Consider the following 56,260-nt stretch of genomic DNA (forward strand, 5'->3'; position numbering starts at 1 on the left):
CACCGTCGGCTTCGCGACAGGCCCGCGGGTCGCCCGGGCCGACGAGGAGGTTGCGGCCGCGGCATCCGCCTGGCCCACCGCGACGGCCCTGCGGGGCCAGGATGCCACCGTGTCGGCCGTCACCACACTCGCCCCTGCGGTCGACGTGCTGCATGTCGCCGCGCACGGCCGGCACGCCGTGGACAACCCCCTGTTCTCGGGCCTCGAGCTGGCCGATGGAACCCTGTTCGGCTACGACATCGACCTCATGCCCCGCGTACCCGACACCGTCGTGCTCTCGGCGTGCGAGGTCGGTCGATCATCCGTGCGGTGGGGGGAGGAGGCGCTCGGCATGACGCGCATCTGGCTCCACGCCGGGTCACGGGTCGTGATCGCCGCGCCCGTGGTGGTGGCCGATGACGTGGCGTGCGAACTGCTCGGGGCATTGCACCTCGGCCTCGTCGGCGGCCTCACACCGTCCGAGGCGCTCGCCGCGGCATCCGATTCGACCGCACTGGTGGCGCCGTTCCAGGCGCACGGGGCAGGTTTCTGAAAGCGGTCCCCGGCCGATGTATCAGGAGGCGTCCACGGCGCTCCTGACGGGTGGAACGGTGCACAGCAGGAATGCACACGGGGGCATGGCGCATGCGCTGGGGGTACGCCTCATCCGCTCATGCTCAGTCATGGCGGGCGCGGCGGCACCGGACCGGCGGGGGATGTCGTCGAACCTAGGTAGGCGACATCCCCCACTCCGTTGGTGCGGGCGCATCCTCAATCGCGGGAGCTGTGCGGCGTGCGCCCGCGTACGATGCCGATGAACGTCTCGACGTCGGCGGTGGTGCGATCGGACTCCCAGGCGAGCGCGACCGTGGACACCGGCCCTTCCCGAAGGGGACGGAATGTCAGGTCCTTGCGATGGTGCAGGCGGGCGAGCGACATGGGCGCGAGAAGAACCCCCACGCCGGCGGCGACCGTCGCGACGGCGTCGGCCGTTTCGGCAGGCGCGGCGAAGGTCGGCTGCGCGGCGCCGGGGATGGTGAGCGGGCCGAGCGCGTCGTCCTCCGGCACGATGACCACCTCGCCGGCCAGGTCGTCGAAGGTCAGCTCGTCCGCGACGGTCAGGGCGGAATCCACGGAGACGATCACCACCGCGACTTCGTCGTACAGCGGGATCGCATCGATGCCCTCTCGTTCGATCGGCAGGCGGACGAGGGCCGCGTCGAGGTCGTGCAGGGCGCTCCGCTGTTCGGCGACCGTCACCGGCACGAGCTCGAGCGGCACGTGCGGCATCCGCTCCTTCCACGCGTCGATCCACTTGCCGGGCGTAGCGCCCGGGATCGCGCCGAGGCGGAACGTGCGGGGCTCCTCAGGCGGCGCTGCGGGCGCCGGCGCGGCCGTGGGTTTCGGCTTCGATTGGTGCTTCGGTCCGGGCTGCGGCGGGGACTTCGAGGTGGACTTCGGCGTCGACTTCGGCTTGGCGGCGGGGCGGCGACCCGCCGCATCCGCTCGCCGCTTTCCCCGCTTCGCCGGTCGTCCCTTGGCCATCCCGCCAGCGTAGTGCGCGCGGTATGGTCGGCTCATGATCGCCATCCTCGCCACGGTGTTCGCGGCGCTCGCCGCCCTCCTGCACGTGTACATCTTCGTGATGGAGAGCCTGCAGTGGACCCAGCCGAGGATCTGGAAGCGCTTCGGCGTCCGCGACCAGGCCGCCGCCGAGACCACCCGGCCGATGGCGTACAACCAGGGCTTCTACAACCTGTTCCTGGCGATCGGCACGGGCATCGGGCTGGCCCTGTTCTGGACGGGCGCGGATGCCGCCGGCGAGGCCGCCGGGAGGGCGCTGGTGCTCTTCAGCCTCGGTTCGATGGTGGCTGCCGCCCTGGTTCTCGTCACCTCGGGCAAGGGCTACGCGAGGGCGGCGGCGACGCAGGGAATGCTGCCGCTGATCGGGTTCGTGCTCTTCTTGTTCGCCTAGGTTCGGCACGCCCGCCACCGGCCGGCGCGGGCCACGGCTCAGGCGGCGAGTCGCAGCCCCCGACGGTCGGTCACGACGTTCTCGCCGTCGGCGATGGTCTCATCGTCGCCGATCAGGGCGCCACCGGGCACTCTGGCGCCTGTTCCGACGCGCGTACGGACACCGATGTGCGCCCCGGGGCCGATGGCCGCGCCGGAGCCGATGTGGGCGTGCGCGTCGATGTGCGCCTGGGGGCCGATGACGGCGTCGGGTTCGATCCATGCGCCACGCCCGATGCGGGCACCGGCCGCAACCTGCACTCCCGGCTCGACGTAAGCTCCCGCTTCGACCAGCGCATCGGGGTGCACCTTCGCGCCGTGCGCGATCAGACCCCGCCCGTTGGCGTGCTTGCGGTAACGCAGCGTCTCGCCGCGCTCGTTCTCGATATCGACGTAGTTCTTGCCCACGATCCCCTCCTACGACCCTGATCAGGGCCGAGTACAGATACAACTCACCACCTCTCGGATTCATTCCCCGGAATGGTTCACTCTCTTATTCGGAGCGGACCACCATTTTGGATGCAGGGACATGGATGCAGACAGGGATTGACATCTGATTCCAAGGTTGCGATGGTGCGTCTGGTGCGGGCTCGCGGCTGCGTCATACCTGGCAATGCGGGCACCAGAAGACGTTGCGCTCGCTCGTCTCGCTCGCGCCCAGCGAGCCCGCCAGGATGGTGGTCCCGCACCGGCGGCAGGGCTGACCGTCGCGGCCATAGACCCAGAACGAACGACCGGGTCTCGAGTCTCCCGTGAAGGTGCGACCCGAGCGATTCCGGTTGGCGATGATCATGCGCGCGCCGAGGTCCACCAGGGCGCGGGTGTCCAGCTCGTTCGTGGGCCGAGTGGGAAGGATGCCGCGCACGAACAGCAGCTCGTTGGCGTATACGTTGCCGAACCCCGCGACGTTTCGCTGGTCGAGCACAGCGACGTGTGCCGGCCGCGTGTCGAGGGCGAGGCGGCGGGCGGCCTCGGCAGGGTCCCATCCCTCGCTGAGCGGGTCGGGCCCGAGATGGCCGATGATGCGTGCCTCATCGCGGGTGGGAAGAACCTCGACCATCGCCAGCTCGAAGCCCACGGCATCCCACTCGGGGTTGCCCACGATGGCGCGGGCCTTCAACGCCGGCTTCCGCCACCGCCCGCCCGAGCGGTATACGTGCCACTCGCCCTCCATCTTCAGATGCGAATGCAAGGTGTACTCGCCGATGCGGTGCAGCAGATGCTTGCCCATCGGCACGACCTCCCGCACGACCTCACCGCGGAGGTCGGCCGTCGCGCTGCCTGGCACGCGGATGTCGAATCGTGTGACCTCGCGCCCGGCGAGTGCTGCGTGCATGCGGTTCGCGGCGCGGAAGACGGTGTCGCCCTCAGGCACGTGCGGGGGCCCCCTGGCTCGCGGATGGGTCGGGGCTCGACTGCCGCCGAAGGGTCAAGCCGCGAGGCGACTCGACGAATCCCGCCTCGCGCAGGGCGCGCGCGAAGGCAGTGCCGTAGACGAACTCGCCGTCGACCTGTTCGATCGTGATGGTGTCGAGCCTGCGCTGGCGCGAGGTCGCAGCGAGGCTGGCGGTGGCGGCGGCGAGGCGCCCCTCGTGGTCGGTGAACGCGAGCGCCGACTTGCCGCCTCGCTCCAGGTAGAGCACGAGGGACCCGTCGACCAGCACGACGAGCCCACCGGCCTTGCGTCCCGGTCGGTGCTTGACGCCCTCGATCGTCGGCCACGGCAGAGCGGCCCCATAGGGGCTGGCTGGGTCCGTGGCGGCGAGCGTGGTCGCCAGCAGAGGCTCCGGGTCGGCGAGGCCGGCGAACTGGCGCAGCCGGTCGACGGTCGCGGATGCCGCGAACTGGGCGGCGCCGAGCTTCTCGATCAGGTAGCCGCGCCGACAGTGTCCCGCCTGCTCGAACCCGGCGAGCGTGCGGTAGGCCTGGGCGAAACCACCGGGAAGTCCTTCTGCCTGCACGGACCCGCGGGTCACGACGCCGTAGCGGTCGAGCAGCAGGGATGCCGACGCGGTGGCGCGGAGCGCGGCGTCCGGTTCCGCGTCCGGCAGCAGCGACCACCGGCCGCCTATGGCCGGCGGCCGAGGGGGCGCGCTGGCCGTCAGGCGGGGGAGCGTCGCACCCCGGTACATCCGCGATCGGGGCGCCCGGCGGGCGACGCGGTGCGCCTGCGACCCGCCGCCGATCAGGATGCGCACCGGAGCGAAGGTGTCGTTCGTCACCCGCCCCGACCAGGTGAGGTTCCACAGCGCCTCGATCACCGACTGCTCGTTCTCGGCGCCGGTCGCCTGGCGGAGCTGGGCCGCGAAGTAGGCGCCGCCGCCAGCGAGGGCCTCGAGGATGCGTGCATCGAGCGATTCCGGGGCGACCTCGTCGTCCGGCAGGGCGAGGGTCAGCGGCGCGGTGTCGGCCGGATGCAGGGCGATCCAGCCGTCCCGCCCGGGCAGGGAGCCGTGTCCCGACCACACCACCTCGCCCGTCGCGGTGAGTTCGTCGAGCATGCCGGGGGAGTAGTCCCGCACCCGGCTCGGGAGGATCAGAGATTCCCACGCGCTGGCGGGGATCGGCACTCCGGCGAGCTGTTCGATCACGGCCGCGACCCCGTCGATGCCCTCGAGCGGACGTGCGAGGTGCTGCCAGTCGGGCAGGAAGCGCGCGAACGCCTCGGGCGAGACCGGCTCGACGCTGCCCCGGAGGGCTGCGAGCGAGCGCATGCGCAGCCTGCGGAGCACCTCGGTGTCGCACCACTCGGCCTCGTCGCGGTCGGTCGTCGATCCGGAGCCGTTCCCGGTCACTGTGTCGAACCCGGTCCCTGAGCCGTTGCCGGATCCTGAGCCGTTCCCGGTCCCTGAGCCGGTCGAAGGGGGCAGGAAGAAGCCGCTCGTGAGCCTTCCCTGGCCCTCGAGTCGCTGCAGCGTGTGCCGGGCGACCGCGGTGCCGACGCCCAGCCAGCCGGCAAGGGCGTCGACGGTGAACGGGCCGTGGGTGCGCGCGTAGCGGGCGACGAGGTCGCCGAGCGGGTCGGGCATCGGCTCGAGGAAGGCGTTCGGGATGCCCACGGGCAGAGCGACGCCGAGAGCGTCGCGGAGGCGTCCGGCATCCTCTATCGCAGCGACCCGGCCTTCCCCCGCGAAGGTGACCCGGATGGCTCGACGATCGTCCACGAGGGCGGCGAGGTGGGCGGATGCCTCGGCGGCGTCGGCGTGCGGCCCCGTCTCCATGCCGACCGCGGAGTCGACGAAGGCGGCGGGCAGAAGGCGCGCCGCGACCTCCGCCGCGTCGAGGGGACCGAGCACGCGCAGCAGGTCCGCGACGCCCTCGACGCCCTTCACCCGACGCTCGGGATCGAGACGCTGCACCTCCGCCTCGAACTGCGCGATGACGTCGGGATCGAGCAGCTCGCGCATCTCCACGCGGCCGAGCAGCTCGCTCAGCAGCGCCGGGTCGACGGAGAGAGCAGCCGCGCGGCGCTCCGCGAGCGGCGAGTCGCCCTCGTACATGAACGCACCGACATATCCGAACAGCAGGTCGCGCGCGAAGGGCGAGGGCTGGCTCGTCTGGGTCTCCACGAGACGGATGCGCCGCTCGGCGATCCCGCGCGTCAGGCGCAGCAGGGCCGGTAGGTCGTAGACGTCCTGCAGCACCTCCCGGAGCGTCTCGAGGATGATCGGGAACGTCGGGTGCCGGCGCGCGACCTCGAGCAGCTGGGCCGAACGCTGGCGCTGCTGCCAGAGCGGGCTGCGCTTGTTCGGGTTGACACGGGGCATCAGCAGGGCCCGCGCCGCGCACTCGCGGAAGCGTGACGCGAAGAGCGCCGACCCTCCGACCTCGTCGGTGACGATCTGCTCGAGTTCCTCGGCCTCGAAGACGAACAGCTCGGCTCCCGGCGGTTCGGCCGCGGCATCCGGCACCCGCGCGATGATGCCGTCGTCGCTCGCCACGGCCGATGCCTCAACCCCGAGCCGCTCGCGGATGCGGGCGTTGACCGCCAGCGCCCACGGTGCATGCACACTCATGCCGTACGGGGAATGCAGGATGACGCGCCAGTCGCCGACCTCGTCGCGTGACCGTTCGACCGTCAGCGTGCGGTCGGTGGGGAGGCTGCCGGTCGCCTCGCGTTGCTCGGACAGGTAGGCCAGCAGATTGTCGGATGCCCGCTCGTCGAGCCCCGCCTCACGCAGGCGGTCCTCGGCCTTCGGGCGCGGGGCGGTAGAGACATCCCGCGAGAACTTGCCCAGCGCCTCGCCCAGCTCGGCGGGTCTCCCGAGGCCGTCGCCGTGCCAGAACGGCAGCTTGCCCGGCTGGCCGTAGGCGGGAAGCACGTTCACGCGGTCGTGCGTGATCTCGACGATGCGCCAGCTGGTCGTGCCGAGGGTGAACACGTCGTTGACGCGGGACTCGTAGACCATCTCCTCATCGAGCTCGCCGACGCGCGCGTTGCGGGCCTCGCCGGCGACGAATACTCCGAAGAGTCCGCGGTCCGGGATCGTTCCGCCGCTCGTGACCGCGAGGCGCTGGGCTCCGGGCCGTCCGGTGATGGTGCCCTGATCGCGGTCCCAGACGACGCGCGGCCGCAGCTCGGCGAACTCGTCGGAGGGGTAGCGCCCCGCGAGCAGGTCGAGTGTCGCCTCGTACGCGCTGCGGGGGAGGGTGCGGAACGGGGCGCTGCGCTTGATCGTCTCGAACCAGTCCTCGACGTCGATCGCCCCGAGAGCGGATGCCGCGACCGTCTGCTGCGCGAGGATGTCGAGCGGGTTCTGCGGCACCGAGATCGCCTCGATCTGGCCGGCCAGCATCCGCTCGGTGACGATCGCCGTGTGCAGCACATCGCCGCGGTGTTTGGGGAAGAGCGCGGCCCGGCTCACCTCGCCCACCTGGTGGCCCGCGCGGCCGACGCGCTGCAGTCCGCTCGCCGCGCTCGGCGGAGCCTCGACCTGGATGACGAGGTCGACCGCGCCCATGTCGATGCCGAGCTCGAGGCTGCTCGTGGCGACGACGCAGCGGAGCCGGCCCGACTTGAGCTCGTCCTCGACCTGGGCGCGCTGCTCCTTGGAGACCGAGCCGTGGTGGGCCTTCGCAAGCACCGGATCGGCGCCGGCGCTCACGCCCGCCTGCGCGATCATGGCCGCGGGCATCTTCGCGGCCCCGCGCTCACCATCGGTCGCTGAGCTTGTCGAAGCGTCGAGCCCCAGCCGCTCGGCGTAGATCTCGTTCAGCCGTCCCGTCAACCGCTCGGCGAGCCGCCGTGAGTTGGAGAAGACGATCGTCGAACGGTGCTCCAGGATGCGGTCGACGATCGCCTCCTCGACGTGTGGCCAGATCGAGCCCGTCACTTCGGTGCTCTCCGCACGAGGGGAATCGGGCGCAAACCAGTCGTGGTCCGAGGCACCCGCGGGCTGCGGGGCGGGCTCCGCGCCGGCAGCGGGCGGCGGGTTGAGCATGTCGTCGACCGGCACGACGACCCGCAGGTCGAAGGCCTTGGTCGAGCGCGGAGCGACGATCTCCACCGGCGCGGAGCCGCCGAGGAACCGCGCGACCTCGTCGATCGGCCGCACCGTCGCCGAGAGGCCGATGCGCTGCGCCGGCTTCTCCAGGATGGCATCGAGCCGCTCGAGGCTCACGGCGAGGTGCGCGCCACGCTTGGTCGCGGCCACCGCGTGCACCTCATCGACGATGACGGTGTGCACGCCCTTCAGCGTCTCGCCCGCCTGACTCGTGAGCATCAGGTACAGAGACTCGGGCGTCGTGATCAAGATGTCGGGCGGATGCTGCACCAGCTGCCGCCGCTCCGACGACGTCGTGTCGCCGGAGCGGACGCCGACGCTGACCGCCGGCGACTCGATGCCCAGCCGCCGCGCGGCCTGGGCGATGCCGACGAGCGGCGAGCGCAGGTTGCGCTCCACGTCGACGCCCAGTGCCTTGAGGGGAGAGACGTACAGGATGCTGGTGCGCTCGGGGTCGCGGTCGATTCGCCTGCGGCCTCGCCGGGAGGTGCCCGGGTCCGGGGCAGCCGGTGTCGCGGCATCCTTCTCATGGAACACCCGGTCGATGGCCCACAGGAATGCGGACAGCGTCTTGCCGGATCCGGTCGGCGCCACCACGAGAGCATGCTTGCCGTGCGAGATCGCGTCCCACGCACCGACCTGGGCGGGGGTCGGAGTGGCGAATGCGCCGCGGAACCATTCCCGCGTCGCGGGACCGAACCGCTCGAGCACATCGGCCATCCCTCCATCTTCGACCATGCCACCGACACCGGGGTGGGCTTGCGTTCCGCCCGCCGACGGGGGAGACGTCCGTCGCGAGACGGATGTGGCCGCCTCGGGCGCTGCGTAGCGTCGGAGCCATGGACGACAACGACCCGAAAGAGAAGGACCCGGGCACCCAGGCCCATACGGGGTTGGCCGGCGGCATCGGGATCGGTATGGCCGTGGGCGCCGGAATCGGGGTCGCGATGGGCAACCTCGCGCTCGGGATCGGCATCGGACTCGCACTGGGAGTCGCGATCGGGGTCTTCCTCGATTCCGCCAGGGATTGCACGAAGTCCGACCGCGCGGCCGCGTCGCACGACGGCGGGTCCGCCTCGACCGGTGACCGGGAACCCGGAAGCCCGGGCGGGAACGGCCGAGGCCGAGGGGGGAGCGGCGACGGCGCGGGTGACGGCGGGGCCGGCGGCGGGAGCGGCGGTGACGCTGGAAGCGCCGGAAGTGGCGGAGAGGGCGGAGGCGGAGCCGGCTGACCTGCGGTCACATCCGCGCCTACACCGGCCGCATCCCCCCACCCATCACGAAGCCTCCGTGAGCGATCCGTCGGCCGAGAGCGCCAGGCGCAGGTCGAGACCGAGCCGTGCGAGGAACGCGTCGTCGTGGCTCACGACGAGCACCGCGCCGCGGTAGGCCGCCAGCGCCTCGACGAGTCTCTGGACGGTGTCGAGGTCGAGGTTGTTCGTCGGCTCGTCGAGCACGAGCAGCTGCGGCGGGGGATCCGCGAGCAGCAGCCGGGCCAGCGCGACGCGGAAGCGCTCGCCGCCTGAGAGCGTCACGACGGGTCGCTCCACCGCGTCGCCTCGGATGAGGAACCGCGCCAGCCGGTTGCGCAGGTCCCGGTCGGGAACGGTGGTGGCGGTCGCCCGCACGTTCTCCATCACCGAGGCTGCGTCATCCAGCCCGTCCACTCTCTGGGGAAGGTAGGCGATGCGGTCGGTGTGCGCGACACAATGCAGGAGATCCGTAGGCAGATGCCCACGCGCACCCGATCCATCGCCCGCCGCCGCAGGATCTCCTGCGTCTTGCACGTCGGACCCGGAGACCCACCCCGACCCGGCACGGTCCCGAACAAGACGCTCGAGCAGCGTCGTCTTGCCCACCCCGTTCGCCCCGACGAGGGCAACCCGCTCGGGTCCCTGCACGATCCATTGGCGCGCGCCGTCGCTGATCGTTGCGATCCGGCGGCTCGTAGGCACATCAGGATCGGGCAGATCGATGCGGATGGCCTCGTCGTCGCGCACACGCCGCTCGGCGGCATCCAGCGCCGATCGCGCCGATCCTTCCTTCTCCAGCATCTCGATCCGCAGCTTGCCCGCCGAGACCTGTGCCGACCGCTTGCGCGCGTTCGCGACGATCTTCGGCACGCGCTTCTCGATCTCGGCCTTGCGGCCCGTGCGCGCCCGGTGTGCCAGCTTTGTCTCGGTCTCGATGCGCTCGCGCTTCTCCCGGCGCACCAGCTGTGCCGCCGCGCGCTCGGCCTGCTGAGCGGCCGACTGCTCGGCATCCAGCCAGGTCCGCCACTCCGAGTACCGGCCGCCGAAGAAGGACAGCTCGCTCTCGTAGAGCTCGGCGGTGTCGTCCATCAGCTCGAGGAGCGCGATGTCGTGACTGACGACGACCAGGGCGCCGCGCCATCCGCCGACCATGTCGTACAGGCGGGCCCGCGCGTCGCGATCGAGGTTGTTCGTGGGCTCGTCGAGCAGGGTGATCGGCGCCCCGCGCAGGCGGATGCCGGCGATCGCCGCGAGCACCGCCTCACCGCCGGACAGGGTTCCGACGCGGCGGTCGAGGGCCTCGGCCGGAAGCCCCGCCTCGCGGAGCGCGGCATGGGCGCGAGTCTCGATGTCCCAGTCGCTGCCGACCGCATCGAAATGCCGGGGGTCGACGTCGCCCGACTCGATCGCCCGCAGCGCGAGAAGCGCCTCGGACACCCCGAGCAGGTCTGCGACGGGACGGTCCACGTCGAGGGTGAGGCGCTGCGGCAGGTACGCGACGTCGCCTTCGGCGAGGACCGCGCCCGCCGTCGGCGACAGCTCGCCGGCGCCGAGACGCAGCAGGGTCGATTTGCCGGAGCCGTTACGTCCGGTCAGCCCGGTGCGTGCGTCGCCGAATGCGCCGGAGACGTCCGCCAGGGCGACGGACCCATCGGGCCAGACGAACGAGACCCGGTCGAAGAGGAGTGCAGAGGAGTGCGTGGGCATGGTGCTGCTCCCGGTGTGAAAGTGGATGCACTGACACCGGTACCCCGGAACGGGGCGTGCTCACGCGAATGGGGAGCGTCGACGGGTCAGCGCGCGGATGCGGGCGCGGAGGCGTCGATCAGTCTCACCGGAGGATCCTCACGTAGGGAACAGGGAGCGTTCAGTGTAGAGGATGCCGGCATCGCCGCGCAATCAACCGCACGCTCCCTCGCTCCGCTACTTCAGCTGCCCTCGCACCTCTCCGCCGGGATACGTCGGGGTGTGGACGTTGACGTAATAGTCGCGCGGGTCCTCCTCGATGGACGCCAGCAGCGCCGGGTCGGCCGTGACGCAGGCGCTGATGTCGAAGCTCGTCCCTGTGCCGACGCTCAGTGGGATGACGACGGGCCCGGCCGTCCTCCGATCGCCCACGTGGATGTGCGCCGCGACGGCCGGCGCGGTGAGCCCGTCGACCTCGAGCGTGTAGCAGAACCGGTCGCCGTCGATGTCGTACGAGAAGAAGCCGTGCCCGCCGCCGTCGGCGCCGGTCGTCTCCTGGCCGTTGTTCAGCGGGATCGCGGGAGCGGCCTGAGCCGCCACGGCTCCGCCGAGCGTGAGCGCCGAGACCGCCGCAGCGGCGAAGGCGGCGCGTGTGATGCGGTGCATGATGTGTCCTCACTTCGTTGTTCCGGCCCGCGCCGGGTGTGCGCGGGCAGGGGTCGACACGACGCCGTGTCCCCTCCCCCTGATCCGCACGGTACGCCGCGCGCGCGGGCTCTACAAGGTCGCTTCGAGACGCTTGTCGAGGAAGACCCGCACGTCGGCGAGCTCCTGATCGGACACGCTGTGCGTGAGGCCGGGGTAGACCCGCCCGCTCAGGGTGGAGTGCCCCGGGAGCCAGTCGGTGGTGTGAGCGATGAGGAACTCGGGGATGACGTCGTCGTGCGTTCCGCGCCCCCAGAAAACCGGTGGCCGCAGCTCGGCGAGTTCGGCGTCTCCCGGCAGTTCACCGGGCGCGGCGTAGCCGCTCAGATTGACGACGAAGCCGAATCGCGCCGGCTCGAGCCGCAGCGCCTGCAGGGCGACCGACGCGCCCTGTGAGAAGCCGAGCAGGCCGATGGATGTCGCGTCGCGGCCGGCCTCGCCGAGCCACCCGATCAGCTGCCGGGCGGCGAGCGTGACCGTCGCCGGGTCGCCGTTGCCGATCCCCTCGATCGCGTACCAGGAGTATCCGGGCGCCGGCCACGGCGGCGCCAGCGGAGCACGGACCGCCGCGACCACGAACTCGGGCGGAAGGTACGGGACGAGCCCGAAGAGATCGCGCTCGTCCGCCCCGTACCCGTGCAGCAGCACCAGCAGGGGCCGGCCGGCGCGCTCGCCCGGCTCGGCGGACCACAGTGCCAGGGAGTCGTCGAGGGAGCTGATCTCGGCCATCCGCCCATCCTGCCACCGCCCGCTGACAGCGCCGGGGCGCCGGCGCTTCCGGCACGCCCGCGTGCCGGATTCAGGATCGATGTGGCTGGACTGACGGGAGTGTGCGCGGTCGCCACCGCGGAGCCCCACCCGCCACACGGTGCCTGAGCGCGGTACAGCCGCCTGGCGCGCCGCTGCACCCACCGCGCCGCGCGGCCCGAGCCGCGCGGCCCGCGCCGCGCGCGCGCCCCGCGCCGCGCGCATCCCAGAACGCTGGGGTATACAAGAGGGATGCCGGTACGCACGCCTGACCCCGATCCGAACAACCGGGACGATGAGAACGAGAACAACGGCCGCAGCCGCCCCGATGGCCTCGGCGACGGGACGTTCGGCTCTCCGGCGCCCGGCAGCGCCTCGAACCCCGGCTGGCTGACCGAGATCGAACTGGCCGAGGCGCGCCGTCGGCTGCCGATCCTCTACGTCGAGGCCGTGCCCGTGCGCACGGACGGCGTCGGGGCGGTGACCGAGGTGGGGATCCTGCTCCGCGCCACGCCTCTCGGCGAGATCAACCGCTCGCTCGTCAGCGGGCGCGTCCGGTACGGCGAGTCGGTGCGGGATGCCCTGTTCCGCCACCTCGAGAACGACCTGGGTCCTATGGCCTTCCCCCTGCTGCCGCCGCAGCCGGTGCCGTTCACGGTCGCCGAGTACTTCCCGATGCCGGGGCTCTCGGCGTTCCACGACGACCGCCAGCACGCGGTGGCGCTGGCGTTCGTGGTGCCCGTCACCGGCACGTGCGAACCTCGTCAGGACGCGCTGGAGGTGACGTGGATGTCGCCCGCCGAGGCGGCATCCGAATCGCTCGCCTCCGAGATGGAGGGCGGCCGCGGCACCCTCGTGCGCATGGCTCTGGCCAGCGTCGGCGCGCTGCGGTAGCCGCCTACGCTCCCTGCGGCACCACCGTGAGCACCCGCAGCACGAAGGTGTAGTACTGGCTCATGAAGTCGGCGAGGAACGCGCGCGTCCCCTCATCCGTCACGTCGCCGTCATCCGTGATCAGGCCTTCCTTCATCTGCAGGTACCCCTCGACGGAATTGAACATCGGCGAGTTGCAGAACGCCATCATGCCCTTCAGGCTCTGCTGCGCGACCGCGGTGCCGATGGCTCCGATCGAGGCGCCGATCACCCCCGACGGCTTGCCCCGGAACGAGTTCGTGCCCCATGGCCGGCTCGCCCAGTCGATGGCGTTCTTGAGCGCACCCGGTACCGCCCTGTTGTACTCCGGGGTGATGAAGAGGATCGCGTCGACGTCGGCGATCGCCTGCTTGAGCGCGCGGCCCTCTGGCGGGTAGTCGGCGTCGTAGTCGTAGCTGTAGAGCGGCAGGTCGCCAATGGGGATCTCGCGGAACTGGAGCTCTTCCGGTGCCAGGCGGATCAGCGCCTTCGACAGGGTGCGATTGATCGACGCCTTCGCGAGGCTGCCGATGATGAGGCCGACGGTGTACGGCGGCTCGTGCTGGATGATCTCGGTCATGTCGACCTCCTGTGGTCTGGACGGACCTTCAGGATCGCCGATCTCGCGCCCGTCGTCAGGGGGGTGCCGCGCTGCGGGGAGGAGTGGAAGACTGATCGTCCGAGCGCGCGGAGTGCGGCATCCTGAGTCTTCTCTGGGAGCCGGGACGGGATGCCGTGACCGGCGTAGCCTTGCCCCATGAGTCCCGCACGATCCGCCTCGCACCGCCGCGCGCTCGCATGGACGGCAGCGATTGCCGTGCCCCTCCTGGCCGGAGCGGCCGTCGTGGTGCCGATGGCCGCCAGCGGCGCGGTCGACCTCCCGGACAAGACCGTCGAGGAGCTGCTCGAGTTCGCCGCGGCGAGCGACGTCGATGCGATGAGCGGCACGATCGCGCAGTCCTCCGAGCTCGGGCTTCCCGACTTCGGCGGGCTGATGGGCTCCGAGAACGACCGCGGTCCAGGAGCCGAGTCGACCCCCGCGGACATCGAGGATTTCATCGCGCTCGCCACGGGCACCCACACCGCCAACGTCTTCCTCGACGGCGAGCGCGCCCGCCTGCAGGTGCTCGACACGCTGGCCGAACGCAACGTCTACCTCGACGGCGAGGCCGAGGAGGCGTGGTACGTCGACAGCGAGACGCAGACCGCCACCCGCTTCACGCTGTCATCGGATGCCGATCCGGAGCAGTACGGCATGGACGAGAAGCCGGACGAGGTGCAGACCCCCGATCAGGTGATGGACGATGCGCTCGCGCGGCTCGACGAGACCACCGAGGTCACCGTCGGCACCGACGCGCTCGTTGCAGGACGGGAGGTGTACGAGCTTGTCCTCGCGCCGCGCACGGAGGACACCCTGGTCGGCGAGCTGCGGTTCGCGGTCGACGGCGAGACCGGAGTGGCGCTCGCCGCCTCTATCACGGCGCGAGGCGCATCCGCGCCGGCGTTCGAGATCGCCTTCAGCCGGGTGAGCTTCGACGCCCCGGATGCCGCATCACTGACGTTCACGCCCGGCGACGACATCGCCGTGGTGGAGGAGGAGATCCCGCTGCCGACCCCGGACGAGTGGGCGCAGGGGCACTCGAAGGGCGCGCAGGCGGATGCCGCGGCCCCGACCGTCGTCGGCGAAGGCTGGTCGGCGGTCGTGGAGCTTTCCGGGACGGGCGAGTCCGAGGGACTCCAGGGCCTCGACACCGAGCAGCTCCAGATGCTCGACGCCATCACGTCCGCGGTGGACGGCGGGCGGGTGCTGCAGACCTCGCTTCTCACCGTGCTGATCACCGACGACGGGCGCGTGCTCGCCGGCGCCGTGCCGGCGGACCGGCTCGTCGAGGTCGCCCAGACCGGTCGCTGACGGTCCTCCGGTGACGACCTCGACCTCCGTGGCCGACCTCGCCATCGAGACCAGCGGCCTCACGAAGCGGTTTCGCGCGCAGACGGCGGTCGACGGCGTCGACCTCGCCGTGCCACGGGGCGCCGTGTTCGGATTCTTGGGGCCGAACGGGTCGGGCAAAACCACCACGATCCGCATGCTGCTCGGCCTGCTGCGCGCGACGGGTGGCGAAGCCACGGTGCTCGGATCTCCGATGCCGCGGGGCCTTGATTCCGTGCTGCCGCGGGTCGGGGCGCTCGTCGAGGGACCAGCCTTCTCGCCGTTTCTGACCGGCGAGCAGAACCTGCGGCGATTCGATGCCGCCGACAGGCACTCGACGTCCGGCACCCGCGAGGCGCGTGTCGCCACCGCGCTCGATCGCGTCGGGCTCTCGAGTGCGGCGAAGAAGAAGGCGCACGCCTATTCGCTCGGCATGAAGCAGCGCCTCGGCCTCGCCAACGCGCTGCTGATGCCGCGGGAACTGCTCGTGCTCGACGAACCGACCAACGGGCTCGACCCGCAGGGCACCCGCGAGGTGCGTTCGCTGATCCGGTCGTTCGCCGCCGACGGCACGACCGTGTTCGTCTCCAGTCACCTGCTCGCCGAGGTCGAACAGCTCTGCACGCACGTGGGGGTCATGAGCGGCGGCAGGCTCGTCGCCCAGGGCACGCTCGAGGACTTCCGGCGGTCGGGCGCGCGTGCGCGCATCGAGGTGCGCACCCCGGATGTCGATGCGGCCCGGGTGGTGCTCAGCCGGCTCGGGGTCGAGGTGGACGGCGGGCACGCGGCATCCGATCTCGATCGGATCGCGGGCGTGATGCCCGACTCGCGCGCCCCCGAGGAGATCGTGGTGGCGCTCGTGACCGGGGGAGTGCGCGTGCGCGGCTTCGAGGTCGTCGGCGCGAGCCTCGAGCAGCGCTTCGTCGAGCTCACGGGGGAGGGCTTCGATGTCGTCCTCTGAGGTGGCGGTGCCGGTGGCGGCCGACCGGTCCGCGGGCGGAGAGGTGACCGGCTCGGGGACGCTGCGCCTGCTGGGCAACGAGATCGCCACGCTGTTCCGCCGATGGCGGACGTGGGCGATGCTCGCCGCCCTCGGGATGATCCCCGTGCTGCTGGCGATCGCGATCCGCCTCGTCGGGGGTTCGAGCCCCGGCCGCGGTCCCGCCTTCCTCGATCAGATCTCCAACAACGGGCTGTTCGTCGCGCTGGCGGCGACGGCCGTCGCCATCCCGCTGTTCCTTCCCCTCACGGTGAGCGTCGCGGCGGGGGATGCGATCGCCGGGGAGGCGAGCCACGGCACGCTCCGCTACCTCTTGATCGCGCCGGCCGGGCGCATCCGCCTTCTGATCGTCAAGTACGTCGCCGCCGCGGTGTTCTGCCTGGCCGCGACGTTGACGCTCGTCACTGTCGGCATGCTCATCGGGGCCGCGCTCTTCCCGATCGGGCCGGTGACGCTGCTCTCGGGAGTTCAGGTCTCGGTGGGCGAGGGTCTGCTCCGCCTCCTGCTGATCGGCGCGTACGCGTCGGTGTCGCTGCTCGGTCTCTCGGCGATCGGCCTCTTCTTCTCGACGCTGACGACCGTGCCGATCGGCGCGATGGCGGCGACCGCCATCCTGGCGGTCGCGTCGCAGATCGTCGGAGCGATCCCGCAGTTGGAGGCGCTGCATCCATGGCTCTTCACCGACCTGTGGCTGGACTTCGCCGACCTGCTCCGCGCCCCGATCGTCTGGGATTCGTTCATCGCCAACGCCGCGCTGCAGGGCGGCTACATCCTGGTCTTCGGTGCGGCGGCCATTGCCCGCTTCCTCACGAAGGACGTGCTGTCCTAGCGACTCCGGTCGTGGGCGCCGCTCGTGGTGACGCCTCTCGCTGCGCGTCGCGCTGCTGTTTCCTGTCGGCGCGGCGTTGGTTCGCGCCGCGTCCGGCGAGAAGTGCAGCGCGAGCGTCGTCCGTGGACGGACCCAGCGTCACACTGCGACCGGACCCAGCGTCACGCGCCGGCCGGGAGCGAGCAGGTCAGCGCCCCGAGGTTTCCCGGGCGATCGCCTCGATGAACGCGTCGATGTCGTCTTCGGTGGTGTCGAAGCTGCACATCCAGCGCACCTCGTTCTTCGAGGCGTCCCAGTCGTAGAACCGGAACGACTCGCGGAGGCGATCGGCCACGCCGTCCGGAAGCGTCGCGAAGACGCCGTTCGCCTGAGTCGGCTGGGTGAATGCGACGCCGGTGATGGACCCGTCCGCGAGGCCCGCCTCGACGCCGGCGCGCAGGCGCGCGGCCATCGCGTTCGAGTGCGTGGCGTTTCGCAGCCACAGGTCGCCGTCGAGCAGCGCGAGCAGCTGGGCCGACACGAACCGCATCTTCGACGAGAGCTGCATGTTGAGCTTGCGGAGGTAGGTCAGCCCAGCGGATGCCTCGGGGTCGAGCACGACGATGGCCTCGCCGAGCATCGCCCCGTTCTTGGTGCCGCCGAAGCTCAGCACGTCCACGCCCGCGTCGCGGGTGAAGGCGCGAAGCGGCACGCCGAGCGATGCGGCGGCGTTCGAGATGCGAGCGCCGTCCATGTGCAGCCGCATGCCCCGGGCATGCACGTGCTCGGCGATCGTGCGGATCTCATCCACGGAGTACAGGGTGCCGAGTTCCGTGGACTGCGTGATCGAGACGGCGAGAGGCTGCGCGCGGTGCTCGTCGCCCCAGCCCCACGCCTCTCGATCGATCAGCTCCGGAGTGAGCTTGCCGTCGTCGGTCGGCACGGTCAGCAGCTTGATGCCGGCGACCCGCTCGGGCGCCCCGCCCTCGTCGACGTTGATGTGGGAGGTGGATGCCGCGATCACGGCGCCCCAGCGGGGCAGCATCGACTGCAGGCCGACGACGTTCGCTCCGGTGCCGTTGAAGACCGGGAAGACCTCGACACCCTCGCCGAGGTGGCGCGCGAAGACCCGCTGCAGGCGCTCGGTGTACTGGTCCTCGCCGTAGGCGACCTGGTGTCCGTCGTTCGCCGACGCCAGGGCCGCGAGCACGGCGGGATGGATGCCGGAGTAGTTGTCGGAGGCGAAGCCGCGGAGGGCAGTGTCGTGGAGCGTGGTCACGATCCTCAAGCCTACGGCTGCGGCATCCTGCCCCGGTCTTCCACCGTGTCGGAGGGGGTCGGTACTCTCTTCACCATGGTTTCGGACGGCGACCGGATCGACCCTTCCCCCACGCACGGCCACGCGCCCCCGGCGCCGAGCGCCCCGGCCGCTTCGGACGCGCCGCCGGTGCCGGCTGCCCCGGCCGCTCCGGTGCCGCCCGCCGACGGCATGCGCACGTTCCTGCAGGTTCTCGTCAACACGATGATCGCGAATGTCACCACGAGCTTCCTCTGGTTCGCGCTGACGTTCTGGGTGTACCTCGAGACGCGATCCGTGCTCGCCACGGGAATCATCGGCGGCACCTACATGCTGCTGGTCGCGCTGTTCTCGATGGTCTTCGGCACGATCGTCGATCGGCACCGCAAGCATCGCGTCATGGTGTTCTCGAGCCTCGTGACCCTCGGCTCGTTCCTCGTGGCCGGCGTGCTCTATCTCCTGCATCCGGAGTCGGCGCTCGTGGACATCAGGGGGCCGTGGTTCTGGCTGTTCGCCGGCATCATCCTGTTCGGTGCGGTCATCGAGAACATGCGCAACATCGCCCTGTCCACGACGGTGACCCTGCTCGTCCCGGTCGAGCGCCACGCCAACGCCAACGGCCTCGTGGGCACCGTGCAGGGCATCGCGTTCATGGTCACGAGCGTGTTCAGCGGCCTGGCGATCGGACTGCTGGGCATGGGCTGGACCCTCGCCATCGCAATCGTCTTCACGCTCGTCGCGCTCGTTCACCTCGCGTTCCTGCGCATTCCGGAAGAGAAGCCGGTACCCGAGGAGGGGCAGTCCAAGGCGATCGACTTCCGCGGAAGCATCCGAGCCATCAGGGCGGCGCAGGGCCTGTTCGCCCTCATCATCTTCTCGACCTTCAACAATCTGATCGGCGGCGTCTACATCGCCTTGATGGATCCCTACGGACTCATCCTCTTCCCGGTCGAGGTCTGGGGACTGGTGCTGGGAATCACCTCAACCGGCTTCATCATCGGCGGCCTGGTGATCGCGAAGTGGGGCCTGGGCAAGAACCCGATCCGCACGATGCTGATGGTGGTCATCGTGATGGGCGTGCTCGGTGCCCTGTTCACGATCCGCGAGTGGTGGCCGCTGTACGCCATCGGCATCTGGCTCTACATGTGTCTCATTCCGGCTGTCGAGGCATCCGAGCAGACGGTGATCCAGAAGATCGTTCCGTTCCAGAGCCAGGGCAGGGTCTTCGGCTTCGCCGCGGCGCTCGAGTCGGCCGCCGCGCCGATCACCGCCTTCCTGATCGCGCCGATCGCCGAGTTCTGGATCATCCCGTACATGGAATCGGATGCCGGTGGGCAGACGTGGGGATGGCTTCTGGGCGATGGCGACGCGCGCGGCATCGCGCTCATCTTCCTCTTCAGCGGGCTCGCGATGGTCGTGATAGCCCTTGTCGCGTTCACGACCCGCTCGTACCGGACGCTCTCCGAGGAGTACGGCGCCGCGCAGCCGGAGGACGAGCCGCGGGACGAGCCGGACGCCGGGAACGGCGGCGCGAACGAGGCGGAGCCCAGCGACGCGACCCCGGGGGTTTCCTCGGCCGCGCCACCCCGTGGCTAGAGTCGGTCCATGCCCGCAGATGCACCCGCCGTCGTCAACATCGCGGCGGCGTTCCTCGACGCCTTCCCCGCCGATCGGGTGCTCACCGATCCGGCGGTGCTCGACTCGTATGCGCACGACGACGCGGAGTGGGCGGAGTTCCACCGGCCAGCCGCCGTCGTGCTGGCCGAGACGACCGAGGACGTCGCGACCGTCGTCCGCCTCGCCGCCGCGCATGGCCTGAGCGTCGTGCCGCGTGGCGCCGGAACGGGGCTCTCCGGGGGAGCCAACGCCCTCGAGGGCGCGGTGGTGCTCTCGCTCGAGCGCATGACCCGCGTGCTCGAAGTCAATGCGGCCGAGCGCTACGTCGTCACCGAGGCAGGGGTGATCAACGACGACCTGCGGCGCGTGGTCGCCGAGAATGGTCTCTGGTACCCACCCGACCCCGCCAGCTACCGCATCTCGACGATCGGCGGGAACGCGGCGACCAACGCCGGCGGCATCTGCTGCGTGAAGTACGGCGTGACGCGGGACTACGTGCTCGGGATGACGGCGGTGCTCGCCGACGGCGAGGTCGTGCGCCTCGGCCGGCGCACGGCGAAGGGCGCGACCGGCTACGACCTGACGGCGCTGCTCGTCGGGTCGGAGGGCACCCTCGGCATCATCACCGAGCTCACGCTCAAGCTGCTGCCGCTCGGCGGGCGTGAGGAGCGGGCCGTCGTCGGGTCCTTCGCCTCACTCGAGGATGCCGGCGCCGCCGTCGCCGCAATCACCGCGGCCGGCATCATCCCCTCGGCGCTCGAGCTGATCGACGAAACGTGCCTTCGGGCCGTCGACGAGTGGCAAGGGCTCGGACTGCCGCACGGCGCGGCCGCGCTGCTGCTTTCGACCGTCGACGAACCCGGAGCGGTCGGCGTCGAGCGCGCCGCATCCCTCGCCGCGCACATGGTGGATGCCGGAGCGCTCGCGGTCGCGCAGGCGGCGGCGGCCGAAGAGGTCGACCGGCTCTTCCTGGCGCGTCGGCTCGCCTATCCGGCCCTGGAGCGGCTCGGGCCCGTTCTGACCGAGGACATCTGCGTGCCCCGAAGGGCGGTACCCGAGATGCTGGGGCGCATCCGCGCCACCGCCGCCGCGTTCGACGTCGTGATAGCGACCATCGCCCACGCGGGTGACGGCAACCTGCATCCGCTGATCATCGCGCCCGTGGAAGACGAGAACGCCAAGGCCCGCGCCAAGGAGGCGTTCGACCGCATCGTCGAGGACTGCCGCGCGCTCGGCGGCACGGTCACGGGGGAGCACGGAGTCGGGCTGCTGAAGCTCCCCGGTGCACGCGCCGAGCTCGGGGAGCGGGTGCTCGCGATGCACCGCGACATCAAGAACGCGCTCGACCCCCGCGGCACCCTCAATCCCGGCAAGGCGTTCTGACCGACGCTTCGACAAGCTCAGCGACCGGGCTGCCGGTCCCCGACCGGGCTGCCGGTCCCCGACCGTGTGCCGGTCCCCGAGCCTGCGTCTACCGGGAGAGCCACGCGAGCAGCGCCTCGTTGACGGCCTTGGGCTGCTCGATGTTGGTGGCGTGCCCTGCTTCGTCGATCACGACCGACGAGGCGAGCGGCGAGAGGGCGGCGGATGCCGCGGCGTGCTCGCTCGGCCAGAAGTCGCTCTCCCGGCCGGCGACGAACAGAGCCGGCACGGGCGAGGTCGCGACCGCCGGCCGCCAGTCCCGGGAGGCGTGGTCGTTCAGCAGCTGCAGTTCGGCGGGGGTGAACGGCATCTTCGCCGCCTTCAGGTCCATGCCGCGCAGCAGCCGCGCCACCCGGACCGGACCCTTCGAGGCGAGCGAGTGGCGGCCGGGGTTCGGGATGCTCTCGGCGAAGAACGTCGTCGCGTTCGTCGCGTCGTAGTCGTAGAAGCCGTACGGCCAGTCGTCGGAGTTGAGCATCTTCGGCGTCTGGTCGATGATCACGACATCCCGGATGCCGGCGGACCCGTCCTGCGACAGCAGCGCCCAGATCGAATTGCCGCCCATCGACTGCCCGACCACGGTCGCATCCTGCAGCCCCAGCAGTCGGATGGCGTCGCCGATGTCGGCGCCGTGCCGTTCCATCGTGTGCCCGCCGCCGGGCCCGATGTCCGATGACCCGTGCCCTCGACGGTCTAGCGCCAGCACGCGATAACCGGCCTTCTCGAGGGACGCGAGCTGGGGCCTCCAGCTCGTTGCCGCTGCCTTGAACCCGGCGACGAGCAGTACGGGACGCCCGCGGGCGTCGCCGGACTCCAGATAGTTCAGGCGAACGCCATCGGATGTCGAGATCTTCGGCATCCCCGGTGGTCACATCCGCGCGTAGCGTGCGCGCGCGAAGCAGAACAGCCCGTACAGGATCAGCCCCGCGCCGACGATCCAGAGGATCACCGTGCCGAAGGGCAGCACGGCGAGCGAGTGAAGCGCCGAGTCCAGCCCACCGGCCTGCGCCGGGTCGCGGGTGAACGCCGCGACGACGAACAGCACGCCGGTGACACCGATCGCGATGCCCTTCGCCACGTAGCCCACGATGCCGAACGTGACGATCCCCTTGCCGGTGGTGCCCGCCGGCAGGTCGAGGTGCTTCTCGAACGCCCGGGTGATGCCGCGCACGATGAAGGCGACTCCGATACCGGCGATCAGGAGACCGAAGAGCACCAGCAGCACGACGCCGGCCGGTGTCGACAGCAGTTGAGCGCTGAAGCTCTGCGACGACTGCGACGAGTCCGACTGGCCGCCCATCGCGTAGACAAGGGCCGTGATGGCGATTCCGATGTATGCGACGGCGGTGCCGATGTACTTGAGGCGATAGCCCCACTTCTTCTTCGTGTCGGGGTTGCGCTCGGTGATCGCTTCGGTGATCTGCCAGATCGCCAGCGCGAACAGTCCGATCACGATGACCCACAGCAGGAAGATGCCCGCGGGTGCTTCAGCGATCTGCTGGACCGCCCCGCCCTGGTCAGCGTCTTCGCTGGCCGAGCCGGTGGAGACCGAGATGGCGATGATGCCGATCAGGATGTGGAGGATGCCGAGGACCACATACCCGATTCGGGCGAGTGTGCGGAAGACGGTCGAGTTCTGGGCCGCGCTCACGGCGGCCTTGCCGGTGTTGCTCATATCCGAACAGTAGCGGTGCGGCTACTGCGTCTGCGACGCATTGACAACGAGCGGAATCACGGATTCGTTCAGATCGGTGGCCGGTTGAGCCCAGAGGGCGACGACGGATGCCGCAAGCTCCTCCTCGAGTCCTTCCAGAGCCTTGACTCTGAAGATCACGACCGCACCGGAGAGCTCCGAGCCGGCATCCCGGGCGGCCTTGGCGAAGCCCTGTCCCACGGCCCGCGTCCAGGCCTCGCTCGCCGCCTTGACGGCGGCATAGTTGGCGCCGCCGGCCAGCGGCCGGGCCACGGCGGTCGACGAGACGATGGCCAGGCGGCCGGCATCCGATGCCCGTAGGTCGGCGTCGAACGCGCGGGTGGAGTGGCGCAGCGCCGTGAGGCCGGCCTCGAGGGCCCGATAGTCCTCGTCGGATTGTCCCGCGAGCCCGCCGCCGCCGCGCCAGCCGCCGACGAGGTGGATCAGCCCGTCCACGCGCCCGAAACGCCCTCGAACGCGCTGCGCGAGGGCGATCACCTCCGGCTCGGATGTCAGGTCGCAGAGCTCGGTGTGCACGCCCGCTTCGGGTCCCTGAGCCTCTCGAAGGGCCGACTCCACCGCTTCGAGCTTGTCGCGATGGCTGCCGACGATCACCACCCGTGCGCCCGAGGCGAGCAGGGCGCGCGCGATCGCGCGCCCTGCCGCACTCGTGCCGCCGGCGAGGACGACGACGCGCCCCGAGACCGACAGCCCGGTGGGTGCCGGGTCAGCCATCCGAGGCTCGGATGCCCGCCGTCGACTCGATCACGGGGCGCATCTTCTTCTCGAGCGCCTCGAAGAACATCGACAGGGGGAACTCGTCGTCCAGCACCGCGTCGGTGTACCCCTTCGGCGCGCCCGCGAGCACGTCATCCGGCAGCCCCCGCGCCCACGCCGAGGCGGGGTTCGGGGTCAGTGTGCCTCTGACGAGGTCGTAGGCCGCGAGCCAGTGCGCGACCTTGGGCCGGTCGATCGAACGCCAGTAGAGCTCGTCGATCGCGTCGCCCAGGTCCACGACGGCCTCGGGAACCTCTGGCCAGTCGAACGCCAGCGCCGTGTCGGTCCAGTGCAGCACGCCGCGCTGGTGCAGCCACGCGAAGAGCAGCTGACCGCCGACGCCGTCGTAGTTGCGCACCCGAGACCCCGTGATCGCGAACCGGAAGATCCGGTCGAAGATCACCGCATACTGCACGAGGGCCGCGTGCTCCAGCGTCTCGGCCTCGACCTCGGTCAACTGCTCGCCCGCCTCGAGCCGCGCGCCCAGCCCTCGCTGGATGCGCACGCTCTCGCGGAACGCGGTCAGGTCGCAGCGCAGCTCCTCCAGCGAGTACAGGAAGTACGGCATCCGCTGCTTGATCATGAACGGGTCGAACGGCAGGTCGCCGCGCATGTGCGTGCGGTCGTGGATGATGTCCCACATCACGAACGTCTGCTCGGCGAGGTCCTGGTCCTCCAGCATCCGCGCCGCGCCCTCGGGGAGGTCGAGGCGGGTGATCTCGGATGCCGCGCGCACGACGCGCCGGAACCGCGCCGCTTCGCGGTCCTGGAAGATCGCCCCCCACGTGAAGGGCGGGATCTCGCGCATCGCGACGGTCTCGGGGAAGAGCACGGCGGAGTTGGTGTTGTAGCCCGGCGTGAAATCCACCAGCCGCAGCGACAGGAAGAGCTTGTTGCCGTAGTCGCCGGCCTCGAGCTCCGAAATGAACTCGGGCCAGATCGCCTCGACGATCAGGGCCTCGACGAAGCGGTTCTGCGAGCCGTTCTGCGTGTACATCGGGAACACGACGAGGTGGCGGATGCCGTCGACGCGGTTCTTCTGCGGCTGGAAGGCGACGAGCGAGTCGTAGAAGTCCGGAACCCCGAAACCCTCCGCGGACCATCGTTCGAAGTCGGCGATGGATGCGGCAAGATACTCGGCGTCGTGCGGGAAAACCGGCGCGAGCAGCCGCATCGAGGCGACGATCGTCGCGACGCGCTCCCGCGCCACCTCGTGCGGGTCCGCGATTCCGGAGTCCGTCGAAGGAGGAACCGACCCGTCCTTGACCTGCAGGCCCTGCAGCGCGATGGCCGCGTCCTTGAGCGCGAGCCAGGCGGCGCTGTCCTCGACCGCGGCGGTCGACGCCGAGCCGAGTGCCGAGCCGTTCGAGCCGTCCTCTACGACCTCGGGCTCGCCGATGATGGCCTTCGCGTTGTGGGCGTGGGCAGTTGACATGGGAACCTCCGATCCGAGGCTCGGGCCGCTCCGTCCCCCTGCGAGGGACGGGGATGCGGCGGGGTGAACGGGTTACCTTCCCAGGGTACTGGTCCGCGACTCGGCTCCCCATTTCTGCGCCGGCCCTAGGCTCGAAGGCATGACCGCCTCGCTTCTGGATCTGCCCGCCGACGACGCCGGGTGGCTCGACCTGGCCTCCACCCGCGCCGACGCGCGACTGAAGGAGGCCGGCGACATCCTCGAGCGGCTCAAGGACGGAGCGGCGCGCACGACACTCGAGAAGCTCGACCTCTGGAATGACGCGGAGATCGCCGGGTCGGAGGTCGCGAGCGCTGCCAGCCTGCTCTCCGAGGTGCACCCGGATGCCGGCATCCGGGCCGCCGCCGAGCAGCGGGTGGAGGCCGTCGACGCCCTCGTCGCCGAGCGCAACCTCGACCGCACGCTGTGGGCGGTCTTCGCCGGCGCCGATCGCGAGGGACTGGACGAGGTGGCCGCTCGGCTGCTCGATCACATCCTGCGCGACTTCCGCCGCGGCGGTGTCGACCTCGACGACGCGTCGCGCGAGCGCGTGCGGGAGCTCACCGCCCGCGACACCGAGCTGAGCCTCGCCTTCAACCGCGCCGTCCGCGACGGCAGGCGCGAGGTGCGGGTTGCCCCCGAGTCCCTCGAAGGTCTCCCAGCCGACTTCGTCGAATCGCATCCCGTCGGCGACGACGGCCTCGTGGTGCTCACGACCGAGTACACCGACCTGCTGCCTGTGCGCGAGTTCGCGAGCGACCGCGGCACCCGCACCGCGGTGCTCGAGGCGTACAACGACCTCGGCTGGCCCGACAACGACGTCGTGCTGGCCGAGCTGCTCGCGATCCGCGAGGAGCGCGCCCGGCTGCTCGGCTTCACGGACTGGGCCGACTTCGAGACCGAGACCCGCATGATCGGCGCCGGGGCAGAGATCCCGGCCTTCCTCGCGCACCTCGACGAGGCATCCCGCCCCGCCGCCGCGGCGGAGTACGAGCGGCTGCTCGCGCGCCTTCGCCGCGACGTCCCGGACGCCGAGGCCGTCACGAGCGCCGACTACTGGTTCCTGATGAGCGCGCTGAAGCGCGAGGAGTACGACGTCGACGCGCAGGTCGTTCGCTCGTACTTCCGCTTCGACCGCGTCCTGGCGGGCGTGCTCGAGACCACCGGGCGGCTGTTCGACCTTCAGTACGTGCGGGTGGAGACGCCGGCGTGGCACGAGGATGTCCTCAGCTACGACGTGCTTCGCGTTCCCGACGGCGACCGCGGCACCCCGGAGCGCCTCGGCCGCATCCATCTCGATCTGCATCCGCGCGACGGCAAGTACAACCACGCCGCGTGCTTCACGCTCTCGCCCGGCGTGGCGGGGCGCTCGCTGCCCGAGGGCGTGCTGGTGTGCAACTTCTCGCGCGGGGTGCTCGAGCACGACGAGGTCGTCACGTTCTTCCACGAGTTCGGCCACCTCGTGCACTACATCCTGGGCAGCCACCTGAAGTGGATCCGATTCAGCGGCATCGAGACGGAGTGGGACTTCGTCGAGGCGCCGAGCCAGATGCTCGAGGAGTGGGCGTGGGATGCCGCCACGCTCGCGACCTTCACCGCGGACGAGGACGGCCGGCCGATCCCCGCCGATCTGGTGCAGCGGATGCAGCGTGCCGACGGCTTCGGGCGGGCCCTCGAGGTGCGCCGCCAGCTTGGCTACGCAAACGTGTCGTACCGCCTGCACGTCGACCGGCCCGCCGACCTCCAGGCCGCCACCGAGGCGCTCATCGAGGCCGCGACGCCGATCCGTCCACTTCGGAATGCGCACACCTATGCCGGATTCGGCCACCTCACCGGATACGGCGCCTGCTATTACACCTACCAGTGGAGCCTCGTGATCGCCCGCGACCTGCTGTCGGCGTTCGGCGGCGACCTGAGGGAACCGGAGGTCGCGCGGCGCTACCGCACCGAGATCCTCGAGCGGGGCGGCAGCCGCGACGCCGCCGACATGGTCACTTCTTTCCTCGGCCGGCCGTACGCCTTCGACGCGTACCGCGACTGGCTCGCAGGCGCGTAGCGGGGATACATCTGCAGGCGGATGCCGCCGGCCGGCCGCTCCCGTAGCGTGAAGGCGTGATCCGAAGCCTGACGCCGACCCAGCTGGTGGTCGACATCCTGCTCGCCTCGTTCTTCGGTGTCGCGGCCATCTCCAACGAGCTGTTCGGCGGATTCGGGACGGTGCGCCAGGACGCCCTATGGGGGATCACCGTCGCCCTGATGATGACCGGCGCGCTCGCGGTCCGCCGGTGGTCCCCGGGCATCTCGCTCGCCGTCGCGTGGTTCGGCGCGGTCCTGCAGATGCTCGCGGGGCTCAACCCGCGCCTCAGCGACGTGGCGATCTTCGCGGTGCTCTACGTCACGGCCGCCTACGGCACTCGGCTCGTCTTCTGGCTCGGCTTCGCCTCATCGCTCGTCGGTGCGCTGGTGATCACGATCTACCTCACGCTCGGCCCGTTCCTCGGGAGCTCTGGCGTCTCGTGGAGCAGCATCCCGACCGCCCTGGCCGTGCTCGTCGCGGCAGGGTTCGCGCTCCTGCTCTCGTGGACGGTCGGTGCCCTGGTGCGCACGGCCATCCGGGCGCGGGACAACCGCGCCGCACAGGTGCGCGCGGAGAGCGACGCGATCGCCGAGCAGGAACGCGTTCGCATCGCGCGCGACATGCACGACGTCGTCGCCCACTCGCTGGCCGTCGTCATCGCCCAGGCCGACGGCGCGCGGTATGCCGCGGCGTCCGATCCGTCGGCCGCCACGGCCGCGCTGACCACGATCTCGACCACGGCCCGGGCTGCCCTCGCCGATGTGCGGCTGCTGCTGACGAGGCTGCGGCACAGTGAGGGGATCGAACCGCAGCCGACGCTGGCCGACCTCGAGGGTCTGTACGCCGATGTGCGGGCGGCGGGGCTCGAGGTCTCCGTCGACGTCGACCCCGCCCCGCGATCCGAGCCGGGAGCCGGGGTGCAGCTCGCGGTGTTCCGCATCCTGCAGGAGGCCCTCACCAATGCCCTGCGCCACGGCGCGGGGTCGCGCGCGGATGTGCGTCTCGCGTGGCACCCCGACCGTGTCGACCTCGAGGTGCGCAACCCGGTCGGTCAAGCCCGCGTTCCGGTGCCCGCGGGCGGGCAGGGTCACGGCCTGATCGGAATGACGGAGCGCGCGCAGCTCGCCGGTGGGCGGCTCCAGGCGACGGAACGTGACGGTGTCTTCGTCCTCTCGGCCACGATCCCGATCGCGGCAGACGCATGATCCGCGTCGTGCTCGTCGATGACCAGGCGCTCTTCCGCGCCGGCATCCGCATGCTCATCGATTCGCAGCCCGATCTCGAGGTCGTGGGCGAGGCCGCCGACGGCCGAGAGGGCCTCGCGGTGATCCGCGCCGCCGCGCCGGACGTCGTGCTCATGGACATCCGCATGCCCGTGCTCGACGGCATCGCCGCGACCTCCGAGCTGCTCGGGGATGCCGAGCCGCCGCGCGTCGTGATGCTGACCACGTTCGACCTCGATGAGGCGGCGGCCCGCGCGATCCGGGAAGGGGCGAGCGGATTCCTCCTGAAGGACGCCGATCCCGAGTTCCTGCTCGCCGCGATCCGCACTGTGCACTCCGGCTCCGCCGTGATCGCCGCATCCGCCACCCGCGAGCTCTTCGCGCACTTCGCGGATGCCGCGCCGCAACCCGTCCCCGCGGCCTATCTGGACCTCACCGAGCGCGAGCGGCAGATCTTCGCCCTCGCCGCGCGTGGTCTCAGCAACGCGGAGATCGCCGGGCGCGAATTCCTCTCCGAGGCCACGGTGAAGACGCACATCAGCCGCATCCTCGGCAAGCTCGGCCTGCGCGATCGTGTGCAGCTGGTGGTCTTCGCCTTCGAGCACGGCCTGACGTGATCGCGCGGGCGCATCGACGTCGGAGAATGCGACCTGCCTCGGCCATCCTGCTGCCGAGAGGCCGAAGATGGCGACATTCTCCGAAGATCGCGCATGCCGGGCGGCTCAGCCGCGCGTGCCGAGCACCTCAGCCGAGCGCCTCAGCCTCCTGTGAGTGCGGCGCGGTGCTTCTCGTAGCGGGGCTTGCCCACCCACCGCCAGAGCAGGCGCACGGGGCCCGGCAGGTTCTTGTGCATCCACGCATCGCCGCCGTCCGGCTGCGAGGCGAGGATCGCGCCGAGCTGGTTCCACAGCTGGCCCTTCGGTGTCGACTTGCGTCCGTGCTCGCCGAACCAGTCGACCTCGGCCTGAGTGAGGGTCGTCTCCATGACCGGGACGATCGTCGTCTCCTCGTCGCCGAGGTGCACGGCCAACGCCTCGTTGATACCGTCCAGCGCGGCCAGCACCGGCGCGGCGGTCTCCGCAGCCGGCGCAGCCCGCCACGCCGGCAGGGCCGCGTCGAGCGCATCCAGGTTGACGAGCATCTCGGCGTGCTGGGCCTTCATCCGGGCGACGTGCGCCGAGCAGGCGGGCGCCCGCTCGTCGAGGATGTCCCAGAGTCGCTCGTCCTCCCCCTCGTGATGGGAGTGCAGGCCGACGGACAGCAGGTCGAGCTGCCCCGCCACCGCACCGGCGTGCTCGAGATCGCCGTTCCGCACTCCCCGGACGAGGTCGGGTCCTTCCGCGAAGCCCTGCCGGAAGAGGCGATGGATGTCGGCCATTCCGCTGGCATCGCAGGTCTTGGCAGCGCGTGGTGCTGGGGTGTCCTCCGAGGCGGGAAGCGGTGTGGCGGGCATGTGAGGCTCCTATGGCTCGCAGCGGTGTCTGAAGGACAGCGCTTCGAACGGTAACGACTCCCGCCGCGTCCGGCAACGGGCTCCTCTGCCCGCTTGCGCCGGCCGCGCCGACCGGCGGGGCCGCGCGTTCAGACCCGCGACATGTTCTGGCTGTTCATCGGGCCGGCCGACGTGTCCACTTTCGGAGCGCTCCCCCACGAGGCGGTCGTGATCCCGAGGACACGGGAGGACGCCACCGGCTGCTCGTCGAATACTGCGACGCCGGCGCACGTGTCGGCGGTCGACGACGTCATGATCCCGGCGACACCCAGGACGACGTGCCGCGCGCAGCTGTTGGGCGTGAGGCTTGGCAGCAGCCACCCCAAGCGGGCGATGTCAGCCCGGGTGAAAACGCCATCGCACCCGGTCATTTCCAGCCTGAACCGCGTCGTGGTCGAGGATCCCATCGTGTGCGTCGCCACGCCCACCAATTCTCCGCGGGCGCCGTTGGTTGCGACATCGGCGACGGTTGCCCTGCAGTCGGTCACCGTGATGGACGGTGAGACGCCCAGTTCGGGAGGGATCTTCTGCTGCGAGTGCCACATGACGATCTGATGGGTGTCGGTGGACACGCTGGAGTTGAGGAGGACATTCGACAGGGTGGCGGTGCAGTTGGCGTACGACGCCTTCACCACGGGGCCGATGAGGAACCATCCGTATCTGTTTCTGCGGAGGAACCTGTCGATCACGCCCTTCCTCGCGATCCCTTCGGTCGTATACGTGCCGTCGATGACGGTCGCGCACCGGGTGACCTGCAACTCGCCGAGGGCGTACGGGGCGGCATCGCCCGTGAACTTCGTGTCGATGGGGACGGAGCGGAAGACGCCGCCCAGGGTGGGCAGAAGCGTCTCGCCGGTGATGGAGAACGTGGAGTCCTCGATCACGACCTTCGTCGTCGTCCAGTCGAGGGGCGGCTGCGCGAAGCGCAGATAGATCCCGGAGAGACAGGCGTTCACGCTGGTGAACCCCCGGACCACGACGCTCTGCATGCCTCCGAGCTCCAGGCCGTCGTCCCCCACGTTCACAGAGGTGCACGATGTGACGGAAGCCGAGCCGCCCTGGCAGCTGCCTCCGATGAAAAAACTGGTCTGCGGAAAGCCGGCCGACGTGTACGGTGCGTCCTGGCGGTGCTCGCAGCTGTCCATCGCGATGTCATCGACCCAGTGCGAGTAGGCCGCATGGTTCTCGGCTATCACGATGATGCCGCGGGTGGTGTTCGTGGCTCGGACCTGGCTGAAGGACAGGCTGCGCATCCATGTCCAGCCCGTCGTATGCGCCGCCGATCGGCCCGCCACCGTTTCGAGATCCCACCCCTTCCACGCGTGACCCACAAGTGTGCCGTTGGCCGGGCCCCCGTTGCCCTCGTAGTCGCTGAAGTGGCGCGCAACGTACACGAAAGGCGCCTTGCTCGTGGCGTTCTGGTCGGTCGGGGTCGCCGGCCGCGTCACACCCCACACGTCGATATCGGCGGCATGGACGTTCATCACGCTGACATAGCGCTGCGAGGTCCCATAACTCGGAACCGTGCCGCACACGATGTGGCCGTTCCCGGTCGAGAAGTTGTTGTCCACGGCGAAGCCCTGGAACAGCACGTTGCGCAGCATCAGGGGCTTCGCGGGGCGCTTCACGACTGCGCCGGAGCTCTCCCGCGCGGCCGTGTCGATCCAGGCGATGCCGGTGTCGGAGTCGATCCAGAACAGATTGCGCGCGTTGTCCGACAAGCGGATCACCGACGCGCGTGACTGGCCGCCCGAACCGCGGAAGATGATCTTCCCCGCCAGGTTCGCGCGCAGTCCGAACCCGATCCGGTTGTCGTAGCTGCTCTTCGGGACGGCGGCGGATGACTGATTGATCGGTGCTCGCGGGGACCTCGTCGTGAGCCTGCCCACACCGGGCGGTATGACGATCTCGACCACGGCGTTCGGGTCGCTGAGCGCTCGCTTGTGCGCTTCGTCGATGGCGGCCTGCATGGCTGGACGGACACAAGCCACCGTGGTCCACGTCTGGCCGGCCTTGAGGTACGACCGCGGGTCGATCTGCGTCGTGGTCACGAAGCCTCCAGCTCCGACGGCGGACTGTGCGGCGCCCACGTCGGCGGCGGCCGTGCGGGGGAGACCCGCATCGGCGGCGGCAACCGTCTTGCCATCAAAGACGCCCGAAGCGGCAAGAGTGGCCGCGACTGTGGCGGATCTTAGCAGGACGCGACGGCTGATGGGACTGCGTGAGAAAGACACGGGGCGGGTCCCGGCAGGGTATCGGCCGACCGTCGGAAGATTCCGGGCATCCATGTCTCCTCTGGCACACGTCTTCGTGAGCTTTCGGGGATCGCTTCGAACTGTAGCGTTTGGCGATTCCCCAGGCAATGGGCCGACCTAAGGTGTGCGCGGCCCTCGAACTCGGCGAGGTGGCGGCGGCGTGCGGTTGGGCGGCCCTCGGGCCGCAACTAGCCTCGGGGTATGCGTTTCACCACCCTGCGGCATCCCGTGGTCGCCTTCCGCCGCGCACGCGTCCTGCCCCAGTGGGTGCGCCGCATCGACCGCGCCGTGAACCGCAGCATCAACGCCTCCCCGTCGTGGCACCTGCGCGACCGGGGGTACCGACGGCTCAGCCGCGCCGCCGACCACGGCGTGCTCTGGTACGTCGCGGGCGGCACCCTGCTCGTCCTCGGCTTCGGCCGCGGTGCGCTGCGCGGTGTCGCCTCCATGGCGGTCGCGAGTGCCCTGTCGGACCTCGTCGTCAAGAGGATCTACGGCGGCCCTCGTCCTGTCTTCCACGACGTGCCCGCGGTGCGGCAGCTCAAGAAGTACCCCTCCACCGCCTCCTTCACCTCCGGCCACTCGGCCAGCGCGGCGGCGTTCGCGACCGGAGTGGCCGTGGAGTCGCCCGCGGCGGGAGCCGTCGTCGGCCCCCTCGCCGCCGCCGTGGCGTATTCGCGCCTGCACGTGGGCGCGCACTGGCTCTCGGATGTCGTCGGAGGCGTGGCGATCGGGGCAACGGTGGCGCTGATCGGACGCCTGCTCGTGCCCGCACGGCGCCTGAGCGACGACCCGGAACCCGAGGTCGCGCAGGTCGTCGAGCCGATCCTGCTTCCCGCGTCGCTCGACGGCGAAGGCGTGATCATCATGCTGAATGCGGATGCCGGCACCTCCGTCATCCGCTTCGATCCGCGCCCCGTGATCGCCGAGCGGCTGCCGAAGGCCGTGCTGCGGGAGCTCGGGCCGGACGAGACGCTCGACGCCGCCGTCCGCGAGGCGATGGCCGCTGACAATCCGCCTCGCGTGCTGGGCGTCTACGGTGGCGACGGCTCGGTGTCCCGAATGGCCCACCTCGCGCGCGAATTCGACCTGCCGCTGTTCGCCCTGCCAGGCGGAACCTTCAACCACTTCGTCCGCGCAGCGGGGATCGACAGCGTGGATGTCGCGATCAGCGCGCTGCAGACCGGCGCCGGCGTCGCGGCGAGCGTGGGCGAGCTGACCACCGCCGGCCGGTCGATCACCGTGCTGAACGCGGCATCCATCGGCATCTACCCCGACTTCGTCGCCCAGCGCGCCCGCCGCCGCGCGCGGCTCGGCAAGTGGTTCGGCGGCGTCGCGGCGACCTGGCGCGAACTGCGCGACGCCGAGGCCATCGACATCGAGCTCGACGGCACGCAGGCGCGCGTCTGGTCGGTGTTCGCGAGCGTCGGGCGCAACACGCCCGGGCACGTGGCGACGATGCAGCGCCAGACGCTGTCGGACGACGTGCTGGATGTGCGGATCCTCCACGCACGAGGATCACGCCTGCAGGCGGTCGCCTCGCTCTCGTTCGGCAAGGCGACGCGCACCGTGCTGCGGACGCTGCGACTGCTCCCGCCGGCATCCGATGTCGAGCACATCACCACCCGGCAGATCCAGATCCACGTGCTGCCGCGGCACGGGCGCGCGACCTTCTACGCACACGATGGCGAACTGGAGCGCCGCCCGGCGGTCGACGAGGACGGTCGCTACACCCTGTCGTGCGTGATCGTGCCGTCGGCGCTGCGGGTCTACGCGCCCCACCCGGAGCCAGGGGAGAGCGGCGGAGCGATCCCCGTGGCCCGCTCCTGACACCGTTCGCGCCTGCCGCCGACGCCCGGCGAATCATCCTTCCGATGTACGGCGATGCGACGACGGGCCGACGCGGGCCACGCGATCGGGTTCGTAGCGTCGAAGCATGGAGATCACAACGACAGACCTCGGCCTCGCCGCCCGGGTGCAGCACCTGACGAAGACCTATGGCACGGGCGAGGGCGAGGTGCGCGCCCTCGACGGCGTCAGCGTCGGAATCCGCCGCGGTCAGTTCACCGCCATCATGGGCCCGAGCGGCTCCGGCAAGTCCACCCTCATGCACATCATGGCGGGCCTCGACTCGCCGACGCAGGGGCGCAGCTGGATCGGCGACACCGAGATCACCGGCCTGCCCGACCTCGACCTCACGATCCTTCGCCGGCGCCGCGTCGGCTTCGTCTTCCAGGCGTTCAACCTCGTTCCGACGCTCGACGCGATCGGCAACATCACGCTTCCCTTCGACCTCGACGGCCGCCGGCCGAGCGCCTTGGAGCGTGCCCGCATCGACGGTCTCGTCGAGAGCCTCGGGCTCGGTCCTCGCCTCCGGCACCGCCCGCACCAGCTGAGCGGGGGACAGCAGCAGCGGGTCGCCATCGCCCGCGCGCTCGCGACCGCGCCCGACCTCGTCTTCGCCGACGAGCCGACGGGGAACCTCGATTCCCGCAGCGGTCGAGAGGTGCTCTCGCTGCTCGCCTCCGCGAGCCGCGAGCACGGGCAGAGCATCGCGATGGTGACGCACGACCCGGTCGCCGCGAGCTACGCCGATCGGGTGCTGTTCCTCGGCGACGGGCGCATCGTCGCCGACAAGCCGCGCCAGGCGGCGGCGGACATCAGCTCCTACATGCTCGGGATGGAGGTGGCGGCATGACCGGCGCGACCGTGGATGCGTCTCCGGCGACCGCGCGACTGTGGCCGGCGGCATCCCCTCACCTCGCCTGGCTGCGCGATCGCGGCATGGGCGCGAGCATCCTCGTCGCCGCGCTCTCGAGCGCCTTCGGAGCCGTGCTGCTCAGCGCGACCGGGTACATCGCGGCCGTGCTGACCGCGAATCCGTACATCGGCGACAGCGAGACCCTCGGTTTCGTGCTGGGCATCGTCTCGGTGATCTTCCTCGGCATCGCCATCTACGTCGGCGCCATCGTGACCGCGAACACGTTCTCGACAGTGGTGGCGGGGCGCACCCGCCGGATCGCCCTGATGCGGCTGGTGGGGGCATCCGCGCGGTCGCAGCGGGCGGATGTCGCGCGCCAGGGCCTGCTCGTCGGCGTTCTCGGGGCGATGCTCGGCCTGCTCGCGGGCACCGGCTTCTCCGCCGCCTGCGTCGCCGTCGCGGGAACCCTGCTCGGCGTCGACGGGGTGTCCTACTCGGTCGTGCACGGGGCGCTCCTGATCCCCGCCGCGATCGTCGCGGCGACCACATGGGCCGCCGCCTGGGTCGGCTCGCGCCGCGTGCTGTCCGTCACCCCGCTGCAGGCGCTCGGCGGCTCGGTGGAGACGGCGCATGACGACCTCGCGCACCGCAAGGGCCGCAACGCGGTGGCGATCACCCTGTTCGCACTCGGCGCTCTGCTGCTCGCGGCGGGCATCGCGCTCGGACTCCTCGTTCCGTTCGGGCTGATCGTCGCGTTCTTCGGAGGCCTCCTCTCCTTCTCCGGGCTCGTGCTCGGGGCCGCGGTCTTCATGCCGCCGGTGCTGCGGCTGGTCGGCCGGTGGTTCGGTCGATCGGCGCCCGCGCGCCTCGCGGCCGAGAACGCGCTACGGTATCCCGAACGCTCGTCGCGGATGGCCATCGGCATCGTCATCGGCGTCACACTGATCACCATGTTCGCGGTGGCGCTTGAAACCACCAAGGCGGTGCTCACCGCCTCGGCCGGGGGCTCCCTCGCACCCGACCTCGTGACCGTGCTCGACACGTTCGTCGCGATCGTCACGGTGCTGATCGGGGTGAGCGCCGTCATCGCCGCCGTGGGGCTGGTCAACCTGCTCACGCTCGGGATCGTGCAGCGCCGCCGGGAGCTCGGGCTGTTGCGGGCGCTCGGCCTCTCGAACGCGCAGGTGCGGCGGATGGTGCTGGCCGAGGCTGCCCACGTCACCATCGCGGCGGTCGCCTCAGGGCTCGTGCTGGGAGTCGCGTACGGGTGGGCGGGCGCGCAGTCGCTGCTCGGATCGGTGCGGGTGTCGCCGGATTCGCCCACGGGCGGTCTGCTTGTGGCGCCGGCGATGCCCTGGCTGACGCTGCTGGCCGTCGTCCTCGCGGCCGCGGCGCTCGCGCTGATCGGGGCGGTCGTGCCGACCCGGCTCGCCACCAGGGTCGCGCCGGTCGAGGCGCTGGCCGCGGACTGACGCGCCGCGTCTGCGGGGTGTTCCGGCGGCCGGGCTTAGCCTTGATGCATGGCCACAGAACGCGTCCGCAGGCGCACCTCCCCGGCCGTCTACCGCCGGCGGCGGCTGATGCTGCTGCTCGGCATCCTGCTCGTCGCCGCCCTCGTCGCCTGGCTGTTCATCGCCCAGCCGTGGAGGGGGACGGCGGCGGAGGGGACCGCCGCCGCACCGACCCCGTCGGCCACTCCCACCGCGCAGGGCGCCACCGAGGTGCCGGTGCCCACTGACGAGACGCCGGCCGCCCCACCAGCGCCCTCGCCACCGCCTACGCCGTCCTCGACGCCCGCAGCTTCGTCGACGCCCAGCGCCTCATCCGAAGCAAGCGCCTCATCGAAACCGAGCGCCGGCCCCTGCGTCGCCTCGGAGATCGAGGTCGTCGCGCTGACCGACAAGGAGAGCTACCAGGCCGGCGAGAATCCGCAGCTCAGCATCCAGCTCACCAATCGTGGCACGCGGGACTGCACCCTCAACGTCGGAACGACCACCCAGTCGTTCACCGTCTCCAGCGGCGCCGACACCTGGTGGCGATCGACCGACTGCCAGACCGAGCCGAGTGATATGGTGGTGCTCCTCACGGCGGGTCAGACCGTCGCCAGCGCTGCTCCGCTGACCTGGGACCGCACGCGGTCGACGGTCGAGAGCTGCCAGGATCCCAATCGGCAGCGGGCGCCTGGCGCAGGTTCTTCGTACCACGTGAGCGTCGGGATCGGCGGAATCCCGTCCATCGAGACGAAGCAGTTCCTGCTCTTCTGACCTCGGTGAAAATGTCCCCCGAAGAGGGGACAGACCGAATCGGGAAGATTCACTAGGTTGATTAGTGAGCTCACGTGCGCACCTCTCAACCGTCCCCAGCGGTGAGGTAGCGAGCACGGCGAGCGATGGGCCCTCTCGAGTTGTCCAGTCCCCAATGGAGAACTCGAGAGGGCCCCTTCTTTTTGCCCTGACACCGGGCCTCCCGGCTGACACCGGGCAGACAGAAGGCGGGCGCGTCCCAGACGCGCCCGCCCCATCCCCCGTGCTAGGGCTTTTCTCCGAAGACCTGGGGCTCCATCGCGTCGTACCCTTCGGCCTGCGGGTCGCCGTGCGTTCCCCCGGAGAGGGCGTACTCCTCTTCGGGAGAGAGCACCAGGCGGTGGCGGAAGAACAGGGCGAAGCCGATCAGGATCACGACGTAGACGATGGCGATGGCGATGATCGCGGGCACGAACGTCGGATTCAGCAGGAATCCGACGAAGATGAGCGCCGCGATCACCGCGGCGATGACGGCGCCGGGGATGCCCCACGGACTGCGGTACGGGCGGCTCGCGTTCGGGAACTTCCTGCGGAGGATGATGAACGAGATCATCTGGAGCAGGTAGGCGAGAACCGCGCCCCACACGGCGATGTTCAGCACGATGGCGCCGGCAACGGCCCCCGCGCCCTCGTTCAAGGCGGCGACGGTATCGAGCACCACGAGGGCGATGAATCCGATGACCGCGCCGACGGTGAGGGCGACCCACGGCGTCTGACGCTTGCCCGTGAGCGAGAGGAAGCGCGGGTAGTAGCCCGCACGGGAGAGGGAGTACATGTTGCGGCCGTACGCGAACATGATGCCCTGCAGTGAGGCGAGCAGCCCGACGAGCGCGAAGAGGGCCAGCAGGGCCGCGAGCTGGTCTCCCACGATCGCGCGGAATCCGTCGAGCAGCGGCTCGGCGGCGACGCCCGTGGCCTCTGCCCCGATGACTCCGGTGTTCAGGAAGAGCACCAGAAGGCCTGTGACGATCAGCGTCCCGCGGGCCCAGAAGCCCGCCTTCGGGATGTCGCGCACCGGGTCGTGAGACTCCTCCGCGGCGAGGGGAAGCTCTTCGATGCCGAGGAAGAACCACATCGCGAACGGCAGGGCGAACAGGATCGGCACCACGCCATGCGGCAGGAAGACCGTCTGACCGGGATCGGGCTCGATGTCCCACAGCGCATCCCACGAGAAGGCGCCGCTGAACAGTGACATGAGCGAGAAGATCAGGATGATGCCGATCGAGATGATGGACACCACGATCGCGAACCTGAAGGAGATGGCCGCGCCCGCGGAGTTCAGCGCGATGAAGACGACGTAGAGGATGATCCACCACACCCACGTCGGCATGGAGAAGTTCAGCAGCTCGCTCGTGATGGCATCGGCGTAGGAGGCCGAGAAGTACACAATCACCGCGGTCGTCGCGACGTACTCGATCGTCTCGGCGGCGCCGGTGATGAGACCGCCCCACGGGCCCATGGCGGAACGGGCGAAGGAGTACGCGCCGCCCGTGTGCGGCATCGCGGCGGCCATCTCGCCGATCGAGAAGATCATGCCGTAGTACATGGCGACGAGGATGACGAAGGCGATCAGCATCCCCCCGAAACCGGCGAACTCGATGCCGAAGTTCCAGCCGGAGAAGTCACCGGAGATCACCGCGGCGACCGCAAGACCCCACAGCCCCCATATCCCGGCGGAGCGTTTCAGTGTGCGCTTTTCGAAGTAGCCGTCGCCTGCTCGCTGGTATGTGGCTCCCGCGACTTTTCTGGCGTCACCGCTCGAGTGGGACATTCGACCTCCGGAGGGCATTCGGGTGAGGCGCCGGGCGCACCTTGGGCATGATTGTGATGCCTATTGGTACTCGTTGTCTACCTTTGAAGCCAAGTTTCCCCCTACAGTTAGGCTCGTCACGCGGATGATCGGCTCGCCCAATGGTGGGATACGCGCCGACGGTGCCACACGAAGGGATGCGCATGGCGGGAAACCTGACGAGTGCCGAGCTGGATGCCGCGATCGGTGCCGGTGAGATCGACACCGTGATCATCGCCTTCCCCGACGCGCAGGGCCGACTCGTCGGCAAGCGCGTCTCGGCACGCTTCTGGCGCGATGTCGTGCTGCCGCACGGCGCCGAGGCCTGCAACTATCTCCTCTCGGTCGATGTCGACCTGAACACCGTCGAGGGGTATCCGATGTCGAGCTGGGAGACCGGCTACGGCGACATGATGCTGATCCCGGATATCGACACGCTGCGCGTGCTGCCGTGGCAGCAGGGCACGGCGCTGGTGATGGCCGACCTCGGGTGGGAGAACGGCGACCGCGTCGTGCAGTCGCCACGCGACATCCTGAATCGCCAGCGCGAGCGCCTCGCCGAACGCGGCCTCGTCGCCTTCGCCGGCACCGAGTTGGAGTTCATCGTCTTCGACGACTCGTACCGCGAGGCGTGGGCCAAGGGGTACCGGGGGCTGACGCCCTCGACCGACTACAACGTCGACTACAACCTGCTCGCCACGACCCGCCTCGAGCCGCTGCTGCGCGACATCCGCGTGGGCATGGACGGCGCCGGCATGTACTCCGAGGGCGTCAAGGGCGAGTGCAACCTTGGTCAGCAGGAGATCGCGTTCCGCTACGCCGAGGCGCTGCAGACCTGCGATGACCACACGATCTACAAGAACGGCGCGAAGGAGATCGCCGACCGCCACGGCAAGGCGCTCACGTTCATGGCGAAATTCAACGAGCGCGAGGGCAACAGCTGCCACATTCACCTGTCTGTGCGTGCGGACTCCGGTGACACCGTGATGTCGGGGGACGGGGAGCACGGCTTCAGCCCGCTGATGGGCCACTGGATCGCCGGGGTCCTTGCCACTCTGCGGGAGTTCACCTTCCTCTATGCACCCACGATCAACTCGTACAAGCGGTTCGCGAAGGGTTCGTTCGCCCCGACCGGCGTGGCATGGGGCATCGACAACCGCACGTGCGCGCTGCGCGTGGTCGGGCACGGGTCGGGTCTGCGGGTCGAGAACCGGGTGCCGGGCGGCGACGTGAACCCCTACCTCGCGGTGTCCGCGATCATCGCCGGTGGGTTGCACGGCATCGAGCACGAACTGCCCCTGCCCGATCCGCTGACCGGCAACGCCTATGCGGCCGGGGGAGAGACCTTGCCGACGACGTTGCGGGAGGCGGCGGCACTCTTCGACGGATCCGCGATCGCTCGCGCAGCCTTCGGCGACGACATGGTCGAGCACTACCTGAACCAGGCGCGCATCGAGGTGGAGGCGTTCGATGCGGCCGTGACCGACTGGGAGAGGGTCCGTGGTTTCGAACGACTCTGACGCCGACGCTTCGACAGGCTCAGCGACCGGGGCTGGGTCGGCGGCCGGCCGGCATCCGGTCCCCGAGCTTGTCGAGGGGTCGAGCGACGCTTCGACTGGCTCAGCGACGGGGGCTGGGTCGGCGGCCGGCCGGCATCCGGTCCCCGAGCTTGTCGAGGGGTCGAGCGACGCTTCGACTGGCTCAGGAACCGACCAAGGGCGTGCGCCCGTGATCGGCCTCACGACGTACCTCGAGCAGACGAAGTACGGCGTCTGGGACGTGCGCGCCGGACTCCTGCCGCAGCAGTACTTCGACGGCGTCACCGGATCCGGCGGAGTCGCCGTGCTTCTCCCGCCACAGCCGCGGGTCGACGCCGCTGCGGCGGCCGTGCTCGACGGCCTCGACGGGCTGATCCTCACCGGCGGACTCGACATCGATCCCGAGCGGTACGGTGCGGAGCGGCATCCGGAGACCAACCCGCCCCGCGAAGACCGCGACGAATGGGAGTTCGCCCTCCTGCGCGGCGCGGAAGAGCGCGGGATGCCGGTCTTCGGCATCTGCCGTGGACTTCAGGTGATCAACGTCGCGCACGGCGGCACGCTGCACCAGCATCTGCCCGATGCTCTGGGCACGGAGCGTTACCGGATCGGCCGCGCCCAGTTCGCGACGAACACCGCGGTGGTCGATGCCGGTACCCGCCTCGCCGGCATCGTCGGCGCCGGCGAGATCGAGGTGCACAGCTACCACCACCAGGGCGTCGACGGCCTCGGCGAGGGCCTCATCCCGACAGCCCGCACCGACGACGAGCTCGTGTACGCATTCGAGGCGCCCGGCGAGCAGTACCTCGTCGCCGTGCAGTGGCATCCGGAGCAGAACTCCGAGGACCGGAGGCTGTTCGCGGCGCTCGTCGCCGCGGCATCCGTGTATGCGGATTCACGCGGCTCACGCCCGAACACGCACTCGGGGCAGGAGGTCGGCGCGTGAGCTTCACCGTCATCAATCCGGCCACCGCGACGCCGCTGCAGGAGGTGTCGCGCGCGTCGATCGCCGAGGTCGATGAGGCAGTGGCGCGTGCCGGTGCAGCGCAGCGCTCTTGGGCGGCCCTTCCGCCGGTCGCCCGAGCCGACGCGCTGCGCTCGTTCGCCCGGTTGGTCGAAGAGAACGCCGACCAGCTCGCGTGGCTCGAGGTCGCCAACTCAGGCCACCCGATCGGCTCGGCGCGGTGGGAGGCCGGGCACGTCGCCCAGGTGCTGAACTACTACGCCGGCGCGCCCGAGCGCCTCTCGGGGCGCCAGATCCCGGTCGCCGGTGGGCTCGATGTGACTTTTCACGAGCCGTACGGCGTCGTCGGGATCATCGTGCCGTGGAACTTCCCGATGACGATCGCGTCGTGGGGTTTTGCACCGGCGCTCGCCGCCGGGAACGCGGTGCTGGTCAAGCCGGCCGAGCTCACCCCGCTCACGGCGGTGCGCCTCGGCGAGCTGGCGCTGCTCGCGGGGCTTCCGGACGGGCTGTTCCAGGTGATCACGGGCCAGGGGTCGGTCGTCGGCGAGCGCTTCGTCAGCCACCCCGACGTGCGCAAGGTCGTGTTCACCGGCTCCACCGAGGTCGGCATGGATGTCGCCGCCGGCTGCGCCAGGATGCTCAAGCCGGTGACGCTCGAGCTCGGGGGCAAGAGCGCGAACCTCATCTTCGACGACGCCGACCTCGAGCGAGCCGCCGCCGCAGCGCCCGGTGCGGTGTTCGACAACGCCGGCCAGGACTGCTGCGCTCGCAGCCGCATCCTCGTGCAGCGCTCTGTGTTCGATCGGTTCCTCGAGTTGCTCGAGCCGGCCGTGCAGGCGTGGCGCGTCGGTGATCCACGGCTCGAGGACACCGAGATGGGACCGCTGATCTCGTCGGCGCACCGCGACACGGTGTCGTCGTTCCTCGACGGGGTCGATGTGGCGTTCCGGGGGTCGGCGCCGGACGGGGAGGGGTTCTGGTTCCCTCCGACCGTGGTGCTGCCGGCATCCGCGCGCGACCGCATTGCGCAGAAGGAGGTCTTCGGCCCGGTGGTGGCGGTGCTGCCGTTCGAGGACGACGCCGACGGCATCCGTCTTGCGAATGACACCGATTTCGGGCTCGCCGGTTCCATCTGGACCGAGAACCTGGGCCGCGCCGTACGCGTCTCTCGAGGCGTGCAGAGCGGTGTGCTGTCCGTGAACTCGCACTCCTCCGTGCGCTATTCGACCCCGTTCGGCGGCATGAAGCAGTCGGGGCTCGGCCGTGAGCTGGGGCCCGACGCCGCGGAGCACTTCACCCAGACGAAGAACGTCTTCTTCGCGACCGACCCTGATTGAGCGACATCCACCGCCTCTCGCGACCCATAGGGAGCAGCATCCATGACGATCGACCTCACCCAGAGGCTCAAGGACCGCGTCGCGGTCATCACCGGCGGCGCGAGCGGCATCGGCCTCGCGACGGCGCGGCGCTTCGCCGCCGAGGGCGCGCTGGTCGTGATCGCCGACCTCGACCCGGAGACGGGGGAGGCCGCGGCATCCGAAGTCGGCGGGGTGTTCTTCCCGGTGGATGTCGCCGATGAAGCACGGGTCGATGCCCTCTTCGACGGGGTCTTCGAGCGGTGGGGCCGCCTGGACATCGCGTTCAACAACGCCGGGATCTCGCCCGCCGACGACGACTCGATCGAGACGACAGGCCTGCCTGCGTGGGACAGGGTGCAGGACGTGAACCTGAAGAGCGTGTTCCTGTGCTCCCGAGCGGCGCTGCGGCACATGGTTCCGCAGCGCCGCGGATCGATCATCAACACGGCGTCCTTCGTGGCACTGCTCGGCTCGGCGACGTCGCAGATCAGCTACACCGCCTCGAAGGGCGGCGTGCTCGCGATGACCCGCGAGCTCGGGGTGCAGTTCGCGCGGCAGGGCATCCGCGTCAACGCCCTCTGCCCGGGCCCCGTGAACACCGCGTTGCTGCAGGAACTGTTCGCCAAGGACCCGGAGCGCGCGCAGCGGCGCCTCGTGCACGTGCCGATGGGCAGGTTCGCGGAGCCCGAGGAGCTCGCGGCCGCCGTCGCGTTCCTCGCCTCGGACGACGCGTCCTTCATCACTGCCTCCACGTTCGTCGTCGACGGAGGCATCTCGAGCGCCTACGTCACCCCGCTCTAGGTGCGCCCGTGTGCACCGGGGAGCAGATCTGCGCGCGAACCGGCCTCCGGGCCCGGCGCATTGGGGTTGCGTGCCCCGATCTGCGCCCGGGTGCCCGGCGCCTCTCGGACACGATGCAGGAGATCCGGGGCGCCGGCGGCGGCCGGCCGGATCTGCGCCCGGGTGCCCGGCGCCTCTCGGACACGATGCAGGAGGCCCGGGGCGCCGGCGGCGCCTACCGCCGCGACAAACCTCGAGCGCGGTGGATCTCCTGCGTTGTGTCCGGCGGGCCGAGCACCCGGGAGCAGAATGGAGCGGGCGCCGGCCCGGGGACCCCGGTCCGGGGCCCGGAGCGGGCCGATCTGCTCCCGTGTGCACGTCGAGCCGGAGGCTGAGCCCGTGACCGAAGCGCCGCTCGAGGAGGTGCGCCGTGCCGTGTACCGGCCGGTGCGGCAGGGCAACGCCCTCGAAGACACGGTCGCGCGCCTCGTGCAGACGATACGGCTGGGGGTCGTCGCGCCGCGGGAGTCGCTGCCACCCGAACGAGAACTGGCGGGGCTCTACGCCGTCAGCCGCGACACGGTACGGGAGGCGATCCGGGAGCTCGCCGATGCCGGGTACCTCGTCCGGCGGCGGGGCCGCTACGGCGGCACATTCGTCGCGGATCCCCTCCCGCGCCCCGCCGACCCGGAGACGGTCACGGCCGAGGAGCTCGAAGACGTGCTCGGTCTCCGCCGGGTGCTCGAGGGGGGCGGGGCCCGCGCAGCCGCCGCCCGCACTCTGACCGCCGCCGAGCGCGACGCCCTCTGGCAGCGGCACGTCGAGCTGCAGGGCGCCGGCGAGGCCGAGTACCGCCGGCTCGACTCCCTGCTGCACCTGACCGTCGCCGAGGCCGCCGGCATCCCGACCCTCGTCTCCCTCGTCGCGGAGAATCGCGCCCGAGTCAACGCGTGGCTCGACACGTTTCCTCTGCTGGCGCGCAACATCGAGCACTCGAACGCGCAGCACGAGCGCATCGTCGCGGCGATCCTCGCCGGGCAGCCGGATGCCGCGTCGGCGGCTATGCTCGAGCACCTGGCCGGCTCCGAAGCGCTGCTGCGCGGATTCCTGGGGTGATCGCCGGTCAGGAGGCCGCGGCTACGCTGGAACGATGGCCGCCGCATCCTCTCGCAAGAAGAAGGGCGCTCCGCTGGAGTTCCGGTCCGAGGCGCTCGCACAGGCGCTCGAGAAGCAGGACATCGCAGCGGTCGCCCTGGCTCTCCGCAACGGCACCACGGTGGTGCCTCTGCTGAAGCCCGGTCCGCGCGACAACCCGCTCGACGGCGGCGAGGTGTGGACGTACCGGGATGCCGCCACCGGCGACGTCGCGCTGCTGCTGTTCAGCGACGCGAAGAACAAGCCGGCGAACCTGCCGCCCGGCGTCGGCGTCTACTCGCCGGACTGGCTGCGGGCCTTCCTGGCCGCGCACCACGACACGATCACGACGGTGTTCCTCGACATCGCGGGCCCGCACCCGATGCAGGCGTCGCCCGACGAGCTGCTGAAGGCGCTCGACGCCTGACTCAGAACTCCGGGATGTCGTCGCCCGGGCGCGCGCGTCCGCGCACCTTGATGTCGCCCAGGGCCCCGCGCAGGTTCTTCGACCGCTCATCGATCAGCTGCTTGTAGCCGAGCCGCGTGGCCTCGGTGCGCCGCTGGCCGGCCTGTGTCACCGGGCGGATCTCGCCCGCGAGGCTGAGCTCGCCGATCGCGGCGATGCCCTGCGGCACCGCACTGTTGTCGATCGATCCGGCCACAGCGACCGCGATCGCGAGGTCGGCGGCCGGTTCGGTGAATCGCACCCCACCGACGGTGGAGACGTAGACGTCGAGGTCGGACACCTTGATGTTCGCGCGCCGCTCGAGCACCGCGAGCACCATCGCGACCCGTGAGGCGTCGACGCCGTTCACGATGCGCCGTGGGTTCGGGGCGGTGGTGCGGATGGTCAGGGCCTGCACCTCGACCGGCATCGCCCGCTTGCCCTCGAGCGCGATCGCAACACAGGTACCCGGCACGGGCGCCCCCCGGCTCAGGAAGAGGCTGCTCGGATCGGGCACCTCGGCGATGCCCGAGCCGGTCATCTCGAAGCACCCGACCTCGTCGGTCGGGCCGAACCGGTTTTTCAGCGCCCGCACGAAGCGGAGGGAGGTGTGCGGGTCTCCCTCGAACTGGCAGACCACGTCGACCAGGTGCTCGAGCAGGCGGGGTCCCGCGACCTGGCCGTCCTTGGTCACGTGTCCGACCAGGACGATGGGGAGCCCGCGGTCCTTCGCGACCCGGATGAGGGTGGAGGCGACCTCGCGCACCTGGCTGGGATGCCCGGCCATGCCTTCCGACAGCGAGGACGACACGGTCTGCACGGAGTCGACGATCACGAGCTCTGGCCGCACCTCGTCGATGTGCCCGAGGATCGTGGCGAGGTCGGTCTCGCTCGCGAGGTAGAGCTCGTCGTGCAGCGCGCCGGTGCGTTCCGCGCGGAGGCGCACCTGGGCGGGCGACTCCTCGGCGCTCGCATAGAGCACCCGCCGGCCGGCGCGAGCGCTCTGCGCCGCGACCTCGAGCAGAAGGGTCGACTTGCCCACGCCGGGCTCGCCGCTCAGCAGGATGGCCGCGCCGGGGACGATGCCGCCGCCGAGCACGCGGTCGAACTCGCCGACTCCGCTCGTGCGCCGCGGTGCCTCGCTCGTGTCGATGGACGTGATCGGCCGTGCCGCCCGCTCACCCGTCGGGGCGACCGCGGCGATCTGGCGCAGGATGCCGGTCTGCTCCGCGGCCTCAACAACCGTTCCCCACTGCTGGCATTCCGCGCAGCGGCCGGCCCACTTCGGTGTCGTCCACCCGCATTCGGTGCAGCGATACGCGGCGGGAGCGGGGCGACGGGTGGCCATGGTTTCAGGCTAACCCGCGCCCCCGACATCCACTCTTGCGACATCGCGAAGGCTACGTATGCTGTCGGCATGCGCGTCGACTCGGCATCCCGCCTTCTCGCAGCACCGCCCCACGCGATCTTCCGGGCCTTCATCGACCCGGATCTGCTGAGCGCCTGGCTGCCCCCCGAAGGGGCGTCGGGCCGACTCCAGAGTTTCGACCCGGCAGTGGGGGGCGGCTTCCGCATGGTGCTGACCTTCGACGCCCCAGACGCACGCGGCAAGTTCACCCAGGACTCGGATGTCGCCGAGACGCGCATCGTGGCGCTCGAGCCCCCGAACCGGGTGGTGTGGGAGGTCGACTTCCCCTCGGACGACCCGGCGTTCGCGGGCACGATGACGATGGCCTGGAGCTTCGCGGCGGGCGAGGTGGGCACCCTCGTCACGGTGCGGTGCACGGACGTGCCACCGGGCATCGACCCCCGGGACCATGCCGTCGGGCTCGCCTCGTCGCTGGCCAAGCTCGACCACGTCGTCTCGTCCGCCTGAGCGCGGACCGCGCGCAGGCTCGCCGGGTCAGGAGTACTCCCCGCGGGCGGTTTTCGGCCGTCGTGACCCTGTCGAGCCTGAATCCCGCACCGGCGCGGCGTCAGCGAACGGGTCGCAGGCTCTGGATCACCGTGCCGAGGGCGTCGGAGGATCGACGGAGCAGCGCGACCTCCTCGTCGGAGAAAGGCGTCTCGCGGATCGGCACCGCACCCGAAGCGCTGACGATCGACGGCACCGACAGCGCGATCCCGTCCACCCCGCGGAAATCGCTCAGCACCGTGCTCACCGGCATCACCGCGTGCTCGTCGTTGAGCACCGCCTCCACGATCCGGGCGCTCGAGAGCCCGATCGCGTAGTTCGTCGCGCCCTTGCCCTGGATGACCATGTAGGCGGCGTCCCGGACGTCGATCGCGATCGAGTCGAGCTCGTCCTTCGTCATCCGCGGATGCCCCTCGGTCTCCCATTCGAGGATGGGGACCGTGCCGATCGTGGCCTTGGACCAGAGCGGAAACTCGGTGTCGCCGTGCTCACCGACGATGTAGGCGTGCACGCTGCTCGTCGAGACGCCGGCGCGTTCGCCGAGCTTCCACCGGAGCCGTGAGGTGTCAAGCACGGTGCCCGAGGAGAAGATGCGCTCGCGGGGGAGTCCGGATGCCTCGGCGGCGAGCACCGTGAGCACGTCGCAGGGGTTCGTGACGAGCACGTAGACCGCGTTCGGCGCGACCTCGAGCAGCTGCGGCATCATGGTCGCGATGATTCCGGCGTTGACCCCCGCGAGCTCGATGCGGCTCTGCCCGGGGTTCTGCTTCGCGCCGGCGGTGATCACGACGATATGCGAGCCCTCCACGACGGAGATGTCCGAGCCGCCGACGATGTCGCTGGCGCCCGTGAACTGGGTGCCGTGCGCGAGGTCCAGCACTTCGGCCTCCACCTTGGCGGTGGCGATGTCGTAGAGGGCGACGTGGCGGGCGGAGCCCCGGATGAGGGCCGCGTACGCGACGCTGGCTCCGACGCTTCCGGCGCCGACGACGGCGAGTTTGGAGTTCTCGATCACGCTCATGTGGCCAGTCTGGCAGGGTGACGCACCCCTCCGGCAGGGTCGGGGGCCCGCTCGGCGGGGCTATTCGGATGCCGCGGGTGCGACCGTCGCGGCGCCCACGGGAGTCCGGTTCCGGATGCCGAGGAACGACACGATGCCGCCCGTCGCCATGAAGATCGCGGTGACGATGGCCGCTCGGTGGAACCCGTCGAGGTCGAGGGCGCCGCCGACGATGGTCGCCAGCATCGCGATCGTCAGCAGTCCGGCGACCCGTGACACGGCGTTGTTTACCGCCGATGCGATGCCCGAGCGCTCGGGGTCGATCGCCCCCAGCACCGCAGACGTCAACGGCGACACGGTGATCGCGAGCCCGAGTCCCATGAGGATCATGCTGGGCAGCACCTGCTGCCAGTAGGAGAAGTCCTCGGAGACCATGAGCAGAAGAAGGGCCCCGACCGCCATCGTCAGCGGGCCGATCGTCATGAAGAGCCGCGGCCCCCACTTGCCCGCGAGGGTCCCGACCCGTGAGCTGAGAAGGATCAGGAGGATCGTCGTCGGGAGGCTCGCGAGCCCGGCCGCCGTGGCCGCCAGCCCGGCACCCTGCTGGAGGTAGACGCCCACGACGAAGCCGTTCAAGGCGAGTGCTCCATAGATGAAGAGGGTCGCAGCGTTGCCCGCCGAGAAGTTGCGCACCCGGAAGAGGCCGAGAGGCAGGATCGGGTTCGTCACAGTGCGCTGGCGCAGCACGAAGCCGGCGAACAACGCGATGCCGGCGAGCAGCGGGATCAAGGTGGCCGGTGCGGCCCATCCCTGGTTCGGCTGCTCGATGAGGGCGTAGACGGCGGCCCCGAGGCCGAACGTGCACATGGCCGCGCCCAGCCAGTCGATGGAAGCGTCGGGGCGGCGGATGTCGCGATGCTCGATGCGCGGAAGAAGCCAGAGGGTGATCGCGATCGGGACGACGTTGATGAGGAAGGCGAAGCGCCACGAGAGCAAGTCGACGAACATCCCGCCTACCAGCGGGCCGGCGATCATGGCCGAGGTCGTCAAGGCGGTCCAGATGCCGATGGCGCGGCCCTGTGCGGCTCCCGAGAAGGTGGAGGTGATGAGGGCGAGCGAGCTCGGCACGAGGAAGGCGCCTGCGGCGCCCTGCACCGCCCGCGCGATGATGAGCACCTCGGGGTTCGGCGCCGCAGCGATCGCGATGGACGCGATGCCGAATCCGATGAGCCCGATGCGCAGCACGAGCTTTCGGCCGTACGCGTCGCTGACCGAGCCCGCGACGAGGATGAGCGCACTGAGCGTGATGAGGTAGGCATCCACCACCCACTGCTGGGTCGTGAGACCCCCGCCGAGCTCGCGGCCGATCGCGGGAAGGGCCACGTTCACGACGGTGCCGTCGAGGAACACCACGAACGATGCGAGAACGGCGATCGTCAGAACCAGGCGCTGTTCACGGGTCATGGTTTCTGCCACACCCTCAACCTAGGCCGCTGCGGTCTCACCCCGGCTCGTCTGCCGAGTTGCGCTCCGTTTCGCTCCTCTTGCGCGCACGCTCCCCGCAGTGGCAGGTTGGTGCGGTTCCACCTCACGCGAAAGCGAGACACCATTGCACAGCCCCAGGGCGCACTCCTCGTGGGAAGCGTCAACTATCCGGATGCCGAGACCACGATCCGCACCGCCGCCCAGGTGCTCGGCGGCCGGGTGAAGCGGATCCCCGACGGCGAGGTGGGGCCCCGGTTCCACTGGATCCTGTTCCAGCCGGACGTGCTCGCTCGGGCGGAGGGAATCGAACGGATCGGGGACGCGCCGATCCTGGTGAAGGGCCTGGATGCGCGCCCGCTGCGCGTCGCGGACGGGGTAGACCCGGCATCCATCCGCTTCCCCGCCCTCGGCTATGCCGCGGCCGCGATCGAGTCGTACGCGGTGTTCACGCGGCTGCGTGAGGAGGGCGTCGTGCCCGAGGGCGTGCGGTTCCAGGTGTCGCTGCCGACGCCGGTCGCCGTCGTCGGCGCGTTCTTTCCGGAGGACAGCGGGCCGCCATCGAGCCGGTCTACCGCGACGCGCTCTTCGGAGAGCTCGACACGATCCTCGACGCGATCCCGCACGGGGACCTGGCGATCCAGTGGGACAACGCCGTGGAGTTCCAGATCATCGAGCAGGCCACGTACGCGGCACGAGGCAAGGGTGCCCTCGAATCGTGGTGGGGCGAGACCTGGGCCGGGCTCACCGCCCGCGCCGTCGAGCAGGCCGGGCGGGTGCCGATTGATGTGGAGGTCGGCTTTCATCTCTGCTACGGCGACGCGGGGGAGAAGCACTTCGTCGGGCTCGTGCACCGGGAGGACGGCGCGGAGGGCGCTCGCCGTCGGGTCGAGGCGGCCAAGCGTCACGTCGAGCGGTTCGGGGTCGCGACGGAGTGCGGCTGCGGGCGCGCGCCGGCGGATGCCACCGAGGGACTGCTGCGCACGCACGCGGAGGTCGCCGCTGCCTGGTGAGCCCTGGCTCTGGTCCGGTCCAGCGGCCCCAGCCTGAACGAGGACCGGATACGGCATCCGGCGTCGACAGGATGGAACGCTCGGCATGGAATTCGGACTTCACATCGCGGACTACACGTGGAGCAGCGGGCAGCGGCAACTCGGACCGGCGCTCGCCGCGCACGTGCGCAACGCCGAGGCCGCCGGCATCCAGCGCATCACGGTGATGGACCACTTCTGGCAGCTGCCGGGCATCGGACCGGTCGAGCACGAGATGCTCGAGGCGTACGCGACGCTGGGGTTTCTCGTCGCGCACACCGAGAAGGCGCTGCTGCATACGCTCGTCACGGGGGTCATCTACCGAGAACCCGCGCTGCTGGCGAAGCAGGTGACGACGCTCGACGTGCTGTCGGGCGGACGCGTCGGACTGGGGATCGGCGCCGCGTGGAACGAGCAGGAGTCCAAGGGGCTCGGCTTCGAGTTCCCGCCGATGGCAGAGCGCTTCCGGCAGCTGGAGGAGACGATCCAGATCTGCCTGCAGCTGTGGTCGGACTCGGAGGAGCCCTACGAGGGCGCGATCTGGCAGCTCGAGCGGACGCTGAACTCCCCGCAGAGCATCGCGCGGCCGCATCCGTATCTCATGATCGGCGGCGGGGGCGAGAAGAAGACGCTGCGCCTGGTGGCGCAGTACGCGGATGCCTGCAACCTGGGTCTCAGTCCGGAGACCGCGCGCAAGCTCGACGTGCTGCGCGCGCATTGCGACGCCGTCGGCAGGAACTACGACGACATCGAGAAGACGGCGATGATCCCCGTCGACCCGGAGTCGACTCCGGCCACCGTCGCCTCGACGATGAGGGACCTGAGCGCTCTCGGCTTCACCGCGACCTATGTGTACGCGGTCGGCTACCCTGAGCCGGAGCGCGTGGTCGAGCTGCTCGCGGGAGCGACGGACGAGCTGGCGTGACGGATGCCGCGGCCGCCGGGGCGGGTTGTGTCGGCGGTCGATTCGCGGCGCGGGTCGGTGTGACGTAAACTCTTCGGCGGTGACGTGTCCGAGCGGCCGAAGGTGCAACTCTCGAAAAGTTGTGTAGGGTAACCCCCTACCGTGGGTTCAAATCCCACCGTCACCGCCAAGTTATGCCTGATCAGCGCCATATTTTGTGGCGCTGATCGTCGTTTGAGTAAAGTCTGAGTAAAGCTGACGCGGCGTGTCGCTTACTCGTTCTTTACCCACAACGTCGTTTCCGCCCTCGGCATGGGCTCTGGATCCGCGTGGTTCTGCGGTCCCGCTCGGCTTCCTACCGTGGGTACCTTGCCCACCGCAGGTGCGAAAGGGCGGAGAGTTCAAATCCCTCTGTCTCGCTGAAAAACCCTGGTAGAACGGAGTTTCATGGTTCTCAGCTGACCCGTAGCGCCAAGTCGAGCACGCGGAGCTTCTCCAAGTGACCCCCAGGTGACCCCCGGCGGTCTCGCCTCTTCCTCGATGGATTCCTCCGCGCCGCAAGTCTTCGCACGCGAGCGCGTCGATGCTGCTCGCAAGGACGTGTGGATGCACAGCAAGGACCGTCCGTGGCCCGTCGCCGAGATACCTTGCCACCTCGTGCACGGGAGTTCCGAGCCTCAGGCACGTTCATGCCGCGAAGTGCCGCAGGGCGTGGCGCGGGAAGCCCAGCGGGAACTTTGGCACGACACCTGCCTGCAGCTCCCCACCTGCTTGGTTGGCGAAGAGATAGTCTCCGCGGGACTTTCCCGTTGCGTGCCGCCGGAAGATTGCGAGGGCGCGGGGATAGCGGCGCGGGGCGCTTGCCGCGCCGCCATTTCGGGTGAGCCCACGGTCATAGCCAACTCGTGCCGCGCAGACCGGCCCAAGATCTCGAACCATCGGTCAGGACATCGCTTGAACCGGAGGCATCGGGCCCCGTACCTCATGCACGGCGACATTCTCAGCGCGAGTCATATCAGCATGACGGCGCTCGCCGTCACGACGCCGATGCTCGTATTGTCGGTGCGGGTTCAGTGTGCGCCCATGTCATAGATGGGGGGTGCGCTGCGCGGTCGTGCCCAGAAGGGTGGTGGAACTAGAAGGCGGCGTCGGCGCCGGACTCCACGTTTCCCAAGCGAGCCTTCGCCCGTTGTGTCGATGATCGCACGCGCAGCTCGGGTTGCAGCTCACGATGCCGTGGGGTGGTGCGACCAGTGCGGATTCGCTCCATCAGCAGATCGATCGCCGCCTGCCCCATCAATTCGCCGAACTGGCTCACGGTGGTAAGCGAAATCAGGGGGTGGCCGGCCATGCGGATGTCGTCGTATCCGACCACCGACACGTCTTCGAAGGTCAAGCCGAGATCGACGACGGCACGCAGGGCGTCGATGGCCAGGCTGTCATTGCCCGCGAATATCGCGGTGATGGTCGGATCCGCCTCAATGAGTTCTTTCGCGGCTTCATACGCGGCGCCCGCGTCGGCAGCGCAGTACGCAACCAGCCCCTCCAGGCCGGCGTCTCCAGCCACGGACTCATAGGTATCTCGACGGATCGTGTGCGGCGGTTCGGCGTCTCGCCGTTCTGACTGCATGCGAAGCGTGAGGTGGGCGATCCGGCGGTGGCCAAGGCTCAGCAGATGGTTCATCGCCAGGCGGGTGCCGGCGTCGTCATCGTTGGTGATCGTGTCGTAGTTCTTCGATCGATCGTGTCGACCGATGAGGACGATCGGGACATCCTGCGCGAGCTCTTCGAGCCACTCCGGGCTCACCTCAGGTGAGATGGCGATGATTCCGTCGACTTGCCGGTCCGCCAGGTTCTCTAACACGGGTGTTCCGCTCAACTCCCCGAGCCCGGGGGCGATCATAAGTTGATAGCTGGTGCCCGCCAGCCGGGCGGCGGCGCCCTGCATGACCTGAGTGAAGAACTCGCTATTGAAGTTGGGGATCTCCAGCCCAATGCTGAAGCTCGACCCACGCATGGCGCGCGCCGCGATTCGTGGGCGGTATCCGAGCTCTCGGATTGTCGCCTCGACGCGCTCCCGCATTGCGGGACTTACGCCATACGCGTCGCGGATGACTTTGGAGACAGCCGCCTTGGACACACCCGCAGCTTTTGCGACGTCGTCCATGGACGGGCGCCGACGGGACCCCGCAACGGTTCCAGCATCCATTTGATCCGCCTTTGCTACGCCTCTGTACCCCGAGACTATCAGTGCCCCGTGCACTGGTATACGCAATATTCGTAGACCGGTTGACACGATGCTCCCCTGTCAGCTACATTCTTCACAGCGCAGACCATGCAGCAATAGTAGACCGGTCTACTTAACCACCGCACTGGGGATCGTCCCTGCGCACTTTACAAGGAGGTAAACGCATGTACCGCATTTCCAAGAGAGCGGCCGCGATCTTCGCGACCGCTGCGATCTCGGGCCTCGCATTGGCCGGGTGCTCGGCTGGCACCCAGTCCGGTTCCGGCGAGGATGGCGACACGGTCCTGACGATGTCGGGATGGGCTGACGACGGAATCGCCGAGGCCCTGATCGCACAGTTCGAGAAGGACAACCCCGGTGTCACGATCGACTACACCGGGCTGCCCTGGCCCGGCATTCTGACGCAGATCAATACCGAGCTGGTTTCGGGTACGGCATCCGACATCGTGGTGGTCTTCCCCGGCAACGGCAACCCGATCACCGCGCAGACCCTCGCAAAGGGCAACTACCTCGAAGACCTGAGCGACTCGCCCTGGGTGTCGAACTACAACGATGCGAACCAGTCCGTGATGGGCGCGGACGGGAAGATCCTGATGGGCGCGAACGCCTTCACGATCATCCCGGCGATCTATAACACCCAGGCGCTTGAAGAGGTCGGCGCTACCGCGCCGACGACCTGGAGCGAGGTGCTCGAGCTCTGCGCGACCGCGAAGGACGCCGGCAAAGTGGCGTACGCACTCGCAGCAGTGGCAGGCGGGAACTACCACACCGTCCCCTTCGCATTGACCGCCTCCCTCCTCTACGGTCCGGACCCCGACTTCGTCGATGAGCAGTATGCCGGTGACGCGACCTTCAGCGACTCCGAGTGGACAACTGCCCTCGCGCAGTACCGCGAACTGGTAGACGCGGGGTGCTTCACCGAGGACGCCACCGGGACCGCGCTGGACATCGCGCAGGGCCAGGTCGCCGACGGCGAAGCGATCGGAATCATCACGGTGAGCCCGCAGATCAACACGATCCAGGAGATGGCCCCGGAAGGGACCACGTTCCAGACCGCAGCGTTCCCCGCCACCGACGACCCGTCGGAGACGGTTCTCCCGGTTGGTCTGGGTGCCGGCTACGGCGTCAACGCCAAGTCGAAGAACATCGACCTGGCCAAGAAGTTCGTCGACCTCTACCTCTCCGAGGAAGGGCTGAAGATCGCCGTCGAAAACAACCCCGGCATCTTCCCCAGCGGGCCAGTTGAGGGCTACACCCCGCCGGAGACCCTGGCCGGCGTCGCCGAACAGGCTCAGAGCGATCTGACCGTTGCCTTCCCTGACCAGACCTGGCCGAACGCCGTTGTGAACGACACGTACATCTCTGGCCTGCAGGCCTTCATCGGCGGCCAGTCCTCCTCTGCTGAGCTCCTGGAGCAGATGGACGCGGCCTGGAACGGCTAACCCCCCGCTGTATCACCACGGGCCGCGGTGCGATGTCTTCGCTGCGAAGCATCGCACCGCGACCCGTTCTCAACGAAGAGAAGTGAGGAAATGATCATGGCCACAGCGCCAGCACCAATACCAGTATCAGCAGTACTCGCGAACGAGCCGGCACCGAAACGGCGTCGCTATCGGGGCTTCGCCCACACCGTGTGGTGGTTCGTCCTCCCTGCCGCTGCCCTCTACATTTTCGCGGTCGTCTATCCCAGCATCCGAGGTAGCCTGTTCGCCTTCACCGACTGGGACGGCGTCTCTCAGAATCCGAGCTGGGTGGGTCTGGAGCAGTTCGCACGGATCTTGACCGACCCGAACGGCATGGTCGCCGTGAGGAACACTCTTCTGATCGCATTCGCGGTCACTGTGATCCAAAATGCCGTCGGTCTGCTGATCGCGCTGGCCGTCAACTCTCAAATCAAGTCACGCAACGTCCTTCGCGTCGTCATCTTCGCCCCGGTGGTGATCACCTCGATCGCCGTCGGATTCCTGTGGCAGAACCTTTACTCACCGGACGGCGGGATCAACCAGATGCTCGAGGCCATCGGGCTTGGTGCGCTCCAGCAAAACTGGCTCGGAGACCCGGACATCGCCATCTGGTCGATCATCTTCGTGGTGTTCTGGCAGTTCGTCGGATACTCCATGGTGATCTTCCTCGCCGGGCTCCAGGGTATCCCCGAGGAGGTCCTGGAAGCGGCCGCCATCGACGGAGCCGGCCCGGTGCGACGCTTCTGGTCTGTCGTGCGGCCTCTTCTCGCCCCGGCGATCACGATCAACGTGATGCTTTCGCTCATCGGCGGACTGAAACTTTTCGATCAGGTCTTCGTTATGACCCAAGGTGGGCCGGGTGGGGCCACCAACACTATCTCGACGCTCATCTACTCGAATGCATTCTCCCTCGGACGCTTCGGATACGCAGCCGCCCTGGCGGTCGTGCTGTCGATCTTCGTCGCGGTGGCCTCCATCATTCAGTACCGACTGCTCGCCCTTCAGGAGCGTTGACATGAAGAAATACACCTGGCGAACGGGAGTCCTGGAGGTCGGGACGATCCTGATCGGAGTGCTCTTCCTCATTCCGATATACGTTTTGGTCAACTTGTCGCTCAAGGCGCCTGGTGATCAAAGTGCGACGCTTGCACTTCCGCAGCAACCGACTTTCCAGAATTACATCGACGCGTGGGAGCAAGGCGGGCTCGGAACAGCCCTGATCAACAGCGCCATCGTGACGGGCTTCATCGTCGTGTTGACGGTCGTTTTCGCTGCAGCGGCGGCCTACCCGCTGTCCCGGTTGGGGGCGCGGTGGTCGAAAATCACCTACCTCGCCTTCCTCGCCGGACTTCTGCTGCC

At 69.8% G+C, this 56,260-nt stretch carries 49 protein-coding genes and 1 tRNA gene (2 of these 50 running past the window's edge); 29 read left to right on the plus strand and 21 right to left on the minus strand.

Annotated features, from left to right (window positions below; all coding sequences use genetic code 11):
- Positions 1–532, plus strand: the 3' end of a protein-coding gene (locus ACLQ2Q_RS08155; protein WP_425819811.1) for a CHAT domain-containing protein. The gene continues 1,973 nt to the left of window position 1, outside the view; the window shows 532 of its 2,505 coding nt (coding positions 1,974–2,505); its start codon lies beyond the left edge, outside the window; the stop codon is at positions 530–532.
- 218 nt (positions 533–750) lie between these two features.
- On the opposite strand, the gene ACLQ2Q_RS08160 is transcribed toward ACLQ2Q_RS08155, so the two are convergent.
- Positions 751–1,560: a LysR substrate-binding domain-containing protein gene (locus ACLQ2Q_RS08160; protein WP_425819813.1), complete on the minus strand. Its 810-nt coding sequence runs from the start codon at positions 1,558–1,560 to the stop codon at positions 751–753.
- Here ACLQ2Q_RS08160 and ACLQ2Q_RS08165 point away from each other — a divergent pair.
- Positions 1,559–1,954 (plus strand): DUF1304 domain-containing protein, encoded by a 396-nt coding sequence (locus tag ACLQ2Q_RS08165; RefSeq protein ID WP_425819815.1) that lies wholly within the window; start codon positions 1,559–1,561, stop codon positions 1,952–1,954. The two genes, ACLQ2Q_RS08160 and ACLQ2Q_RS08165, sit on opposite strands and share 2 nt — an antisense overlap.
- Positions 1,955–1,992: 38 nt before the next feature.
- Here ACLQ2Q_RS08165 and ACLQ2Q_RS08170 read toward each other — a convergent pair whose 3' ends face one another.
- The 3 genes from ACLQ2Q_RS08170 to ACLQ2Q_RS08180 all read right to left on the minus strand — a co-directional run bounded on the left by ACLQ2Q_RS08170 (position 1,993) and on the right by ACLQ2Q_RS08180 (position 8,216).
- Positions 1,993–2,400 carry a transferase gene (locus tag ACLQ2Q_RS08170; protein ID WP_425819817.1) on the minus strand — a complete coding sequence of 136 codons (408 nt, stop codon included), beginning with the start codon at positions 2,398–2,400 and terminating at the stop codon, positions 1,993–1,995.
- A 193-nt stretch (positions 2,401–2,593) separates the two neighbouring features.
- Entirely contained in the window at positions 2,594–3,367 is a 774-nt protein-coding gene (locus ACLQ2Q_RS08175) for a DNA-formamidopyrimidine glycosylase family protein (RefSeq protein WP_425819819.1), read from the minus strand.
- Complete coding sequence (locus ACLQ2Q_RS08180; protein ID WP_425819821.1) at positions 3,360–8,216, minus strand: ATP-dependent helicase; 4,857 nt, start codon at positions 8,214–8,216, stop codon at positions 3,360–3,362. The genes ACLQ2Q_RS08175 and ACLQ2Q_RS08180 overlap by 8 nt, the downstream gene beginning before the upstream one ends.
- 119 nt (positions 8,217–8,335) lie before the next feature.
- Between ACLQ2Q_RS08180 and ACLQ2Q_RS08185 the strand changes: the two genes are divergently transcribed.
- Positions 8,336–8,728, plus strand: coding sequence for a hypothetical protein (locus tag ACLQ2Q_RS08185; RefSeq protein ID WP_425819823.1), 393 nt, complete (start codon positions 8,336–8,338; stop codon positions 8,726–8,728).
- 45 nt (positions 8,729–8,773) lie between these two features.
- Here the strand turns inward: ACLQ2Q_RS08185 and ACLQ2Q_RS08190 are convergent, their stop codons facing one another.
- The 3 genes from ACLQ2Q_RS08190 to ACLQ2Q_RS08200 all read right to left on the minus strand — a co-directional run bounded on the left by ACLQ2Q_RS08190 (position 8,774) and on the right by ACLQ2Q_RS08200 (position 11,869).
- Positions 8,774–10,456 carry an ABC-F family ATP-binding cassette domain-containing protein gene (locus tag ACLQ2Q_RS08190; protein WP_425819825.1) on the minus strand — a complete coding sequence of 561 codons (1,683 nt, stop codon included), beginning with the start codon at positions 10,454–10,456 and terminating at the stop codon, positions 8,774–8,776.
- A gap of 216 nt (positions 10,457–10,672) precedes the next feature.
- Complete coding sequence (locus ACLQ2Q_RS08195; protein WP_425819827.1) at positions 10,673–11,101, minus strand: CHRD domain-containing protein; 429 nt, start codon at positions 11,099–11,101, stop codon at positions 10,673–10,675.
- A 111-nt stretch (positions 11,102–11,212) separates the two neighbouring features.
- Positions 11,213–11,869, minus strand: coding sequence for an alpha/beta hydrolase (locus tag ACLQ2Q_RS08200; protein ID WP_425819829.1), 657 nt, complete (start codon positions 11,867–11,869; stop codon positions 11,213–11,215).
- Between the two features lie 270 nt (positions 11,870–12,139).
- Here ACLQ2Q_RS08200 and ACLQ2Q_RS08205 point away from each other — a divergent pair, with 270 nt between their 5' ends.
- Positions 12,140–12,781, plus strand: a complete 642-nt coding sequence (locus ACLQ2Q_RS08205; protein ID WP_425819831.1) for an NUDIX hydrolase family protein — start codon at positions 12,140–12,142, stop codon at positions 12,779–12,781.
- Between the two features lie 4 nt (positions 12,782–12,785).
- On the opposite strand, the gene ACLQ2Q_RS08210 is transcribed toward ACLQ2Q_RS08205, so the two are convergent.
- Positions 12,786–13,379 carry an NADPH-dependent FMN reductase gene (locus tag ACLQ2Q_RS08210; protein WP_425819833.1) on the minus strand — a complete coding sequence of 198 codons (594 nt, stop codon included), beginning with the start codon at positions 13,377–13,379 and terminating at the stop codon, positions 12,786–12,788.
- 177 nt (positions 13,380–13,556) lie between these two features.
- On the opposite strand from ACLQ2Q_RS08210, the gene ACLQ2Q_RS08215 reads away from it, so the two are divergent.
- Genes ACLQ2Q_RS08215 through ACLQ2Q_RS08225 form a run of 3 tightly spaced genes read left to right on the plus strand, consistent with a single transcriptional unit; the run spans position 13,557 to position 16,558 of the window.
- Positions 13,557–14,711, plus strand: coding sequence for a LolA family protein (locus tag ACLQ2Q_RS08215; protein ID WP_425819835.1), 1,155 nt, complete (start codon positions 13,557–13,559; stop codon positions 14,709–14,711).
- Positions 14,712–14,721: 10 nt separating this feature from the next.
- A complete protein-coding gene (locus tag ACLQ2Q_RS08220) occupies positions 14,722–15,690 on the plus strand; it encodes an ATP-binding cassette domain-containing protein (RefSeq protein WP_425819837.1) in 969 nt (322 codons plus the stop codon).
- The gene (locus ACLQ2Q_RS08225; protein WP_425819839.1) at positions 15,677–16,558 is read left to right on the plus strand and encodes an ABC transporter permease; all 882 of its coding nucleotides are present in this window, start codon (positions 15,677–15,679) and stop codon (positions 16,556–16,558) included. The genes ACLQ2Q_RS08220 and ACLQ2Q_RS08225 overlap by 14 nt, the downstream gene beginning before the upstream one ends.
- 187 nt (positions 16,559–16,745) lie before the next feature.
- Here ACLQ2Q_RS08225 and ACLQ2Q_RS08230 read toward each other — a convergent pair whose 3' ends face one another.
- A complete protein-coding gene (locus tag ACLQ2Q_RS08230) occupies positions 16,746–17,816 on the minus strand; it encodes a threonine aldolase family protein (protein WP_425819841.1) in 1,071 nt (356 codons plus the stop codon).
- Between the two features lie 210 nt (positions 17,817–18,026).
- On the opposite strand from ACLQ2Q_RS08230, the gene ACLQ2Q_RS08235 reads away from it, so the two are divergent.
- Positions 18,027–19,430, plus strand: a complete 1,404-nt coding sequence (locus ACLQ2Q_RS08235; RefSeq protein ID WP_425819971.1) for an MFS transporter — start codon at positions 18,027–18,029, stop codon at positions 19,428–19,430.
- 9 nt (positions 19,431–19,439) lie between these two features.
- Positions 19,440–20,834 (plus strand): FAD-binding oxidoreductase, encoded by a 1,395-nt coding sequence (locus ACLQ2Q_RS08240; protein WP_425819843.1) that lies wholly within the window; start codon positions 19,440–19,442, stop codon positions 20,832–20,834.
- Between the two features lie 88 nt (positions 20,835–20,922).
- On the opposite strand, the gene ACLQ2Q_RS08245 is transcribed toward ACLQ2Q_RS08240, so the two are convergent.
- The 4 genes from ACLQ2Q_RS08245 to ACLQ2Q_RS08260 are packed head-to-tail and all read right to left on the minus strand — an operon-like array spanning position 20,923 to position 24,778.
- On the minus strand, positions 20,923–21,732 hold the full coding sequence (locus ACLQ2Q_RS08245; RefSeq protein WP_425819845.1) for an alpha/beta fold hydrolase: 810 nt from the start codon (positions 21,730–21,732) through the stop codon (positions 20,923–20,925).
- A 9-nt stretch (positions 21,733–21,741) separates the two neighbouring features.
- The gene (locus ACLQ2Q_RS08250) at positions 21,742–22,548 is read right to left on the minus strand and encodes a DUF1206 domain-containing protein (RefSeq protein ID WP_425819847.1); all 807 of its coding nucleotides are present in this window, start codon (positions 22,546–22,548) and stop codon (positions 21,742–21,744) included.
- A gap of 21 nt (positions 22,549–22,569) precedes the next feature.
- A complete protein-coding gene (locus ACLQ2Q_RS08255; protein ID WP_425819849.1) occupies positions 22,570–23,301 on the minus strand; it encodes an SDR family NAD(P)-dependent oxidoreductase in 732 nt (243 codons plus the stop codon).
- Positions 23,294–24,778: a DUF6421 family protein gene (locus tag ACLQ2Q_RS08260; RefSeq protein ID WP_425819851.1), complete on the minus strand. Its 1,485-nt coding sequence runs from the start codon at positions 24,776–24,778 to the stop codon at positions 23,294–23,296. The genes ACLQ2Q_RS08255 and ACLQ2Q_RS08260 overlap by 8 nt, the downstream gene beginning before the upstream one ends.
- 139 nt (positions 24,779–24,917) lie before the next feature.
- Between ACLQ2Q_RS08260 and ACLQ2Q_RS08265 the strand changes: the two genes are divergently transcribed.
- From ACLQ2Q_RS08265 to ACLQ2Q_RS08275, 3 genes are read left to right on the plus strand one after another with little or no spacing between them, the layout of a single operon-like run.
- Positions 24,918–26,852, plus strand: a complete 1,935-nt coding sequence (locus ACLQ2Q_RS08265; RefSeq protein WP_425819853.1) for a M3 family metallopeptidase — start codon at positions 24,918–24,920, stop codon at positions 26,850–26,852.
- A 56-nt stretch (positions 26,853–26,908) separates the two neighbouring features.
- Positions 26,909–28,078, plus strand: coding sequence for a histidine kinase (locus ACLQ2Q_RS08270; protein WP_425819855.1), 1,170 nt, complete (start codon positions 26,909–26,911; stop codon positions 28,076–28,078).
- Positions 28,075–28,713 (plus strand): response regulator, encoded by a 639-nt coding sequence (locus tag ACLQ2Q_RS08275; RefSeq protein ID WP_425819857.1) that lies wholly within the window; start codon positions 28,075–28,077, stop codon positions 28,711–28,713. The genes ACLQ2Q_RS08270 and ACLQ2Q_RS08275 overlap by 4 nt, the downstream gene beginning before the upstream one ends.
- Before the next feature lie 140 nt (positions 28,714–28,853).
- Here the strand turns inward: ACLQ2Q_RS08275 and ACLQ2Q_RS08280 are convergent, their stop codons facing one another.
- Positions 28,854–29,549 carry a hemerythrin domain-containing protein gene (locus ACLQ2Q_RS08280; protein ID WP_425819859.1) on the minus strand — a complete coding sequence of 232 codons (696 nt, stop codon included), beginning with the start codon at positions 29,547–29,549 and terminating at the stop codon, positions 28,854–28,856.
- A gap of 128 nt (positions 29,550–29,677) precedes the next feature.
- Positions 29,678–31,639, minus strand: a complete 1,962-nt coding sequence (locus ACLQ2Q_RS08285) for a hypothetical protein (protein WP_425819861.1) — start codon at positions 31,637–31,639, stop codon at positions 29,678–29,680.
- A gap of 405 nt (positions 31,640–32,044) precedes the next feature.
- Here ACLQ2Q_RS08285 and ACLQ2Q_RS08290 point away from each other — a divergent pair, with 405 nt between their 5' ends.
- The 4 genes from ACLQ2Q_RS08290 to ACLQ2Q_RS08305 all read left to right on the plus strand — a co-directional run bounded on the left by ACLQ2Q_RS08290 (position 32,045) and on the right by ACLQ2Q_RS08305 (position 36,808).
- A complete protein-coding gene (locus ACLQ2Q_RS08290; protein ID WP_425819863.1) occupies positions 32,045–33,673 on the plus strand; it encodes a bifunctional phosphatase PAP2/diacylglycerol kinase family protein in 1,629 nt (542 codons plus the stop codon).
- Between the two features lie 106 nt (positions 33,674–33,779).
- Positions 33,780–34,541: an ABC transporter ATP-binding protein gene (locus ACLQ2Q_RS08295; protein ID WP_425819865.1), complete on the plus strand. Its 762-nt coding sequence runs from the start codon at positions 33,780–33,782 to the stop codon at positions 34,539–34,541.
- Positions 34,538–36,016, plus strand: a complete 1,479-nt coding sequence (locus ACLQ2Q_RS08300) for an FtsX-like permease family protein (protein ID WP_425819867.1) — start codon at positions 34,538–34,540, stop codon at positions 36,014–36,016. Before ACLQ2Q_RS08295 ends, ACLQ2Q_RS08300 begins: the two co-directional genes overlap by 4 nt.
- Before the next feature lie 48 nt (positions 36,017–36,064).
- Positions 36,065–36,808 carry a hypothetical protein gene (locus ACLQ2Q_RS08305; protein WP_425819869.1) on the plus strand — a complete coding sequence of 248 codons (744 nt, stop codon included), beginning with the start codon at positions 36,065–36,067 and terminating at the stop codon, positions 36,806–36,808.
- A 265-nt stretch (positions 36,809–37,073) separates the two neighbouring features.
- Here ACLQ2Q_RS08305 and ACLQ2Q_RS08310 read toward each other — a convergent pair whose 3' ends face one another.
- Complete coding sequence (locus ACLQ2Q_RS08310) at positions 37,074–38,618, minus strand: amino acid permease (RefSeq protein ID WP_425819871.1); 1,545 nt, start codon at positions 38,616–38,618, stop codon at positions 37,074–37,076.
- Positions 38,619–38,800: 182 nt separating this feature from the next.
- Between ACLQ2Q_RS08310 and ACLQ2Q_RS08315 the strand changes: the two genes are divergently transcribed.
- The 6 genes from ACLQ2Q_RS08315 (at position 38,801) to ACLQ2Q_RS08340 (ending at position 44,840) form a co-directional block, all read left to right on the plus strand.
- Positions 38,801–40,156, plus strand: a complete 1,356-nt coding sequence (locus ACLQ2Q_RS08315) for a glutamine synthetase family protein (protein WP_425819873.1) — start codon at positions 38,801–38,803, stop codon at positions 40,154–40,156.
- A 208-nt stretch (positions 40,157–40,364) separates the two neighbouring features.
- The gene (locus ACLQ2Q_RS08320; RefSeq protein ID WP_425819875.1) at positions 40,365–41,120 is read left to right on the plus strand and encodes a gamma-glutamyl-gamma-aminobutyrate hydrolase family protein; all 756 of its coding nucleotides are present in this window, start codon (positions 40,365–40,367) and stop codon (positions 41,118–41,120) included.
- Entirely contained in the window at positions 41,117–42,478 is a 1,362-nt protein-coding gene (locus ACLQ2Q_RS08325; protein WP_425819877.1) for an aldehyde dehydrogenase family protein, read from the plus strand. Before ACLQ2Q_RS08320 ends, ACLQ2Q_RS08325 begins: the two co-directional genes overlap by 4 nt.
- A gap of 42 nt (positions 42,479–42,520) precedes the next feature.
- On the plus strand, positions 42,521–43,300 hold the full coding sequence (locus ACLQ2Q_RS08330) for a 3-oxoacyl-ACP reductase (protein WP_425819879.1): 780 nt from the start codon (positions 42,521–42,523) through the stop codon (positions 43,298–43,300).
- A gap of 378 nt (positions 43,301–43,678) precedes the next feature.
- Entirely contained in the window at positions 43,679–44,395 is a 717-nt protein-coding gene (locus ACLQ2Q_RS08335; protein WP_425819881.1) for a FadR/GntR family transcriptional regulator, read from the plus strand.
- Between the two features lie 34 nt (positions 44,396–44,429).
- Positions 44,430–44,840, plus strand: coding sequence for a dehydrogenase (locus ACLQ2Q_RS08340; RefSeq protein WP_425819883.1), 411 nt, complete (start codon positions 44,430–44,432; stop codon positions 44,838–44,840).
- Position 44,841: 1 nt separating this feature from the next.
- On the opposite strand, the gene radA is transcribed toward ACLQ2Q_RS08340, so the two are convergent.
- A complete protein-coding gene (gene radA, locus ACLQ2Q_RS08345; RefSeq protein ID WP_425819885.1) occupies positions 44,842–46,206 on the minus strand; it encodes a DNA repair protein RadA in 1,365 nt (454 codons plus the stop codon).
- Positions 46,207–46,275: 69 nt separating this feature from the next.
- On the opposite strand from radA, the gene ACLQ2Q_RS08350 reads away from it, so the two are divergent.
- The gene (locus ACLQ2Q_RS08350; RefSeq protein WP_425819887.1) at positions 46,276–46,734 is read left to right on the plus strand and encodes an SRPBCC domain-containing protein; all 459 of its coding nucleotides are present in this window, start codon (positions 46,276–46,278) and stop codon (positions 46,732–46,734) included.
- A gap of 100 nt (positions 46,735–46,834) precedes the next feature.
- Here ACLQ2Q_RS08350 and ACLQ2Q_RS08355 read toward each other — a convergent pair whose 3' ends face one another.
- The 3 genes from ACLQ2Q_RS08355 to ACLQ2Q_RS08365 form a co-directional block, all read right to left on the minus strand.
- Positions 46,835–47,794, minus strand: a complete 960-nt coding sequence (locus tag ACLQ2Q_RS08355; RefSeq protein ID WP_425819888.1) for an L-lactate dehydrogenase — start codon at positions 47,792–47,794, stop codon at positions 46,835–46,837.
- Between the two features lie 60 nt (positions 47,795–47,854).
- Positions 47,855–49,237, minus strand: a complete 1,383-nt coding sequence (locus ACLQ2Q_RS08360; protein ID WP_425819973.1) for an MFS transporter — start codon at positions 49,235–49,237, stop codon at positions 47,855–47,857.
- 431 nt (positions 49,238–49,668) lie between these two features.
- Positions 49,669–49,881 (minus strand): hypothetical protein, encoded by a 213-nt coding sequence (locus ACLQ2Q_RS08365; RefSeq protein ID WP_425819890.1) that lies wholly within the window; start codon positions 49,879–49,881, stop codon positions 49,669–49,671.
- Positions 49,882–49,911: 30 nt separating this feature from the next.
- On the opposite strand from ACLQ2Q_RS08365, the gene ACLQ2Q_RS08370 reads away from it, so the two are divergent.
- The 3 genes from ACLQ2Q_RS08370 to ACLQ2Q_RS08380 all read left to right on the plus strand — a co-directional run bounded on the left by ACLQ2Q_RS08370 (position 49,912) and on the right by ACLQ2Q_RS08380 (position 51,380).
- A complete protein-coding gene (locus ACLQ2Q_RS08370) occupies positions 49,912–50,268 on the plus strand; it encodes a hypothetical protein (protein ID WP_425819892.1) in 357 nt (118 codons plus the stop codon).
- A gap of 85 nt (positions 50,269–50,353) precedes the next feature.
- A complete protein-coding gene (locus ACLQ2Q_RS08375; protein WP_425819894.1) occupies positions 50,354–51,211 on the plus strand; it encodes an LLM class F420-dependent oxidoreductase in 858 nt (285 codons plus the stop codon).
- 78 nt (positions 51,212–51,289) lie between these two features.
- Positions 51,290–51,380, plus strand: a tRNA-Ser gene (locus ACLQ2Q_RS08380).
- Between the two features lie 945 nt (positions 51,381–52,325).
- Here the strand turns inward: ACLQ2Q_RS08380 and ACLQ2Q_RS08385 are convergent.
- Positions 52,326–53,357 (minus strand): LacI family DNA-binding transcriptional regulator, encoded by a 1,032-nt coding sequence (locus ACLQ2Q_RS08385; RefSeq protein WP_425819896.1) that lies wholly within the window; start codon positions 53,355–53,357, stop codon positions 52,326–52,328.
- A 245-nt stretch (positions 53,358–53,602) separates the two neighbouring features.
- Here ACLQ2Q_RS08385 and ACLQ2Q_RS08390 point away from each other — a divergent pair, with 245 nt between their 5' ends.
- From ACLQ2Q_RS08390 to ACLQ2Q_RS08400, 3 genes are all read left to right on the plus strand, one after another.
- The gene (locus tag ACLQ2Q_RS08390) at positions 53,603–54,880 is read left to right on the plus strand and encodes an ABC transporter substrate-binding protein (protein WP_425819898.1); all 1,278 of its coding nucleotides are present in this window, start codon (positions 53,603–53,605) and stop codon (positions 54,878–54,880) included.
- 96 nt (positions 54,881–54,976) lie between these two features.
- Complete coding sequence (locus ACLQ2Q_RS08395; RefSeq protein WP_425819900.1) at positions 54,977–55,915, plus strand: carbohydrate ABC transporter permease; 939 nt, start codon at positions 54,977–54,979, stop codon at positions 55,913–55,915.
- Position 55,916: 1 nt separating this feature from the next.
- Positions 55,917–56,260, plus strand: partial view of a carbohydrate ABC transporter permease gene (locus ACLQ2Q_RS08400; RefSeq protein ID WP_425819902.1) — the 5' end (the start) only. Its footprint extends 478 nt past the window's final position; 344 of the gene's 822 nt are visible here — the first part of the coding sequence; its start codon is at positions 55,917–55,919; its stop codon lies off the right edge, out of view.

Origin of the sequence: Microbacterium sp. DT81.1 (assembly GCF_049844955.1) — a bacterium.
Classification (GTDB): Bacteria; Actinomycetota; Actinomycetes; order Actinomycetales; family Microbacteriaceae; genus Microbacterium.

What these genes read in the sequence shown, in the direction of transcription:
- ACLQ2Q_RS08165 (WP_425819815.1), top strand. Translation starts at nt 1,559, where the DNA reads ATGATCGCCATCCTCGCCACGGTGTTCGCGGCGCTCGCCGCCCTCCTG.
- ACLQ2Q_RS08160 (WP_425819813.1), bottom strand. Translation starts at nt 1,560, where the DNA reads ATGAGCCGACCATACCGCGCGCACTACGCTGGCGGGATGGCCAAGGGA.
- ACLQ2Q_RS08180 (WP_425819821.1), bottom strand. Translation starts at nt 8,216, where the DNA reads ATGGCCGATGTGCTCGAGCGGTTCGGTCCCGCGACGCGGGAATGGTTC.
- ACLQ2Q_RS08185 (WP_425819823.1), top strand. Translation starts at nt 8,336, where the DNA reads ATGGACGACAACGACCCGAAAGAGAAGGACCCGGGCACCCAGGCCCAT.
- ACLQ2Q_RS08190 (WP_425819825.1), bottom strand. Translation starts at nt 10,456, where the DNA reads ATGCCCACGCACTCCTCTGCACTCCTCTTCGACCGGGTCTCGTTCGTC.
- ACLQ2Q_RS08195 (WP_425819827.1), bottom strand. Translation starts at nt 11,101, where the DNA reads ATGCACCGCATCACACGCGCCGCCTTCGCCGCTGCGGCGGTCTCGGCG.
- ACLQ2Q_RS08200 (WP_425819829.1), bottom strand. Translation starts at nt 11,869, where the DNA reads ATGGCCGAGATCAGCTCCCTCGACGACTCCCTGGCACTGTGGTCCGCC.
- ACLQ2Q_RS08205 (WP_425819831.1), top strand. Translation starts at nt 12,140, where the DNA reads ATGCCGGTACGCACGCCTGACCCCGATCCGAACAACCGGGACGATGAG.
- ACLQ2Q_RS08210 (WP_425819833.1), bottom strand. Translation starts at nt 13,379, where the DNA reads ATGACCGAGATCATCCAGCACGAGCCGCCGTACACCGTCGGCCTCATC.
- ACLQ2Q_RS08215 (WP_425819835.1), top strand. Translation starts at nt 13,557, where the DNA reads ATGAGTCCCGCACGATCCGCCTCGCACCGCCGCGCGCTCGCATGGACG.
- ACLQ2Q_RS08225 (WP_425819839.1), top strand. Translation starts at nt 15,677, where the DNA reads ATGTCGTCCTCTGAGGTGGCGGTGCCGGTGGCGGCCGACCGGTCCGCG.
- ACLQ2Q_RS08235 (WP_425819971.1), top strand. Translation starts at nt 18,027, where the DNA reads ATGCGCACGTTCCTGCAGGTTCTCGTCAACACGATGATCGCGAATGTC.
- ACLQ2Q_RS08240 (WP_425819843.1), top strand. Translation starts at nt 19,440, where the DNA reads ATGCCCGCAGATGCACCCGCCGTCGTCAACATCGCGGCGGCGTTCCTC.
- ACLQ2Q_RS08245 (WP_425819845.1), bottom strand. Translation starts at nt 21,732, where the DNA reads ATGCCGAAGATCTCGACATCCGATGGCGTTCGCCTGAACTATCTGGAG.
- ACLQ2Q_RS08250 (WP_425819847.1), bottom strand. Translation starts at nt 22,548, where the DNA reads ATGAGCAACACCGGCAAGGCCGCCGTGAGCGCGGCCCAGAACTCGACC.
- ACLQ2Q_RS08255 (WP_425819849.1), bottom strand. Translation starts at nt 23,301, where the DNA reads ATGGCTGACCCGGCACCCACCGGGCTGTCGGTCTCGGGGCGCGTCGTC.
- ACLQ2Q_RS08260 (WP_425819851.1), bottom strand. Translation starts at nt 24,778, where the DNA reads ATGTCAACTGCCCACGCCCACAACGCGAAGGCCATCATCGGCGAGCCC.
- ACLQ2Q_RS08265 (WP_425819853.1), top strand. Translation starts at nt 24,918, where the DNA reads ATGACCGCCTCGCTTCTGGATCTGCCCGCCGACGACGCCGGGTGGCTC.
- ACLQ2Q_RS08275 (WP_425819857.1), top strand. Translation starts at nt 28,075, where the DNA reads ATGATCCGCGTCGTGCTCGTCGATGACCAGGCGCTCTTCCGCGCCGGC.
- ACLQ2Q_RS08280 (WP_425819859.1), bottom strand. Translation starts at nt 29,549, where the DNA reads ATGCCCGCCACACCGCTTCCCGCCTCGGAGGACACCCCAGCACCACGC.
- ACLQ2Q_RS08290 (WP_425819863.1), top strand. Translation starts at nt 32,045, where the DNA reads ATGCGTTTCACCACCCTGCGGCATCCCGTGGTCGCCTTCCGCCGCGCA.
- ACLQ2Q_RS08295 (WP_425819865.1), top strand. Translation starts at nt 33,780, where the DNA reads ATGGAGATCACAACGACAGACCTCGGCCTCGCCGCCCGGGTGCAGCAC.
- ACLQ2Q_RS08300 (WP_425819867.1), top strand. Translation starts at nt 34,538, where the DNA reads ATGACCGGCGCGACCGTGGATGCGTCTCCGGCGACCGCGCGACTGTGG.
- ACLQ2Q_RS08305 (WP_425819869.1), top strand. Translation starts at nt 36,065, where the DNA reads ATGGCCACAGAACGCGTCCGCAGGCGCACCTCCCCGGCCGTCTACCGC.
- ACLQ2Q_RS08310 (WP_425819871.1), bottom strand. Translation starts at nt 38,618, where the DNA reads ATGTCCCACTCGAGCGGTGACGCCAGAAAAGTCGCGGGAGCCACATAC.
- ACLQ2Q_RS08315 (WP_425819873.1), top strand. Translation starts at nt 38,801, where the DNA reads ATGGCGGGAAACCTGACGAGTGCCGAGCTGGATGCCGCGATCGGTGCC.
- ACLQ2Q_RS08330 (WP_425819879.1), top strand. Translation starts at nt 42,521, where the DNA reads ATGACGATCGACCTCACCCAGAGGCTCAAGGACCGCGTCGCGGTCATC.
- ACLQ2Q_RS08340 (WP_425819883.1), top strand. Translation starts at nt 44,430, where the DNA reads ATGGCCGCCGCATCCTCTCGCAAGAAGAAGGGCGCTCCGCTGGAGTTC.
- radA (WP_425819885.1), bottom strand. Translation starts at nt 46,206, where the DNA reads ATGGCCACCCGTCGCCCCGCTCCCGCCGCGTATCGCTGCACCGAATGC.
- ACLQ2Q_RS08350 (WP_425819887.1), top strand. Translation starts at nt 46,276, where the DNA reads ATGCGCGTCGACTCGGCATCCCGCCTTCTCGCAGCACCGCCCCACGCG.
- ACLQ2Q_RS08355 (WP_425819888.1), bottom strand. Translation starts at nt 47,794, where the DNA reads ATGAGCGTGATCGAGAACTCCAAACTCGCCGTCGTCGGCGCCGGAAGC.
- ACLQ2Q_RS08360 (WP_425819973.1), bottom strand. Translation starts at nt 49,237, where the DNA reads ATGACCCGTGAACAGCGCCTGGTTCTGACGATCGCCGTTCTCGCATCG.
- ACLQ2Q_RS08375 (WP_425819894.1), top strand. Translation starts at nt 50,354, where the DNA reads ATGGAATTCGGACTTCACATCGCGGACTACACGTGGAGCAGCGGGCAG.
- ACLQ2Q_RS08385 (WP_425819896.1), bottom strand. Translation starts at nt 53,357, where the DNA reads ATGGACGACGTCGCAAAAGCTGCGGGTGTGTCCAAGGCGGCTGTCTCC.
- ACLQ2Q_RS08390 (WP_425819898.1), top strand. Translation starts at nt 53,603, where the DNA reads ATGTACCGCATTTCCAAGAGAGCGGCCGCGATCTTCGCGACCGCTGCG.
- ACLQ2Q_RS08395 (WP_425819900.1), top strand. Translation starts at nt 54,977, where the DNA reads ATGGCCACAGCGCCAGCACCAATACCAGTATCAGCAGTACTCGCGAAC.